The sequence below is a fragment of the Bacillus sp. ISL-46 genome (assembly GCF_018613205.1).
Genome location: NZ_JAGGQR010000027.1, coordinates 173,015 through 230,685, shown reverse-complemented (window position 1 = coordinate 230,685; position 57,671 = coordinate 173,015). Strand labels below are relative to the sequence as shown.

Sequence of the window (57,671 nt, the reverse complement as noted above, 5' to 3'; positions counted from 1 at the left end):
CAACCACAATGGAGTCCCCAGTATGAACACCCACCGGATCAATATTTTCCATGTTACAAACGACAATTGCATTGTCGTTTCCATCGCGCATAACTTCGTATTCGATTTCTTTGAAACCGGCAATACTTTTTTCGAGCAAACATTGATTCACAGGACTATGCTTTAGTCCGCTTGCAATGATTTCCTCAAGTTCTTCTAGATTATGACAGATGCCGCCTCCTGTTCCTCCTAGAGTATAGGCAGGACGGACAATCACAGGGAAACCAATCTGTTCAACAAAAGCCTTAGCTTCAGTTAATTCATGAATGATTGCACTATCAGGTACCGGTTCGTTTAACTCATTCATTAAGCTGCGGAATAGGTCCCGATCTTCTGCTTGTTTAATCGCGGAAAGTTTAGTACCAAGAATTTCAACCTCGCACTCAGCTAAAACTCCGGATTCAGACAACTCAACAGCCAGATTAAGACCTGTTTGTCCGCCGAGAGTAGCTAGAAGGGAGTCTGGACGTTCTTTACGAATAATTCTGCTGACAAACTCTACTGTTAATGGTTCGATATAAACAGCATCAGCAATTTCTGTATCTGTCATGATGGTTGCAGGATTAGAGTTTACTAGGATAACACGATAGCCTTCTTCTTTTAGAGCGATACATGCTTGAGTACCAGCATAGTCGAATTCTGCAGCCTGCCCAATGACGATTGGACCCGAACCAATTACTAAAATGGAGTTGATATCTGTACGTTTAGGCATTTGCTGTAACCTCCTGTTTGTTCTCTTCCATTAGGGCAAGAAATTGATCAAATAAGCCGTTTGCATCTTCAGGTCCTGGAGATGCTTCCGGATGATACTGAACAGTAAATGCCGGATAATCTAGGTGTTTTAGTCCCTCAACCGTTCCATCATTTATGGCAATATGAGTAATTTGTAATCTTGTGTTTTTGATTGACTCTTCTTCAACTGTATATCCATGGTTTTGTGCGGTAATCGCAACCTTCCCTGTAGTTAAGTCTTTGACAGGTTGATTGGAACCGCGATGACCAAACTTCATTTTTTCGGTGTTCGCCCCGCAGGCCAGGGCAAATAACTGATGGCCAAGACAAATTCCGAATAATGGAACTCTGCCTAATACTCCTTTTAACATATCGATTGCTTCTGGTACATCCTTTGGATCCCCAGGTCCATTTGACAGCATAATTCCGTCTGGACTCAATTGAAGAATTTCTTCAGCCGTAGTGTGATATGGTACAACGATCACATCACAGCCGCGCTGATTTAATTCACGTAAAATTCCATGCTTCATTCCAAAATCAACAAGTACAACTCTTTTCCCGCGTCCAGGACTAGGATAGGCATTTTTAGTTGATACTTGGCGTACCTGATCGATTGGAAGCGATGTTCCACGCAATTTTTGTAGAACCTCATTTGCATCTTTTTCAATACTGCAAATTGCTCCCTTTAGTGTTCCGTATTGGCGGATAATTCTTGTCAATTTTCGTGTATCAATCCCTGCAATTCCCGGGATTTTTTTCATTTCAAAATATTCATTTAACGTATATTCACTTCTCCAATTGGACGGGAATTCAGCCGCTTCTTTAACAACGAATCCCTTCACAGCCGGATTGATTGATTCGAAATCATCACGATTAATCCCATAGTTACCAATAAGCGGATAGGTTAGTGTTACAATTTGTCCACAATAGGATGGGTCAGAAAGGATTTCTTGATAGCCAGTCATCCCTGTGTTAAACACCACTTCACCTATCGTTTCAGTATCACTGCCAAATCCTTTACCGATAAAAATTGTACCGTCTTCTAAGATAAGCTGTTTTTTCATGCTAGTACACATCCTTTTTCCCAAGCAATTTGCCCTCCAGCTATGGTCATATCAGGCCAGCCTTTACAATTCCAGCCGCCAAATGGAGTATTTTTTCCTTTTGATAAGAATTCTTCTGGTTTAATTTCATATTCTTCATCGAGGTTCAAGATTACTAAATCTCCTGGTGCGCCTACTTCTATTCTTCCATATGGAAGCCCGAATGCTTCCGCTGGTTTTATTGTTAAAAATTCAATTAATTGGTTAAGCGAGATGATCTTTTTTAATACAAAATGTGTATACAGCAGTGGGAACGCAGTTTCTAGTCCAACAATTCCGAATGGAGCGAGAACCATTCCTTCACTTTTTTCTTCTGCTGTATGCGGCGCATGATCGGTTGCAATAAAATCAATCGTTCCATCTAGAAGTCCTTCGATTAGGGCCGTTCTGTCATCTGCACCACGAAGCGGTGGATTCATCTTGAAATTCGTATCAAGCCCTGGAATATCATCTTCAGATAATAATAAATGATGCGGTGATACTTCTGCAGTTACATTAATGCCTGCTCGTTTTGCATCCTTTACCACCCGAACCGATTCCTTAGTACTAATATGGCAGACATGATAATGACAGCCTGTGGCCTCGGCTAAGAGGACATCTCTTGCAATCTGAACTGATTCACAGATGGAAGGAATACCATTCAAGCCATGTTTCTCTGAGAAAGAACCTTCATGGACACAGCCTTTATTAATTAGCGTGTTTTCTTCGCAGTGTGCAACGATTGCCATATTATTGGCTGCTGCTTTCCGCATGGCTGCTAGCATCCTCTCAGCCGACTGAACTCCGACACCATCATCGGTAAAGGCAAACGCTCCCGCTTCTTTTAATGCCTCAAAATCAGTTAGTTCCTGGCCAAGCTGTCTAGTCGTAATCGATGCATATGGCAAAACCCTTACCTTTGCTGTTTCGCTGATTCTGTTTTGCAACCATTCCATTTGTTCCTTGGTGTCAGGCACCGGTCTTGTATTTGGCATCGCTGCTATTGTTGTAAACCCGCCCCTAGCTGCGGCAAGTGTCCCTGTAGCGATGGTTTCCTTTTTTTCACCGCCAGGCTCGCGAAGATGAACATGTAGATCAATAAATCCTGGTGAAACTAACTTCCCTGCTGCATCCACAATCCGGTCCACAATCGCATCAATGTTCGTTTCAATCTTTGCAATAACGCCATTTTTCACCAATATATCAGCATGTTTTCTTTCCCCATTAGAGGCTATGTAGCATGCGTTCTGAATAAGAATGTTCATAATTTTTTCCTCCTTCAAGACTTTCAATTGATCTCTTAATTGCTGCCATTCTAACATAAACGCCGTTTTCCATTTGCTTAAAAATTCTTGACCGCTTGCACTCCACAAGACTATCAGCTATTTCTACATTTCTATTTACTGGAGCAGGATGCATAATGATACTATCCGGCTTCATCATTTTTTCTCTTTCTAAAGTGAGCCCAAATTGTTTATGGTACTCATTTGCTGTAAAACTGCTTTTATTATGGTGCCGTTCGTGTTGAACGCGCAGCAGCATCACTACATCTGCTTCTTGTACTGCCTGATCAATAGGCCTATACCTGGATATATCTACACTCCTTGTATCAAACCATTCTTCTGGTCCAGAAAAAACCACTTCCGCTCCCAGCCTTGTCAGAACATCTGCATTGGAACGCGCCACCCTGCTATGTCGGATGTCTCCAACAATGGCAATTTTTAATCCTGCAAATTGGCCAAATTCTTGTTGAATGGTCAGTAAATCTAGAAGCGATTGTGTTGGATGATGTCCGCATCCATCACCGCCATTGATGATTGGGATGTTAACCTTCCCAACTAACTCATCAAAGTAGCGATCCTGCTCATGACGAATGACAATCGTATTTACGCCAATTGATTCTAAGGTCTTCACAGTATCATAAAGTGTCTCCCCTTTTTGAACACTTGAGGTTAGAACTTCAAAAGGAATAACTTCTAATCCTAATCTTCTTTGTGCCACTTCAAAGCTGCTCTTAGTTCTTGTGCTTGGTTCGAAAAATAGATTGGCAGTAAACATTTGCCCTTCAGGATGCCACTTCATTCCGTTTTTGAATCCATGAGCATCTGCTAAGATTTGATTAATCTCCTCCACCTTTAATTCATTTGTGGTTAGTAAGTGATTTATCATCCGTCTTTTTCCCGCCTCTCATTTTGATAAAAAAACACCCTGACCATTGGTTGGTTCAGGGTGTAAGAATTCACGACTTAATCCATGAGACTAAAATCATGGCATCAAGCTTACACCCTTATAAATCTCTCTGGATTTATTTAAAAAGTTGAAACTTTATTATGCAGTTTTCCGCTTTTCAGAGGATTGATTCTCCTCAAGCATATTTTCATTAATTGGTTCTTTGCCAGGCAGGATGAGATTTAAGAGAACCCCGCAAATTGCTGCCAATGCCATACCTTGGATTTGCAATGAATCAGATACTTTTATCACAGCGCCACCGATTCCAATCACCAGGATGACAGAAGATATGACAAGGTTACGCTTGTTTCCAAAATCAATTTTGCTATCAACCAGCATTCGCAACCCTGAAGAAGCAATAATTCCGAAAAGCAGAATCGAAACTCCGCCCATAACCGGTGTTGGAATGGTCCCGATTAAGGTCGTTATTTTTCCAATAAAACCAAAGATGATAGCGAAGACTGCTGCACCAGCAATGACATACACACTGTATACTCTTGTAATGGCAAGGACACCAATGTTTTCACCATAAGTTGTTTTGGGTGGGCCGCCAACCAAGGCAGAAATAATTGTTGCTGTTCCATCACCAAGAATCGAGCGGTGCAAGCCGGGTTCTTTTATATAATCACGACCAACTACTTTACTTAGTACTAACTGGTGTCCGATATGTTCCGATAAAGTTACAATTGCAACTGGTACCATTAATAGGACTAAATCCCAAGTGAATTTTACTTTATAACTTACAAATGGAAGGATAAATTCAGGCATTTCAAACCATTTAGCATCTAATACTGGTTTGAAATCGACGATCCCAACTAGTAGTGCATAGATATATCCCACAATAATCCCTGCTAAGATTGGAATCATGCTTAACATTTTTTTTGCATAGATCGAGAAAATAATCGTCGCTGCCAAGGTAACAAGTGCGACGGAGAAATGAAGCAAGCTGTACTTTCCAGTCGCAGGATTATTCATTGCCATATTCACTGCAGTTCCAGATAGAGCTAATCCGATAACAATGATAACTGGGCCGACAACAATTGGTGGCAGCAGGTTCATGATCCAACGGTGCCCCGCCTTGCTTATGACAAGTGCAACAATTCCGTAAACTAATCCTGCGAGAAAAGTACCGACCATCGCACCACCAGGGCCGCCTGCTGTTTTGGCAGCAATGACAGGTGCGATAAAGGCAAAAGATGAACCCAGATAAGCCGGAACCTTGAATTTAGTTATTAATAAAAACGCCAATGTTCCAAGTCCACTTGAAATAAGTGCAATCGCTGGGCTTAAACCCACCAGGTAGGGAACAAGTATTGTTGCACCGAACATAGCAAACAAATGCTGTAAGCTTAATGTTATCCATTGAAATGGTTTTGGAATCTCTTTTACGTCTAGGATAGGTTTATTGTTCAATTGGATTTCCTCCATTTGATATACTACATTTTATTAGTATCTATTTTTTTCATAAAAAAAACCCTCTTTGCCGATAAGGGTACAAAGAGGGTATGGAAATGCCATAATGAAGTCTCATGTTGGCATATTCCCCTTTGTCAGCCTCACAGGACTAAATTTAAAAGGGTTGCTATTTATTTTTCAAATATACTTACTTGATCAACCTTATCCACTTCGGCTAACTCAACAACGATTTTTTCATCACTTGAGGTTGGGATATTTTTCCCTACATAATCTGCCCGGATTGGAAGTTCACGATGTCCTCGGTCGACTAATACCGCAAGTTGGATAACTGATGGGCGTCCTATATCCATTAAGGCATCTAGTCCAGCTCTGACTGTTCTTCCCGTATATAAAACATCATCAACAAGAATTACTTTTTTATTATTTATACCAACCGGAATATCTGAGCCTTTAACAAGTGGTTCTTGACTTTCCGTCTTCTTAGTTAAATCGTCTCGATAAAGGGTAATATCTATCTCACCTATAGCAATCGACTTGCCCTCAATCTCTTCAATTTTTGCTGCAAGTCGATCCGCAAGATAGATGCCTCTCGTCCGGATACCAATCAGAATGCAGTCTTCTATTCCTTTGTTTTTTTCAATAATTTGGTGGGCAATTCTAGTCAGGGCCCTTCCGATTGCTTGTTCATCAAGGACAACAGCTTTTTGGTTCATATTACACCTTCTTCTTTAGTAAAAATAAAAAACCTCTCACCCAATTCTGGTGAGAGGTTAACAAGTTAATTTATAGATATGGGCACAATTTGCCCATTATCTTAACCGTTTCCTTCTCAGCCTCTCGGGACTGTTTTAAAGGCTTATTAAGCTAAAATCATCTTACTTTAAATAAACGACTGTGTCAACGATTATTTCGAAGCTGAGCTAGCAACAATTCGATATCTTCTGGAAGTGGCGCTTCAAATTCTAAATATTCGTTAGTTCTCGGGTGGTTAAATCCAAGCACACCTGCATGCAAGGCTTGTCCTTCTATGTCCAGAGTATTTTTCGGTCCATATTTTGGATCACCAGCGAGAGGATAGCCAATATATTTCATATGAACGCGAATTTGGTGTGTTCGTCCAGTTTCTAATTGGCACTCTACAAAAGTAAAGTCTTTAAACCGTTCAATCACATGGAAATGAGTGACAGCATGTTTTCCGTGGTCAACAACTGTCATACTTTGGCGGTCTTTTGTATCCCTGCCTAGCGGAGCATCAACAGTTCCAAAGTCATGTGGAATGACACCATGGACAATCGCTTTATATTTACGAGTGACAGTTTTAGCCACCAATTGATTGACAAGGCTTTCGTGAGCCATATCATTTTTGGCCACCATCAACAGCCCAGTAGTATCTTTATCAATCCGGTGAACAATCCCGGGTCTTAATACACCATTAATACCCGATAAATCCTTACAGTGGAACATTAAACCATTGACTAATGTCCCTGACAAATGCCCTGGTGCCGGATGAACAACCATCCCTCTTGGTTTATTTACAACCAATACATCTTTATCTTCATAAAAAATTTCTAAGTTTAGATCTTCAGGTAATACATCTAGTTCTTCTGGGTCTGGTATTGTGATCTCAATTTGATCATTCGTGCTGCATTTATAATTGGTTTTAATCTGTTGTCCGTTCACAAGGACATTACCTTCTTTTATCCATTGCTGTACTTGTGTTCGGGACCATTCTTCATCAAAGCTTGAGATCACCTTATCAATCCGATCTCCTTTTTGCTCCTCAAGAATGGTGTGTTCCATTTTCTCCATATGATTTCTCCTTTGATTCTCTCTCTTCTAGCAACATTTGAATCATTAACATGATGACACCGATCACTAAAGCTGAGTCTGCGATATTAAAGACTGGGAAATTATAGCCAAAAACATACGTATGAATGAAGTCGACAACTTCCTTACGAATCACACGGTCAATAAAATTGCCAATGGCGCCTCCGAGCATTAATGCTAACGATACCCCGAGCAGCCATTTTCCTTTTACTGCTTTGTAAAGATAATACATAATAGCAACTATTACAATTACAGTAATTACATAAAAAAGCCACATTTGACCTTGTAATATCCCCCATGCTGCTCCACGATTACGATGAGAAGTAATATAGAAAATTTTATCAATGATGGTAATACTTTCTCCTAGATACATGTTGCTTACAATTAACCATTTCGTAATTTGATCTAATAAAATAACAAAAAGTGCGATTAAGTAGTAAAACACTAAGAAATACCTCCACATCAACCTAGACTTACGATTCTAGGCGCTTTCGCTTTTCATACTTCTTAAGCATTTTAGCATACTTTTTCGCTAAACGAAAATGGAACATTATTAATTAAGAATGGTAAATTGATTTTTTGAAGTAACTTTCCAAATACTCTGAGTCTCTTTGTGATTTTAAGGTCGGAATCATGTTTAATAAATCAGCGGATAAAAATTCACCGGAAATTTCACATTGCCCAAAATTCCCATTTTCTAACTTTTGGATTGCTGTAATAGTATCTGACAATTCCTCTTCCAAAATGGTTGTAAACCAATTTTTTACTTGTTTATTTTTTAACGAATATTCAATTTCTTCTTTCGTTTGACGGAGTTCAAAGAACAGCTTTTCCTGCGTGGCATTCATAGTTGTTACCTCCGTTACTCATTTGTCTTATTATTTCCGTCAATTATTACTTAACTCAGAAAAACATTTGACAACAACTACAACAATTAACGGAGAAGGAAAAAATTAAAAGCCCTGTGCATTTTTTGCACAGGGCTTCGTTTTATTTATGCTAAATGGGTATAGTTTTCTTTTACTACGTCGGCACACCGGTTGCAAAGTGTGGAATGTTCTGGATTTTGACCCACTTCTGGTGTAACAATCCAGCAGCGCTCACATGTTTCTCCCTCAGCTTTCGTAATAACAATGGCTGCAGTTTCTAATTTCACCGCATGTTCAGGTGCTTCCTCATATGTTCCCGCCACTTCGAAGCCTGAGATAATAAACAACTGTTTCATATTTTCATCAATAGAATCTAATAGCTGTCTCGATTTTTCATTAACATACAGGGTTACTTTTGCGGTTAACGATTTTCCAATCACCTTTTGATTACGGGCTTCTTCAAGTGCTTTTAACACATCATCACGCAGATTCATGAATTCAGTCCACTTTTCTTCCAAAGCATTTGCATTGCTCAACTCCTGGTATTCTGGAAGGTCAGTCAATTGAACACTTTCTTCTGTTACAGATGGAATGAATTTCCACACTTCATCAGCTGTATGGGACAGAATTGGCGAAACCAACTTAGTTAAAGCGAGAAGTGATTCATATAAAACTGTCTGGATCGCACGACGCTCATGATTATCTGTTGCCTCAATATAAAGGACATCTTTTGCAAAATCTAGATAGAATGAACTTAAATCAAGGGTACAGAAATTATTAATCGCATGATAAATACCTGCAAATTCATAGTTTTCATAGGCCTTCCGAACATTTTTAATCAGCTTATTTAATTTAACAAGCATGAATTGATCGACTTCCCGTAGATTTTCATAAGGAACTCTATCAGCAGGTGTAAAGTCTGCTAAATTCCCCAATAAGAACCGGAAAGTATTACGAATTTTACGATACACTTCAGCAACCTGTTTCAAAATAGCATCGGAAACACGAACATCTGCTTGATAATCAACGGAAGCAACCCAAAGGCGTAAGATATCTGCGCCTAATTGATTCATCACTTTTGCAGGGATCACTACATTCCCGATTGATTTACTCATCTTTCTACCTTCACCGTCAAGAGCAAAGCCGTGGCTTAATACTCCTTTATACGGTGCTTCACCTGTCACAGCTACCGCAGTTGATAATGACGAGTTAAACCAGCCACGATACTGATCAGAGCCTTCAAGATAAAGGTCGGCAGGTCGAACTAAATCATCTCTTTCAAGTAACACTGCTTGATGTGAGGAACCTGAATCAAACCACACGTCCATGATATCCGTTTCCTTTGTAAATGTTCCGTTTGGACTTCCTTGATGGGTAAAGCCCTCCGGAAGTAAATCTTTTGCCTCACGTTCAAACCAAATATTAGAACCAAACTCACGGAATAAATCTGAAACATGATTGATCGTTTCATCAGTGATGATTTCTTCCCCATTTTCTGCATAAAAAACAGGAATTGGTACCCCCCAGACACGTTGACGGGAAATACACCAGTCCCCACGGTCACGCACCATATTAAATAACCGCGTTTCACCCCAAGCAGGAATCCACTTGGTTTCCTTCACCGCATCGAGTAATTCATTACGGAAATCCTTAATAGAAGCAAACCACTGGGCTGTAGCACGGAAGATAACCGGCTTCTTCGTTCTCCAGTCGTGCGGATAAGAGTGAGTTATAAACGAAAGCTTAAGTAGTGCACCTGTATCTTCTAATGCTTGTGTAATTGGTTTATTAGCTTTATCGTAAAATAATCCTTCAAAGCCCGGTGCTTCACTTGTCATCACGCCTTTATCATCTACAGGGCATAATACTTCTAAACCGTATTTTTGACCTACATGGAAGTCATCTTCCCCGTGGCCTGGTGCTGTATGAACGCATCCAGTACCGGCATCAGTTGTTACATGTTCACCTAACATGACCAATGAATCACGACCATATAGAGGATGGATGGCAAGAATATGCTCTAATTCATTTCCTTTTACCTTCTTAATAACTGTTGCTTCTTCCCAGCCAATTACCTTCGAAACTTCTTCCAGAAGAGCTTCAGCAACTAGGTATTTGTTTTCATTTGCAGATACCACCACATATGTTAAGTCAGGATGCACTGAAATTCCTAAGTTTGCAGGAATTGTCCAAGGAGTAGTCGTCCAGATAATAATTTGGGTATCCGCGTCAAGAACACCTTTACCATCCTTTACCTTAAAGCCCACATAAATGGATGCAGACTTTTTGTCCTGATATTCAATCTCTGCTTCTGCAAGTGCTGATTCACTTGAAGGGGACCAATAGACAGGCTTAAGACCTTTATAAATATAACCCTTTTTGGCCATTTCACCGAAAACCTTAATTTGTTGTGCTTCATATGATGGGTTAAGAGTAATATAAGGATTTTCCCAGTCACCACGGACACCAAGGCGTTTAAATTGTTCACGTTGATTATCAATTTGTTCAAGAGCATATTTTGTACAAAGTTGACGGAATTCTGCAACCGTCATTTCTTTGCGTTTCACTCCCTTATTGGTTAACGCCTGCTCAATAGGGAGTCCATGTGTATCCCAGCCAGGTACGTATGGTGCATGATAACCACTCATAGATTTATAACGGACAATCATATCTTTTAAAATTTTATTAAGGGCATGGCCCATATGGATATCACCATTGGCATACGGAGGACCATCATGTAAAACAAACATAGGACGTCCTTTGGTCCGTTCCTGTACTTTTTTATAAATATTCATCTCTTCCCATTTTGCCTGAATCTCAGGTTCTCTTTGTGGAAGATTACCACGCATCGGAAATTCAGTTTGCGGCATTAATAACGTATTTTTATATTCCATCTTTTCTTCCTCCTGTAATCCTCTTCATATAACAAAGAATAGCCAATAGACAAACAAAAAAACCCTCTCATCCCAAAATAGGGACGAGAAGGTTTTATTCCCGCGGTACCACCCTGATAAATAGTACGAAATAATCGTTCTATCCTCTTAAACATTCGTAACGTGAATAACACGCCTAAGCCTACTATCCTTAAGAAGGAGGTTCGACCTGGAACTCGAGGGTGATTTTCCAATTTCCAACTTTACCGGGCTTCCACCACCCCCGACTCGCTTTTAAAAAGCCATAGAAAATTGTACTTTCCCTTTCATCGTCATTGACCATTCTTTATAACTGTTAAGAAATTATATGCTAAAAAAACGCATTTCGTCAAGCTAATGAATCTTCTTCTTGATGAACTTTTAGCTCTGTCGCATCTACCTCATACTCTAATAAATGATCCCAATCATCCGTGTTCAACATATCAAGCTGAGCTTCAATCAACATTTTAAAACGAGTTCGGAATACTTTTGATTGTTTTTTTAAATCCTCGATTTCAAGAGCAATTTTCCTTGCTTTTGAAAGTGATTCATTGACAATTCGATCCGCGTTTTTCTCTGCTTCCTTAATGATTAACTTCGCTTCCTTTTGGGCATTACGTTTTACATCTTCCCCAGCTTCTTGAGCAATGATGATTGATTTATTCAGAGTATCCTCAATAGTAACAAAATGACCAAGACGCTCTTTCATATCGTTTAAGCGTTCTTCCATTTCTTTTTTCTCTCTGAGTACTAATTCATAATCTTTGATGACTTGATCGAGAAATTCGTTCACTTCATCTTCATCATATCCTCTAAAACCCTTATTAAACTCTTTATTATGAATATCCAACGGTGTTAACGGCATTGATGCCACCTCCATACAATCTCTAATTCTATATGTATAAGCAATTATTCGACAACATTCTTCGAATTTCCTTCTTCACTTATGTAGTTATTTTTGTTTTCCGACATTTATTCGCCATTTTTCTTTTTTTGTTTTCCCTTCGATGGCGAGAATTTTTGCTCTGCCGTATCCTCTAACTGAAATCATATCACCAATATCGCATTCAAATGAAGGATTTTCGGTTAATGTCCAATTCACTTTCACGAGCCCTTGTTGAATAAAAAGTTGTGATTTTTGCCGTGATACATGATAAATACCTGAAATAACAGTATCCAATCGTAGTGAAGATACTGTTAAATCACTATCGACCAATAATTCATTGGTACGGATGGCATTCTCGATATCGGTTTCAGTTAGTTTAACGCCAGCCCTGCCAATTGTTTCGACATTAGTTTTTATATAGTCGCTTATTTCCTTTGCAGCGAAAAATTGGCATTTATCATCCTTATTGAGGATATCACCAAATTTCCCTCGCTTTAGCCCTAAAGACATTAACGTACCCAATACCTGTCGATGTTCGATCGTGACGAATTTGGTTGGATAATGGATTTCAAAAAGACTGATTTGAAATTCTTCTTCCGTGGCGGTTAGATAATCTGGAAAGATTAAGGCTCTTTTTCGTTCAACATCCGGGCTGCCGCCAAAAAGTTTATAGTTTACTTCACCATGTTCACCAATTAATATTTTTAGAATATGCTGTTCCCTTGGATCAAGAAAATCTGTTAACTTAGGAGTATATTGCGTCTCGACATAATCCTTCCAATTTAACACTTGGTCAATATATTCTCGTTCTTCTGGCCGGAAATGCTGGTAAATATTCATTTTTCAAAACACAACCTAGTTTCAGTATTCTTATGCAAGCCAGCGATATACACTGCCTAAACCACTGCTCGCGAAGTTTAAAACAAGAAATGCAACAATAGGTGATATATCCATCATACCAAGAGGTGGGATGATTTTTCTAAATGGCTCTAAATAAGGTTCACAAACTTTTGCTAAAAATTGACCAATAGAGGACTCTCTAGCATTTGGAAACCAAGACATTAAAATATAAATAATTAATGCCCACGAATAAACTTGAATTAACTGTTGTAATAAACTAAATACAAATGCCATTTAACATTACCACCTCGTATTTTGATTATCAAAGTCAGGAATCAGATCGGATATATTTCCTGACACCTCAACATTATCAGGAGTACATAAAAATATACTTAAACCAATTTTTTGAATGTCACCCCCGAGGGCATAGACAACTCCGCTTAGAAAATCAACAATTTGCCTGCCTTGTTCATTATCAATCCGCTGCAGGTTCACTACAACTGCCCGGCGATTTTTTAAATGGTCTGCAATATCAGTTGACTCAGAATATGTACGTGGTTCAACTAATATTACCTTGGATGACTTTGATGAAGTGGTAGTTTTTTGGACGCTTTGCAAGCTAACAACATTTTGGTTTTTTACCACTGGCAGATGCTGTTGCTTTTGCTTTACGGGAGCCGGTTCAACTGTTTGTGCATAATCATCATTATTATCATCATATTCATCATCTAAAAAGAAAAATGTTTTTAATTTTGATTTAATCGTCATTATCTTCTCTCCTAACCATCTTCACCAACAAGCGCTGTGCCTATTCTTACCATTGTTGACCCTTCTTCAATAGCAACTACATAATCATTAGACATACCCATCGAAAGCTCTGTGCATGGGGCGTAATCCAAATTTAGGGCTTGAACTTGATCGCGAAGCTCTCTTAATTTGCGAAAACATTCTCGAATTTGGTCTTCATCATCCGTTAATGGAGCCATTGTCATTAAACCTTCCACGCTAATCCTCTCAAATTTGCGAAGCGATTCAATAAAGACTATCGCATCTTCAGGACTTAAGCCGTGCTTAGATTCTTCCCCAGAGACGTTGACTTGAACCAGGCATTTTACCTTTTGTTCTGCTCGTTTATTGATTTCTTCTGCAAGAGAAATCCGGTCCAAAGAATGAATATATTCAACTATATTAATAATATTTTTTACTTTTCGCGTCTGAAGCGAACCGATGTAATGCCAATTAGGCTTGTCCTTAAGAACTTCCCACTTATGAAGGAGCCCCTCATCACGATTTTCACCTAAATTTATGATGCCAGCTTGTAATGCTTCGATAGCTCTCTCCGTACTAACATATTTCGTAACGCCTATCACTTTCACTTCTTCAGGGTCCCGCTCTACTCGAAGGCATGTCTCAATAATTTGTTGTTTTATTTGTTCAAACTTTACTGCAACCCTCATAAACTTTTCGTAGTCTCCTTCCAGCCAATAAAACTTACCATTCTTCCTGTCCTACCTTGATCACGGCGGTGGGAAAAAAACTCTTTATCACAACTAGAACAAAATCCAGTCATCTGAATATTAGTATCAGGTACACCTGAATTGACAATAATTTGTCTATTTACTTCACGTAAATCTAAAGAGTATTGGCCATCATTAATTAAATTATAGGGTAATGTTTCGACATCTACTAGTGTATTTTCAACTAAATTTATAACACGCTGATCAACAATATAACATTTTTCACAAATTGATGGGCCAATTGCCACAAAAATCTGTTGGGGATTAATTCCTTCTCTTCCCCATGCATTTATCATTTCCTTGGCAATTTGACCCACGGTCCCTTTCCAGCCAGCATGGGCAATTCCAATCATCCTTGATTCAGGTGCAATAAAAAAAAGAGGGACGCAGTCGGCAAAGCAAAGCGATAAAAGAATACCCTCCTCATTCGTATAAAAACCATCAGTGTCTTTAAAAGAATCTTCATAGGAATTTGACCCTTTACCTCGATCTGCTTTTGAAATTTTCTTAAGATGAATACCATGTGTTTGTTCTGCCCCAACCCAGGTGTTTAGAGGAAACTTCAGAAGTTCAGAAACTTTTCCTCGGTTAATGCAAACATCGCTTCTGTCATCTCCAACATGAAAGCCAAGGTTTAGGGTTTCGTAATTCCCTTTACTCGCTCCTCCATTTTTGGTTGTCATACCCGCAGCTAAACCAGGAAATTGCCTTATCCAGCTTTCTATTGAAAAAAATGACTCATTCTTTAAAACAAAGGGTTCCATTACCATACCTCTTTTGTTTTTTTCTATAGTTTACCATGAAACGAAAAAATGGTCACCGCAAATAACTATTGTCAAACCTCTGTTTCCGTTGAAAATCTCTCTTCACTTCCTTTATACCTTACCAAAATTACGTCCTGACCAATTTTAATGATATTTTTCCACGGAATAACCACGTCATCATCTTTTCCAAAAAAGCCGAGTACTCTGCCGCTGCCACTAATCACGACGGCATCAATTTTACCTGTGGTTAAATTGATCTCTATATCACCTATATTACCAAGCCTTTTTCCGTCTGATACATTAACCACATCTTTTATTTGGAATTCGGAAATTTTCACCATCATCTCTCACTCCCAGTTTTATTACTATAGAAAATATATGATTGTTCATATCATTTTAGTAAAAAGAATAAAAATAAAGCTGCCCAAAGGACAGCTTAACTTTGAATATTTTTATTCATTTGCCTTATGGCCGCTTTCTCTAGTCGAGAAACCTGAGCTTGAGATATCCCGATTTCATCCGCGACTTCCATTTGTGTTTTTCCTTGAAAAAATCGTTTACGTAAAATTAATTTTTCACGATCGTTTAACCTTCGCATTCCTTCTTTTAAAGCAATTTCTTCAATCCAGTGGATATCTTTATTTTTCTCGTCGCTTAATTGGTCCATTACATAAATTGGGTCGCCGCCATCATTATAAATTGGCTCGAAAAGGGACACTGGGTCCTGTATGGCATCAAGAGCGAACACGATTTCTTCGTGTGGAACTTCTAAGACCTTTGCGATTTCTTCTGCAGTGGGTTCACGTGAAGTTTCGCTCATCAATCGCTCCCTTACTTGGAGGGCCTTATAAGCTATATCCCTCAAGGACCTTGAAACGCGAATTGGATTATTATCACGTAGATACCTTCGAATTTCTCCAATAATCATTGGTACGGCATAAGTCGAAAACTTTACGTTTTGACCTAAATCAAAGTTATCGATTGATTTCATCAGTCCAATACAGCCAACCTGAAACAGGTCGTCAACAAACTCGCCTCGATTGTTAAATCGTTGAATGACACTTAATACGAGTCGTAAATTACCGTTGACGAGCTTTTCTCTGGCATAAATATCGCCCTCTTGCATTTGCTTGAAGAGTATTCTCATTTCTTCATTTTTTAATACAGGAAGTTTTGCTGTGTCCACACCGCAAATTTCAACTTTATTTCGAGTCAATCCTTTTCCCTCCTCACAGGAGTTGCTGTACAAAAAACAGTATTTCCTTGAGAAGGAAAAATATGCACTTATCCACGATGGTGGACAAGTGCATATTTGTCGAAGAATGTAATTAAGTCGCGAAATTCTTAGGTTTTTCGAATGAAAAAAATTTTCTTTTCTTTACACCATCTTATTAAATTCTTTCCTTAATCTTTTTATGATTCTTTTTTCTAATCTTGATATATAGGATTGGGAAATTCCCAGCATGTCGGCTACGTCTTTTTGAGTTTTTTCTTCCCCGTTTGTCAGACCAAACCGAAGCTCCATTATTTGTTTTTCACGGTCTGTAAGCTGATGCAGTGCTTTTGTCAATAACTTTCGGTCCACATTGGCCTCTAGGTCTTTTGTGATAATATCATCATCTGTTCCTAATACATCAGATAATAAAAGCTCATTTCCATCCCAATCAATGTTCAAAGGTTCATCAAAGGATACCTCTGATCTGATCTTATTATTACGTCGTAAGTACATGAGAATCTCATTCTCGATACATCTAGAGGCGTATGTAGCAAGTTTTATTTTTTTCTCAGGATTAAAGGTATTTACGGCTTTAATCAATCCAATGGTCCCGATACTAATTAAATCCTCGATATTAATACCTGTATTCTCAAATTTTCTAGCAATATAAACAACTAGACGGAGATTACGTTCAATTAATATCGACCTTGCGGCTTTATCACCACCCGGTAGTTTTTTTAACAACAACTCTTCTTCATCTTTACTCAAAGGAGGCGGTAATGCTTCGCTGCCACCAATATAATAAACTTCATCCGTTTTTAAGCCCAATTTCATTAATAGTTTATACCAGTAGTAGGATAGGCGAAGCCTCCATTTTTTCATGCGTGTTCCTCCTTCTAAAATATGTTTTTCTGAGTATAGTAATATTAACTCACCTTAACGGTTTCAGTTTCCTGTTTATGCCCAGTTAGCATTTTTGGATGAACAATACATTGAAATGCATCCTCACTAGAGAGTTGCTTTATTGTAAAAGATACAAGGCCTTTTTCACATAAATACTGAGTCCCGTTATGTTCGATCAATATGCTTTCAGGTTTAACCGCTATAATAAGCTGATGCTCTTGTCCAATCACGCGAGTAGGGATGATCCTGAGCCTGCTTTGCCATTCCTCTGGGATTTCTCCACTCCCTTTTAAAAGTATTTCTGGATCATCCGCAAGTTTCTGTATCGTTTCTGGGATTGTATCTAGTTGGTTTTTAATTGAGACGAACATAACAGGAAGCTTTGACAACGGATCATAAAGTTGGTTTCCACTATCCACTAATCCTTTAAAAGTAAGTGTTTCATTGTCAATTTCCACGGTTACTTTAACAATTTGATCAAATTGAATTTTGGTCATCTCCATACTTTCTACATTTTTTCTTGAGAAATGCCAGGCAACCGGAAAACCAATAAGAACGAATACCCAACTAATTGGGTCTCCAAAACCTTTTACACTGGTCATTAGGACCTTAGTTGTCAATTCAGAGTCATATTGAATAAAATAATGTGCCCCCATTAATGCCCCGCCAATTAAAAAAGTTGAAACATATAGCGTCATTAAGGCTTTAATGAAAAAAGTCATTCGCTTATACCCAAAGGTAATTAACACCATCAAGATTGAAAACATGAATTTTGAAATTGGATGGCTTGTATAGACATTTAATGGTGTAAATGATAATAAAATTATCATTGAACCAATAAATCCGCCAGCAAGTAGTCTCCCTAATTTAATTTCTCTTTTTAGAAAAATAGCTGTTAAATACAGAAGCAGGCTATCAAAAAACAAATTTAGTGCCCAAATCACATCTAAATAAATAGTCAGGCGAGCTTCCTCCCTTTAAATTGTCAGCTTTTCCTTTCTGTTTACGAAAAAGTATAACGTACTTGCATGGCTGAAGTGTGTCACTTTCTGTAATCAAAAAAACAGAATTTTCCACTATTCACAACGGATTTTGTCAGATAGATTTTGTTGCAATAAATAAAAAAAGACATGACCCATAATTGGCCATGCCTTTTTTAGATAATTCGAATTTATCTTCTCCGATTTCGGTTACGTAAGAAGGTTGGAATATCCAAAGTTTCTTCTTGGGAAACTTGGGTGTGGCGAACGGGTTCTTGCTGAACCTCTTCGCGTTTTGGCTGCTCTCTCTTAACATTGCCAATTGTCGGCTTGGCTTGTCCAAAAGTAGGACGAGTAGCTTTTGGCTGCATTCCTTCTTCTTTAAAGCCGGTTGCGATGACAGTAACAATAATTTCATCTTTAAGCGTTTCATTGATAACAGAACCAAAAATCATGTTAACTTCCTGGTCTGATGCGGTTGCTACAATATCGGCAGCTTCTTGCACTTCGTAAAGGCTTAAGTTTGTGCCACCTGTAATGTTCATAAGTACTCCTTGTGCTCCATCAATAGAGGTTTCTAATAAAGGAGAACTAATTGCTTTCTTAGCGGCTTCAGCTGCACGATTTTCACCGGCAGATACACCGATACCCATTAATGCTGAACCCTTATTAGACATAATTGTTTTTACGTCTGCAAAGTCCAAGTTAATAAGACCAGGGACAGCAATTAAATCTGAAATACCTTGTACACCCTGCCTGAGGACATTGTCTGCTTCACGGAAAGCTTCAAGCATTGGCGTACTTTTGTCAACGATTTCTAGAAGACGATCATTAGGAATCACAATTAGTGTATCTACAGCTTCCTTCATCGCACCGATTCCGCCTGATGCTTGACCTGATCGTTTTTTACCTTCAAATGTAAACGGACGAGTGACAACACCCACCGTCAATGCACCTAAGTCACGGGCAATCTGAGCAATAACGGGTGCAGCACCAGTTCCTGTGCCTCCGCCCATTCCAGCTGTAACAAATACCATATCTGCTCCGCTTAATGCTGCTTCAAGCTGTTCTTTACTTTCTTCTGCTGCTTTCTTTCCCACATCAGGATTAGCACCTGCACCTAGTCCACGAGTAAGTTTTGCGCCAATCTGCATCTTAACTTCTGCTTTAGAAAGATTTAATGCTTGAGCATCAGTATTTACAGCGATAAATTCTACCCCTTGAACGCCATGTTCAATCATTCGGTTTACCGCGTTATTACCACCGCCGCCTACTCCGATTACTTTTATTGTTGCAAGAGAATCTAAATTTGTATCAAATTCTAACATGACAATCCTCCTAATTCGTCGCTTCCTTTTTTGATTTTCCTATTCAAAAAAGTAACCAAGGAATTTTTTTACTTTTGATGACATCTTTTCTTCCGGATGTTTTTCTACTTTTGCTTTAGATTGTTGTTGTTGTTGTTTTGGTACTCTCTTTTCTACAGGTTCAGAAATAGTCGATGAACCAATGGTACCACCTGGTAATCTAGCATTCTTGTAGGCATATTTAATTAAACCGACAGCTGTAGTATATTGAGGTTCTCTCACACCAATATAGTCAGGGACGGCAATCCGAACTCGATTTTGTAAAATCACCTGGGCAAGTTCTAGAACACCTTGCATATTTGCCATACCGCCAGTTAAAACATAACCGCCAGGAAGGTCACTTAATCCTAGGCGTTTCATTTCATGTAAAACTAGTTCAAAAATTTCTTCCATTCTTGCTTCAATAATATCAGAAATCTCAAGCTGATTAAATTGTTGATGCTGATCACTGCCGATTATAGGAACACTGAATACTTCATCTTCTGAAGCCTCATCATAAAATGCGTGTCCATGTTTTACTTTGATTTTTTCTGCATCTTCTGTCGAAGTCCGTAACCCTACAGAAAGATCTTTCGTGATATAATCTCCGCCAACTGGAATGACACTTGTTTGTGTGATAAATCCTTCTTCGAAAACAGCGATCGTTGTAGATCCTCCACCAAGGTCAATAAGAGCTACCCCGAGGTTCTTCTCATCCTTTGACAAAGCATAATCTCCAGCTGCCAAAGGCTGAAGGACAATGTCTACAATCTCAAGTCCAGCGCGTTCTACACAGCGAAGTGTATTAATGATGATCGATTTGGATCCGGTAATGAGTGTTCCATCCATTTCCAAGCGAACACCAATCATACCGCGGGGATCATTAATTTCATCTTTACCATCCAGTATGAATTGTTTTCGAATAACGCCAATGTTCTCTCTCTCAGGCGGGATAGAACCAACGTGGGATGCTTCAATGACACGAATGACATCCTCATTCGTAATCTCTCGGTTTTGGCTTGAAACAGCTACAATACCATGACATTGTTGAAGCATAACATTGTTTCCAGAAATGCCAACCACCACATCTCTGATTTCCATCCCAATCATTCTTTCTGCTTGCTCAATTGCCCTTCTAATCGAATGAACGGTGTCGTCCATGTCCACGATCGACCCTTTGCGCAATCCTTCAGATTGCACATTTCCAACACCAATTATATTTAACGAGTCTTTACCCGAGTCATTGACCATTTCACCAATGATAACTTTCACACTGGATGTACCGATGTCAAGACTAACATATATTTCATTGCTGTTCATTCTTTGGCACCTCCTTTAGATTTCCTTAAGTTGAACAACAACTATTTTTTTTGTTCAATAAAAGTTTCATAGTAATATTTAAATTATTCGTCACAACTAATTGATTCCCTTTAAAAAGTTTCAATTTTTTTCTACTTTTTCTTTGTTTGTTGACCATTTCGTCAATATTATTCGCCTTATTACGGCAATATTCTGAAATAATCTGACACCAAACGCGAAAACTGCCGCTAAATACAAGTCTACACCAAGATGAACACCGAGAAAAGCTAAACTTGCAGCAAGCATTATATTAAAAAAGAATCCTGAAACAAACACCTTTTCATCATATATATTTTGCAGATATGCCCTGATGCCACCGAAAAGTGTGTCGAATGCCGCTAAGACAGCAATCGACAAATAATTGGAATATTCTTCAGGTATTCGAATCTCCGTTAACAAACCAAGTATGATTCCAATTATTAATCCAATGAATGGAAGCCACATTAAGAATCGCCCCCTTCTTCTGTCGGTTCCATGTAGCGGATACGAATGGAATTATCATAGGCAGGTACCGTTACGTTCGGATTTGGTTTTGAAATAGAAAGTCTGAGATTTTCAATAAAAAATTCTTCCGTAGATTTAGATACTTTCATCCGATTGTATAATTTTTCAGCTGTATTATTATCATCTACACCCACGATAACTTCTATCGGCAAACTATTAATTGTATGTCCATCGATTTTTGTTTCCCGATTGATGTCCCGAATGACAGACGTATTAATAATTCTTCGTCCATCAATCGCTACATATTTTGCTTCGTACATATTCAATTCATTGAGTAATCTTTTTAAAAGTTCTGGTGAAACCACCCTATTAACTGGAGTACCAGGCTTTATTTCTTCGATTACTGGCTCAATATGTAAGGTAATTCCAGGAACAGTAATTTTGGATAATCCAGCTTCAATCTTTAATTCATCTAATGTATCCTTTAAAGCTTGTTCCTTACTTTGTTTTCGCTTAGATTCATAGGCTGCCAGCTTTTCTTCATTTGAACGGATTTCACTTAATAAATTGGATTGAAGTTCTTTTTCTTTAAGTAACGCTTCACGAAGCTGCCAAATATCGCGTGTGTCACGTTCAGCAGGTTTTTTTACTGTTTGAAATTGGATCGCAATCATGAAACCGACCAAAATTGCTATTAATGTAAAACTTGCATTAATTTTTTGGTTGTCCACCTTTTTTCACCTAACCTTTTATATAATCATCCCGTGGACACTACTCCTGAAAATGGCTAACTTCCTAGAATTGGATTTAGGACAATTTCATCATTTTTTTCTAATGTAAAAACAATATTATCGTTCACTAGTTGATCCTTAACCCCTCCAACTAAGTTTATTGATGATGAAAGGACGTCAGGGTCTCCGATTGCTGTAATAATAAATGGTGCTGGATGTTCAATTCCATCCACAGTAATAACCGGTCCATTACAAATAATATAAGAATGACTTGTCAGCCTTTGCCCATTTATAGCAACAGCTGCTGCTCCTGATATATATAGTTCATTCACCACTTTAAATACATGGTGTTCATGAACAAGGTAATTATTAATATTATCTTCTTTTGGGTCGTATGCACCGTCAGTGAGAGTAATCTTAACCCCTTTACCCTGTACCTTCACCTTCCCCAAGAACATACGATATTTTTCGGCATCCTCAGCAAGATTAAGAAAGACCTGTGCTTCCTTTGAGAGGTCTTTTTCATTTTTAAGAACCAAATCTTGTTTTTGATGTAACTCTTTTTGCAGTTCTCGATTACTCTTTTCTTCTGAAATTAATTGATTTCTTAATGCTAGTGTCTTTTCCCACTGTTTACCCGATACATTTGGCTTCTCATTTTTATTTTCTATTTGCGTCAAATGATAAGAAAAGGCAATCATAAATCCTAATACAAGGCAGACGAGGGACAAGATAACATGTTTACCCTTCACCTTTATCTTGCTCAACTTCTTTTTCCTCCCCTTCTGTTTCAAAAGCCTTAAAGTAAGATCCTACTTCTAAGTCAATAATTCCCTTTTTGTTAGGATCTAATTGGGAGATAATTGAGGGATAATGCACCATTTTTTCTGAAAAACTTCTTAATGTCGCACTCACCTCGAATCCATCATTCATAAATAAGGATATATGAAATGGATCTGTTTTCTTGGGAGTATAATGGATTTCAGAGATCGAGTTTGAAATTTCTCTTGGAAGTTGTTCTAACTCTTTAACCAATTGATTGAGGGCTGCCCCTTCTTTAAACTCAAATAAAATTGGAGAATTAACAGGAATTTTATTTGCTGCTCGATTTTTTAGAATTTTCCCATTATCCATAACTGGAAGGAAATTATTCCCTTGTTTTAGATAGGCAATTCTTTTATATTCTTTTACTTGAATAATAACTGTACTAGGCCAGTGAATTTGAATATCAGCTTTTTTGATCTCGGATAATCGCTGTAATTTTACAATGGTTTCTTCCTTTTTTATTTTCCAAATATTCGTATTATTCGAAAGGCCGCTCTGACTGACTAATTCTTCAGCGGAATACACTCCATTGCCTTTTATTGTTATCGTCTTTACATGACTTAATGGTGATTGTGAGTAGGCGATAACTACTATCATTGTAAAAAACAGAATTAACAGGAGCACAAGGCGTCTATTCGCTTTTCGTCGTCTTTGCTCTTTAAGTTTAGGGATACGATCCTCGAGAGCAACGATTTTACCTTTTTCCATTTATTATTCCTCCAAATAAAAAGCAGCTGCCTCAGGAATAGCTAACTAAGCCTGTCCAAACATTCGATAGTGTTACCTTGAAAAGAGAAACAACGGCACGAAAAATCATGCCGTCAGTTACTTTTCGAGGTTGCACCTATAATATTATCAGTAATTATAACACAATATTTGTCATTCGTACGATTATTTTCTTTCTTATTTCCGTCCGATTATTTCTACCTCTGTTTCCATTTTTACATTATAAAGGCTGTAAATGGTATCCTTTACATGCTGAATTAAGTCAAGCACATCTGCTGCAGTAGCATTTCCAGCATTTACTATAAAATTCCCATGCATTTCCGATATTTTTGCACCGCCAATACTATATCCCTTTAACCCAGCATCTTCTATTAATTTTCCTGCGTAATTCGGAAGCGGGTTCCTGAATATACTGCCAGCACAGGGAAAATTCCATGGTTGGGTATCTTTTCGATAATCCTTATTCTTGATCATTTGTGATACAATGACTGCTTTATCACCTTCGACAAGTTGAAATGCAGCTTCTACAACAATGCCTGGTCTAATTTTCTGCAAGACAGATGTTCTATACGAGAATTTCATTTCATCATTCGAAAGCCACTCCATCGTCCCATCTTCAAATAAAATATGAGCCCTTGTCAGTATTTTGCTAATATCTGAGCCGTGTGCACCAGCATTCATATAAACAGCACCGCCAACAGACCCAGGGATTCCACTGGCAAATTCTAATCCGGCCATCCCTTTCTTGCTAATAAGTGTAGCCAAACTTATCAGGGAATGTCCGCCTCCCACTGTAATCTCTGAGCCATTAATTTTAAGTCCATCCACTCCAGAGCCAAGTTTAATTACCGCTCCTTCGATGCCTTTGTCAGAGACTAAAAGATTAGAACCTCTGCCAATCGCCCGCCAATTTAAGCTGTGTTTTTTTACCAACCCCATCACCTGTTTTAAATTTTCAACTGATGAAGGCTCAATAAAAAGATCAGCAGGACCGCCGATTTTGATTGTGGTGTGGTTGACAAGAGGTTCATTTATTTTCACTTTTCCTATATTTGAATTTTGCAATTCCGTTATTATTGCGTCCATATTTACCACCTATCTTTCGAAGATGCATTTATTTCAGTTTATGCTAAAAACGATTATGGGCTACCTTTGATTTGTTTTTACAAGCTCTTGCATTAAGGAATACAGTCTAATAGCTGAATCAGGCACACCTATTTTTTTAGCTTTTAGCTTCATTTCCTTTAAATTTTCATTATTTAAGAGAATACGATCGATGTGGTTCACAAGACTTTTATTATTTAAATCTTTTTCTAATAGTAATTCTGCCGCACCATGGTCACTTAAAGATTTAGCGTTTTTCTCTTGATGATTATTTGTAACATACGGGCTAGGAATAAGAATGCTTGGAATACCGAGCGAGGTAATCTCTGCTAGTGTCGTTGCTCCTGCTCTTGAAACGACTAGATCAATCCCCGCCAGAACCTCTGGCATATTATGAATAAAGGGCTTAATTACTACATTTTTGGGGTTTCCAATTAGATCTACTTCTTTTTTGACATCCTCAAAATGAACGTCTCCTGTAATATAAAGAATTTGATATGGCTTTTCAGCCAATTCCCCAAATGCCTTTACAACAGCCTCATTAATTGGCCTGGCACCACGGCTGCCGCCAAAGATTAAGACTGCTGGTATTGTTGTACTAAGCCCAGCTGCAAGACGTCCTTGAATCCCATCCTTGCCAATTACTTCGGATGCACGAGGATTACCTGTGAAAACAGTCTTCTCTTTCGGAAAGAATTCTTTGGCTTCTTCAAAACAAATCGCAATTTTATTTACATAACGGCTTAAAAATTTATTGGTAAGTCCAGGAACACTATTTTGTTCGTGGATAATCGTTGGGATACCGAGCTTTGACGCAGCATAAACAACAGGTCCGCATACATATCCGCCTGTTCCAATGACAATATCAGGTTTGAACTCTTTTAACATTCTTTTACTGTCTTTTACCCCTTTTAGAAAACGTAGGACAGTTTTTATATTTTCAAAGGAAAGCTTTCTTTGAAAACCAGTAATATGAATTGCTTTAAAAGAAATATTCTCCATCGGAACAAGCTTACTTTCCAAACCATTTTTAGTCCCAATATATAAAAATTGTGCATCTTTATTCTGTTTTTGAATTTCTCGAATTAGTGCGAGAGCAGGATAGATATGTCCGCCAGTCCCTCCACCGCTAACAACTATTTTCATTTTTCCACCTCATTAACTATTTAACACCTTATTGCCATAACTATCTTACTATAAAAACGAACGAAATAAAGCATATGAAAAAAGAATGTTATCTAATTGTAACCTTATGAATTAGATTTCGCTAAAAATAAAAAGAACCCTGCTGCTAAACAGGGGTAAGGTTCAAAAGCGAGAATACCTGCTAATATTAAGGAGAACACCGATCGCCATTAACATCAGGGTCAATGAAGAACCCCCATAGCTCAAAAATGGCAAGGTAATGCCCGTAACGGGCATTAGCCCTGTGACAACTCCAATATTAATCATTACCTGAATAGCCACCATGGCGATGATCCCTACGGCTAAAAAGCTGCCATATAAATCCGGTGCACCTAGGGCGATTCGAATACCTCTCCACAACAACAGTGCAAATAATAGTAATATAAATGAACCACCGATAAAACCTAATTCTTCAGATAGTATTGCAAAGATAAAGTCGGTCTGTGGTTCTGGTAAGTAAAAAAACTTCTGTCGGCTTTCGCCAAGTCCAAGTCCAAACAATCCGCCAGGTCCAATCGCAAAAAGCGATTGAATCATTTGAAAGCCACTTCCCTGCGGGTCGGACCATGGATCTAAAAAGGAAGTTATCCTTTTCATTCGATAAGGTGCGGAAGCAATTAAGCCGACAAACCCTGCTATACCCAACAGTCCAAGGAAAGAAAAATGGCTAATCCGTGCACCAGCAATAAAAATCATGACGACACAGGTTCCCATCATAACTGTTCCCGTACCTAAATCAGGTTGGAGCATGATCATTGAAAAGGCTAAAAAGGCAAGCCCTAATGATGGAACAAGACCTTTCTTAAATGAAGTAATGAGCTTTTGCCGTTCGGACAGATATTTTGCCAAAAAAGCTATCATCGCCAGTTTCATAAATTCTGAAGGTTGAATTGAAAAAGCCCCTACACCAATCCAACTTCGAGATCCATTTCTTTCATTACCTATTCCCGGAATTAAAACAAGAATAAGTAGGACAAAACAAATAATAATAAAGGTTTTCGACCAAGTCCTCCACGTCCAATAGTTGATGTTCATAATAAAAAACATAGCAGCGACTCCTACCCCTGCAAAAAGAGTTTGTCTTTTCGCAAAGAAAAAGGAATCATTAAATTTATATTCAGCCCAGATAGCACTTGCGCTGTAAACCATGATAAGCCCTATTGCCAGAAGCGTGAATGTTACGATCATTAAAATAAAATCGGGAGTTGTTCTTTTTGTCGGCACCACAATACACCTCAACTGCTAGTTTTAGGGCTTTGCAGAACCACGCGAGGTACAAGCCCTTACTTAAGCTTATGCACCGCTTCGATAAAAATGTCTCCCCTGACCTCAAAAGTTTTATATTGATCCCAGCTCGCACAAGCAGGAGATAACAATATTACGTCACCTGATTCGGAGTATCGATAAGCTTCAGGCACTGCCTTGTCAACATTATCGACACGGATGATTGTTTTTATTCCAGCCAATGTCCCGATCCGTTCCATCTTAGGAGCGGTTTGCCCAAATGTAATCATTGCTTTTACATTTTTTAAATAAGGCAGGAGCTCATCAAACTCGTTACCGCGATCCAAACCGCCTGCCAGCAGAATAACAGGTGCTTCAAACGCAGCTAAAGCATTAATGGATGCCAGAATATTCGTCGCTTTAGAATCATTATAGAATTTTCTACCGTTCACTTCTGTAACGAATTGCAGGCGGTGCCTGACACCAGTAAATGTACGCAGAACCCTTTGAATCGCGCTATTTTCTACGCCTGAAAGCTTTGCCGCAGCCATAGCAGATAAAATATTTTCAAGATTGTGGTTGCCCGGCAGAGCTATTTTCTCAATTTCCATCACTTTTTCTCTATTAAATATAATCCAACCATCGGAAATATAAGCACCTTCCGACAGTTTCTTCTTTGTAGAAAAAGGAATGATGCTGGCCTTAGAGTGACGAGCAACTTCTAAAGTTTCTTCTTGATCCGCATTGACAATGAGATATTCAAGTTCTGTTTGATTTTTTGTGATGTTTGCCTTTGCTGTAATATATTCTTTTTTTGTCCCATGATAATCCAAATGGGCATCATATAAGTTTGTAAGAATGGCAATTTTAGGATTAAAATTGACAATCCCCATTAATTGAAACGAAGATAATTCAATGACAATCGTATTGTCTGCAGTTGCTTCCTCCGCAACACCTGATGCCACTGTACCAATATTCCCTGCAATTAGCGGGTTCTTTTCATCCTCTTTCAACATTTCATAGACTAAAGTTGTCGTAGTTGTTTTCCCGTTTGTTCCTGTAATAGCAATAAATGGGGCTTCCGAAACCTCATACGCAAGCTCTACCTCGGTGATTACCGGAATTCCTTTTTCAATAGCTCCAGCAATCATTGGGTTGTTATAAGGAATACCTGGATTCTTAACGATCAGCTCGAAGCCTTCATCAAGAAGTTCAATAGGATGTTCACCACAAATCACTTTTATCCCTTGTTCTAATAGCCCTTGTGCCTCAGGATTTTCCGAGAATGGCTTTTTATCATTAACCGTCACAAATGCTCCAAGCTTATGTAATAGAGCGGCTGCTGTTACCCCGCTTTTCGCCAAACCAAGGACAAGAATTTTTTTATGACTGAAAGTTTTAATCTGTTTCAATTTATAACCACACCTCTATATAGATTCCTAGTATCGCAAGGATTAATCCAACACTCCAAAAAGTGACGACAACACGCCATTCCGACCAACCTACTAATTCATAATGGTGATGCAATGGGCTCATACGGAAAATCCGTTTACCGGTTGTTTTAAAGGAGATAACCTGTAAAATAACGGATAATGTTTCAATGACAAATACTCCTCCGATAATGATAAGCAAAATTTCAAGTTTGGTAAGAATTGCGATAGTGGCAATTGCCCCTCCAAGGGCAAGTGAACCGGTATCTCCCATGAAAACCTTGGCTGGATGGGCGTTAAACACCAAGAACCCTAACACAGCTCCTACAACCGCCACAGAAAATATCGCAATTTCCATCTGTGATTGATTCCAAGCAAGTACTGCTAGTGCACCAAAAGCAATTGCTGCGGTACCTGACACCAGGCCATCAAGTCCATCGGTTAAGTTGACCGCATTTGAAAAGCCAACTAACCAGAATATGATGAAAAAGATGAAAAACCAGCCTAAATCAAATGTTGTTTCAGTAAAAGGGATACTAATTTCGGTAGAGAAACCTTGTTGTTTATAGATAAGATAAAAGATAATTGAAATAATGATTTGACCTGCTAGCTTTTGTTTAGAGGTTAATCCTAAATTCCGTTTTAACGCGACTTTGATAAAATCGTCTAAAAAACCAAGCAATCCAAAACCAAGCGTTACAAGAAGCAGCAAATATGTTTTAACGGTCGGTTCAGAAAATTTTCCAGTCATTACAAGTGTCGTAATAACGATCGAAAACAAGATCATCACACCACCCATGGTTGGTGTGCCAGATTTTTTCTGGTGGGATTTTGGCCCTTCTTCACGAATGCTTTGTCCAAATTTCAACCTTCTTAAGAAGGGAATAAATACAGGAGAAAGCAATACTGATATAAGAAAGCCCATAATTATTGTAAAAAAAATAACTTGCTCGAGCATTTTATTCCCTCCTTTCAGGTTTGTTTTTATTAATTACCTCGTTTAATAACACAGATATATCATATGTTTCGTTATTTTTATTAAGAAGTTTTTTATTTGAAAATTTAAAGTTAGTTATCGCCATAATTTTGTCTGTTTCTCCATTTAATTTTTCAATATATCTATTTAAAATTGTTACAATTGCATCAGCAGGATCGTTTGTAAAAAATACTGGAAAATGGTTCGGAGTATACCTTGGAAGATCGTGTTCTTGATTCCAAATAGCTGCGATTGCTCCATTGGCAATCGCTTCTGAAAGCTCACCATACATTCCGTTATATGACACAAATAATCCTTTTGGCTGCGCTTCGTTTGCTTGGTCGCTAACCGAAGCAAACAAAAAATCGTCTTGGATTCCACAGCTAGAATCAAATAGACCTCCCAAGTCTTTCAAAGCTAAATACATAGCTATCTCCCCTCAATCGCTTCCCGTGCTACCAGCCTGTCATCAAAATCGTGAACGACATTGCCAATAATTTGATATGTTTCATGGCCCTTACCGGCTATTAAGATCACATCTCCTGTTGTTGCCTGTTGTATTGCTGTATGAATCGCTTCTTTACGGTCAGGTATGATCTTATATTTTTCACCCTCAACCCCCGCTTCCATTTCCTTCAATATTGCTAATGGGTCTTCACTTCTAGGGTTATCTGACGTGAGGATAGGATCTGTGGCCAATTGACAGGCTATCTGAGCCATCAATGGCCGCTTCGTACGATCTCGATCTCCACCGCAGCCTACGATGACGAAGATTCTTTTTTTGGCAAAATGCTGAACCGTCTTTAATACATTTTCAAGGCTGTCAGGTGTATGGGCATAGTCAACAATAACCGTGAAATCTTGTCCTGCATTTACAAGTTCAAACCTTCCTGATACACCTTCTACACTTTCAATGGATTTAATAATTTCATTAATTTCGACTCCGGACACAAGTGAGGCAGCAATACTTGCTAAAACATTATAAACACTGAATTTCCCAATTAATTGCATTTGGATCGGAAATTTTTCCGTTTCGACAAAAAGATTGAAATGAGTACCAGAGGAAGTCATTTGGATGTTTTTCGCTTGAATATCGGCCTTGTTGTCGATTCCATATGTAATTACATGTGCGGCAGTTGACCTGCTATACATATCAGAGGCAGGGTCGTCTGCATTTAAAACAGCAAATTTTGGTTTATGATGATCAAATGTATTACCGAGCTGGGCAAATAATAAACTCTTCGCACGCTTATATTCATCCATTGTCTTATGATAATCCAGGTGGTCTTGCGTTAGATTTGTAAACACTGCCACATCATAATCGCAGCCATGGACCCTGCCAAGGTCTAAGGCATGCGAAGAAACCTCCATTACAGCAGTATTTACACCTGCTTCAACCATTTGCTGAAAGGTTTTTTGAAGTATCAAGCTTTCAGGTGTGGTGTTTTTGGTTTCAATCGTCTTTTCAGCTATTTTAGTGTACATCGTGCCAATCAAACCAGTTTTTTGACCAGCATCTACCATTATTTTTTCAATTAAATGACTGGTGGTTGTTTTTCCATTTGTTCCTGTGATCCCAATTAAATGCAGCTTTTTAGTTGGCTGCCCATAAAGAGTATCAGCTAACACAGCCATTGCTCTTGTTGTATCTTTTACAAGAATAACAGGCACATCAAGTGATAACGGACGTTCCGCAAGTATGGCTGCTGCGCCGTTTTTGACAGCTGATTCTGCAAAATCATGACCATCATCTGTATAACCTTTAATACAAATAAATAAGCTCCCTTTTTGCACCTTCCGATTATCGTTTTCGATCGATGTAATTTCCAGATCTTCACCTTTAAAAGGAACTAAAAGATGCAAATTCTTAAGCAGCTTTTGTAGCTTCATTTCTCTCAAATCCTCTCATGACCGTACATACATATTACCAGTATTTACCTCAAAATTCTTCTTAACGAAAGTTCCATCTTATTTTACATTAAAATATTTTATTTTGCTATTTAGTTATATAAGCTTAAAGAAAAAATTAGGCGGCGGAAAACATTCCGACCGCCCTAACAATAAAAAATTCAACTCGAGTTATTCTTCTTTACCAAAATAAAGCCTAATTTTTGACCCTTCCTTCACTTTGGTTCCGGCTACAGGAGATTGGCTAATAACCACATCTCCCTCCCCGCTGGCATCTACCTTTAAGTTAATAAGCTGATCCATTAACTCCATTTTTGTTAAACCGGTAAAATCAGGAAGTTTTATTAAAGGAGTATCTGGCCATTTTAGTTCTTTTTCAATTTGATCCTTCCTCGGCTCAACCCCCATTGCTTTCATGCTATCTTTCATAATATTACCTACAATTGGAGCGGTAATGGTTCCCCCAAATGCCGTAACTCCTTTTGGGTTATCAACAGCAACATAAACGACAATCTGTGGGTCATCAGCAGGGGCAAAGCCCATAAAAGAAACAATAAAGTTATTTTCTAAGTATCTGCCGTTTTGTGCTTTTTGCGCAGTCCCTGTTTTACCACCAACACGATAGCCTTCAACAAATGCCCTGCCACCTGTCCCTTGGGCCACTACACTTTCAAGTGCATGGCGGATTTCCTTTGAAGTTTTCTCGGAAATTACTCTTCTTTTTTCAACAGGAGAATTCCTCATTACAATCTCTTTGGTTACAGGATCAATTAACTCTTTCGCAATGAACGGCTTGTATAATATTCCGCCATTGACCGCTGCTGACACTGCGGTTACCTGCTGGATCGGTGTTACAGATACTCCTTGTCCAAAAGCAGTTGTTGCCTGTTCAACAGGACCTACGCGGTTCAAATTAAATAAAATCCCTGTTCCTTCACCTTGTAAATCAATTCCAGTTTTCTGACCAAATCCAAAATCCTTAACATATTTAAAAAGCTTTTCTTTTCCTAGTCGTTCACCTAATTCAACAAATCCAGGGTTACACGAGTTTTCAACAACCTCTAAAAATGTTTGATCACCATGCCCGCCCCGCTTCCAGCATTTTAACCTTGCACCTGCTACTTGAACCGACCCAGAATCATGGAAATGTTCCTTTTCCAAGTTAACTTTTCCTTCATTCAATGCTGCAGCAAGGGTAATAATTTTAAAAGTTGAACCAGGTTCATAGGTTGACCAAACTGGCAGGTTCCGATTATAGACCTCTTGGGGTACATTCCGGAAATTAGCAGGATCAAAAGTTGGTCTGCTTGACATCGCTAAAATTTCACCACTATTTGGGTTCATAGCAATGGCGATAATACCATCTGGATTGTATTTTGCCTCAGCAATATCTAGTTCTCTTTCGACAATGGTTTGTATCTTTGAATCGATTGTCAGCTTCAAATCGAGACCGTTGATCGGCTGCTCATAATCATCTGCCATATCGTTCATTCTTTCACCTTTAGCATTCGCATAGAACTTAACTGAGCCCCGTTCACCACTTAGCTCTTTATCATAATATTGCTCTAGTCCCATCAACCCCTGGTTGTCCACTCCTGCAAACCCAAGTACATGTGAGAGATAACTCCCCATGGGATAATGACGCTTGGAGTCTTCCCCAATATAGACCCCTTCAAGACCCAGGGATCTGATTTCCTTAGCCTTTTCATGAGAAATTTTTCTGCCTTCCTTTATACGAACAATTCTCTCCTTTAAGGTGATATCCCGGTATGCCTTTTCTTTTGACATATTTAAAACGGAGGCCAGCTTTTCCGCGGTTGTTGCTGGGTCCTTTATTTGTCTTGGGACCACCCAAACAGTGGGGGTACTTATATTCGTTGCCAACGGCACCCCATTACGGTCTACAATTTCTCCTCGTTCAGGTTCGAAAGGGATATTACGGCTCCAAGAGTCTTTTGCTCCTGCAGTCAACCAATCACCCAAAACAAATTGAACATATCCAAGCCGCACATCAATAATTAAGAAGGTTAGAATACCAACGAATAGAGCAATCATTAATCGTTTACGGACAGTTACATTTGAAACTCGCATATTTTGAACGACCCTCCTTTTTCTATCGTTCATTTATATGCTTGTACTTTTTTTATTAGAACGCCGAATAACGTTAATAAATAAGAGAAAATCCCGCTCTAGTAAGCGGGATTAACGTTTAATCTTGGACTATTTCTTCAATGGTTTCTTCTGATTGGTCTTGACCATTTGAATTAGCCTGATTTTCTTGAGTCCACTGTTCTTCAGGAGTTTTTAAATCAACTATTAAGAAATCACCGTTTCGCATAATCGTTTTTGGTTTGATATTTTGTTGAGTTACGTAGCCTTGTCCCTTTGAATTCAGTTTTAAGCCAGCAATATTGGCTACTTTCATTACATCTCTAAGTGACCAGCCTGTCATATCTGGGGCCAGTTTATCTCCATTTGTTTGGATGATTACCTTTTCCCCCTCTAAAACAGTCGTACCTGACTCTGGTAATTGTCTGACAACTTTTGTTCCTTTGCCTATTACAACGGTTTCAATGTCCTTTGCCTTTAGTTCTTTTTCTGTTGCCTCGACCGACTTCCCGATAAAATCTGATAGTTTATTTAATTGTGCTTTTTCACTTTTAGAAGGTTGGATATTTAAATATTGCAAGCTGTTTTTCATGACAGGATTAAAAATAGCCGAGACAGGAAGGGCACCTATGCCGGTTCCATCAAGATCAGGCTGCTGAACAGCAACATATACAATCAACTTGGGATCATCCTTAGGGGCCATGCCTAGAAACGAAAACATATAGTTATCTGCCCCTTGTAAATATCTTCCGTTCGGTCCTGGGATATTAGCTGTCCCCGTTTTACCAGCGACACTGTAGCCATCAATTTTGTAACGGCCACCCGTTCCATTAGGTGAGGTAACCACGGTTTCAAGGATATCACGAACCTGTTTGGCAGTCTCTTTTGATATAGGAGTTGAAACGACCTCAGGAGTGGTTGATTTAATCGTTTCTCCTGTGTCATGATTGACAATTTTTTTGACTACATGCGGCTTTATCATTTTCCCGTCATTAGCTATCGCTGTTGCCGCTTGAATTTGTTGAATCGGTGTAATTGCCGTTCCCTGTCCGTATGCAGTTGTAATTTTTTCAATCGGATAAGTAAACTGAATCTTTCCTGAGGTTTCATCGGGAAGATCAATACCCGTAGGTTTATCAAAACCAAATTTTGTTAAATATTCTCTAAACTTTTCAAAACCCAACTTCTCCTTCGCAATCTTCGCAAATGCAACGTTTGATGAACGTTGCACACCTTCAAGATAGGTGATGGTTCCCCAGCCTGAGTAATTATGGTCATGAATTGCTTTATCCTTTTTGGTAACTTGATAGGAACCAGATTGATAGGTTTCATTCGGATTAAAAACCTTTTCTTGCACCGCTGCTGCAAGTGTAAATATTTTCATTGTCGATCCAGGTTCAAATGAGGTTTCAATAGCTTCATTATGCCAGCCTTTATCAATTCCTTCTTTTGTTTTTGGATGGAAGGACGGCCGTTGCCCCATCGCTAATATTTCTCCTGTTTTCGGATCGGCTACAATCGCAATAATTTTTTGAGGTTTATATTCCTTATCTACCTTGTTCATTGCATCTTCTAAAAAGGTTTGAATTTTTTGGTCTATGGTCAAATAGACATCATTCCCATTTTGAGCAGGAGTAATTTTTTCCTTCTCGTCCGGAAGTATATAGCCCCACAAATCACTCTCAAAATTTAATTTACCATTTTTTCCTGTTAATTCATCATTTAGAATTTTCTCGATTCCCATTTTCCCAATTGATTTAATCGTTTTATCCTTTTGCTCAATCCGGTCTGCATACCCAACTAAATGTGAAGCAAAAACTCCGTTTGGGTAAAAGCGTTTGGACTCACGTAGAAAAGTTATTCCAGGCAACTTTAAATCTTCTATCTTTTTCTTTGTCTGATTAGTAATATCTTTGCCTGCCTTGCCAAACTCAACCTGAAATTTCTTATTTCTTATTCCTGTAGTTAAAATATTATAAATCTCTGACTCATCCATTTCTAAGTATTTAGCTAATTCCTTTGCTGTTTTGTCTGGGTTTTTAACGTGTTGCGGTTTTTTGGGATTCGTCGTCATCTTCTTATCTAAAATAGCGATTAATTTATAGGCATTCGTATCTTCAGCAATTACCCCGCCATTCCGATCAAAGATATCGCCCCTTAAGGCCGCCAAATTCCCTTCCCTGCTATATTTCTCTTGAGCTTTCGCAGCAAGAGGCTGCCCGTCTACTTCTCCAGAGATTTGTATCGAAAAATACCTAAAGAGTAATACAAAAAAGAGCAAGCCAAATAATCCAAATAAAATGGCTGCTCCTGCATTCATATATGGTTGTTTCTTGTTCATTTTAATGCACTACCTTGACATTATTTTCATTTTTAATAAGGCCCATTTCCTTGGCCTTTTGATAAATTCGATCATATGCACTTAATTCGCTTACCTGAACCTGTAAATCACTATTTACCTTCTGTTGTTCGGACACTTTTGCTTCAATAACCTGGATGTCCTTATTGACCTCGTAAATTTTAGATTGGTTCGAAATAATGTGAATCGCCCCAAAACATACAAATCCAGCAAAGGCTAATCCAATTATTTTTTCTCCTGGAGTAAGCCAGGATTTTTTGATAATTACTTGACCTTTTTTTTCGACTTTCTGCTCTGTTTGTTGCTGCTCTAGATACTTCCTGGCAAGATTACTCAAACGCTTCCCCTCCAGATTTTATTCATTTTCTACCACCAATGCCTAGGTGATAGTATTTTTTATAATTTTTCTGCAATACGGAGCTTTGCAGATCGGGCACGATTGTTTTGTTCTAATTCTTCTTCAGATGGAAGAATTGGTTTCCGTGAGATTAGCTTTAAGATCGGTTTATACTCATCTGGAATGATTGGTAAACCTGGAGGTAAATTAGGGGTTTCACTTGCTTTCTTAAGGGCTGCCTTGCAAATCCTGTCCTCTAGAGAATGAAAGGTAATAACACTTATTCTCCCCTCTGGGTTTAATAAGTCAATTGCTTGATTTATAGACTTTTCAAACACAGCTAATTCATCATTAACAGCAATTCTTACTGCTTGAAAAACTCGCTTGGCAGGATGTCCACCTTTTCTTCTAGCAGGTGCTGGAATAGCATCCTTAATCAATTCAACTAATTCTGCCGTTGTTTCAATTGGTTTTGCAAGTCTTGCCGCTTCAATTTTACGTGCTATTTGTTTAGAGAATTTTTCTTCGCCATAGCGGAAAAAGATGCGAACTAAGTCTTCATATGCCCAATGATTAATCACATCATAGGCAGAAACATCAGCATCATTATCCATCCTCATATCGAGTGGTGCATCATGATGATAGCTAAAACCTCTTTCTGGTGTATCCAATTGTGGTGAGGATACCCCAAGATCGTATAGGACTCCGTCAACTTTAGCAATTCCTCGATCATTAAGCTCTTCTTTTAAATATAAGAAATTGCTTTTTATTATCTCTAATCGGTCTCCATATTGTGCCAACTTCTCTTTAGCATGTGCAATAGCTGTCTCATCCTGGTCAAATGCAAATAGTTTACCGCGGGCTCCGAGTTTTGAAAGAATCAAGGAACTGTGTCCCGCCCCACCCAAAGTACAATCAACATAAATACCATCTGACTTAATATTTAATCCATCAACAGCTTCCTTTAACAACACAGTTGTATGTTCAAACATGTAGTAACCACCTTTTCCAATCGAACGATATATAACAGAAAATATATTAACATAATTTATCCATTATATATCAAAGCCAATCATATTTTCTGCAATTTCCGCAAAAGATTCTTCAGACTGTGAAAAATAGTCTTCCCAAATCTGTTTGCTCCAAATTTCAATTCGATTGGAAACACCCAAAATTACACATTCTTTTTCTAGCTTTGCATATTGCAATAGTGGTGCTGGGATATTAATTCTTCCTTGCTTATCAAGTTCACTCTCTGTTGCTCCAGAAAAGAAGAAGCGAGTAAAAGCACGGGCATCTTTTTTTGTCAGAGGTAAGCCTTTTAACTTTTCTTCGATAAGCTCCCACTCTGATATGGGGTAACCAAATAAACATTGATCCAATCCACGTGTGATAATAAACATTTCACCAAGCTCATCACGGAATTTGGAGGGCACAATCATGCGGCCTTTATTATCAATGCTGTGATGGTATTCACCCATGAACATACCCATGACCCCCACTTTCTATTAAAAATGTACCACATTCCCCCACTTTCCACCACCTATTTTTTAACTATTCGCGTTAATTCTTAATTATCCTGTTTCATTAAGTTATTTTTTTACAAAAAAAAGAAAAACTCCACTATGTAAGTGAAGTTTTTCTATATTTTCATGACCTTGTGCCTTCCATCAAATTCGAATCTTCCAGTCATTAAGTCCTTAATAAAATTCAATCCATATTGATTTAGATAATAAAATACATTCCAAACCCTCTCTTGCGGAAAACCATCAGGTCTTAAAGCAAGATCGACACGCGCATATTTTTTGATCATATTATCGTGCTTTAATCTTACTGCTTCATCAAGTTTCTTTTCCAAAAAGTCGATTTCTTTTAATAAGTAACCTTCGTTTTTCTTAAATAATGGTAGGAGGCCGCGGTCTAACTGAGCTGTTTTTGCTTCAATTTGTCTATACTGCTTTACTAAATGGTCTTTAGTAATTGAAAATAGTGACTCTACTTCTTTGTCTTTTATTGCTTCTAGAAATTGGTGTCTTCCTTTGTCCGTTCCAATGCTCAAAACTTCTGCTAAATTTAGATGCAATTCTGCAACATCCGTTTCCACCGATCGATCAAGGATGGTAATATTCAAACGGGGAACGATCGGCGGCATCTTCATATCAAAATGTTCAAAAACTAGTTTGAGTTCTGCCCAGTATGATATTTCACCTGGCCCCGCAATGAAAGCAACAGTTGGAAAGAGCCATTCCTGCATTAACGGACGCGTCACCACATTATTGCTTAAATTTGCCGGATTCTCCTCGGCTAGCACCACTAATTGTTCTCTCGTAAATGCCAAGGTCCCATTTTTCCCCACAAAACGATCATTTCCTCGATCGTACTCAAGTAGAATCCGTTCACTCATTTTCTGATCATAGTAGAATAGGTTGGCATTTTCTTCACTTGCATCAATCGTAATCGGAAAACCCTTTATTCCAATTTCCCTTTGTTGTTCCAATAATTTGTTTGTTATCGCTTCATGGTGAAGAATTTGACTTTTTAAAAATTCTTTCTGCAGCAAACGAAACTCTTTGTTACCTGAATCAACAATTAATAACCCATAATCCTTGAACAATTCCATAATAATATTTGCGAAGAAATCGACGAAGGTGGTTGATATGGATATTTGTTCTTTGGCAAATTCTAATAGTGTATTCGTATGCTCTGTCTCACCGAAATTCTCAATTAGATTATTAACCCATGATAGACAGCTTTCTTTGTTTAACTGAATATCGGAGACCATTTTCTTATTAACTACTCTCTCCGGATAGGTCCATTTATCTACCTTTCGATTAACAGGCACAAACACATGATTAACTTCTTGGAAATCATGATCTTCGCCTGCAATCCAAAATACTGGAACGACTGGTACTCCAAGCTGCTCTTCCTTTTGCTCTGCTAATTTAATAATTGAAATGACTTTATGTATTGAATAAAGCGGCCCTGTGAGGATCCCTGCCTGCTGACCACCAATAACAACGAGGCTATTATTTGTTTTAAGTTTATCAATTGACTTGATAACAGCTTCAGACGATGGAAACTGCTTCATAAAGCTCTCAATGTGTTCAGCAACCTCTACGCGAGGAAATGACCGGTTACTTAGTTCAGAAACCCTTTTGGCATCATCGGTTAATTCATTATACCTGTAATGAAAAAAAGGCTCGATTTCAGTAGACTGTTCCAAATAATTCGAAGCAAACCGATTTGTTGCTGGTAAAGAGAGATTTAAAATCTCCATTCATGTACTTCCTTTCTGATCACCCAAATTCATTCTTTTTAGAGTATACCACTACCAACCGGATTTGAAAAAAACTTTGGCTTGAAATCAGTTGGAAAAGGTAAATATTAATGCACGATGGATTAATCCATATAGCGTTAAGGTGATGTATGCAAGGAGAAAAAGGATAAAATTAAAACGCCAAAAACCCTTCATCACTTTTTTCAAAACAATTTCTTCTTTTACCTTCCAATGAACAAATACAAAAATCATCGCAATTAAAATCATTATTAGTATTATTAACCAAAAAAGTGATTTACCCCAAATAGTAGCGATTAAAAAATGAACGGAAATAATAAATAAAATCGTTGTATAATCAAGTGCCATGTGGACAGATTTTCGAGTATTTTTTGTCACCAGTTTTGTTATAAAAAAAACGATGAATAATCCTAAAAATGGCAAAGTGAAGAAAATAGATATTATGGAGGATAGAAAAGTAATCAAGAGTTCGCCTCCTTTAACACTTCTTTCCCTTTTATTAAATAATAAAGGTTCTCAACCTGAGGTGCGGTCATTTCCTTAAATTGTGCTTCTTCTAAAATATACCCTAAGATTGCATCTACTTCTGTCATTTTGTTCGCTTCAATATCCCTAAGCATGGAGGAGCGGTTTTCGGAGGTGTTTTTACATATATCAATAATTTGTAGTTGATGTACTTCAGCATTTTTCAAATTTAATACCGTAGAAATTTCGGAAAATAAATTTTTTAATACATGAAAATAGTATTGATTATTTATTAATTCGCCATTTTTAACATGAAGAATTGCCGTTAATGGATTAATGACTGCGTTGACAATTAATTTATTTTGCAGCATTTGAAAGTAATCCTCTTTGAGAACAAGTGGAAATTCGTTTGGTGCTGAAAAAACAAATTCACTCAAAAGTGTTGTATCTCCCTTGAAAACAGCAACATTAGTTATACCTTCACCATTATGGGATACAGTATATGAATTTTCTTTAAGGGCTCCGTGCTCCACTGATCCCACATAAATATTAGTAAACGGGATTGTTTCAAGCTGTTTTAAATGCCCCATGCCATTCTGTAAAAATAATAGATTGTTAGGAATTACCTGTAATTGATTTATTTTCTCAATAATTGGATAAAGATGATACTGTTTGACCGCGATAATTGTTATATCCTCTACTCCCTTCCACTCTGTAATTGGCAGGGCCTGTACAAAGGATATCGTTTGTTCTCCTTTTTTCTTTAGTACGATTCCATTTTTGTTTATCTCAGATGTTTGCTCTGTTGATCTGCAGTATATCGTAACCTCAAACACCCTACTAATATAAGCGGCAAATAATAAGCCAATTGATCCAGCACCTATAATTCCAACCCTCATGGTAACCCCTCTTTTTAGTCATCGTTACCCATATTTTATCAGATGCAGTCGATAGTTTGTTAGAAAGATTAGAAAAAATAAGCCCTATTCGACAACCGCCGAATAGGGTCTATAAAATTATACGGGGTAAACCGGATGCTTACGCACACTGAAATTTAATTCTTTCGTTTCATAGTAAGCAAAGCGTTGAATAAGTATATTTCGTAATTCAGACGGAGCGACGATTTCATCGATAATAAGCTCTGAAGCAAGCTTGTAAATGTCGATATGCTCTTTGTATTCTTTCTGTTTTTCTTGGACAAAAGCAATTTTTTCTTTCGGGTCGGTTATTTCATTAATTTTGTTTGAATAGACCGCATTGACAGCGGCTTCTGGACCCATAACGGCAATTTGTGCGGTCGGCAACGCGATGCAGCAATCAGGTTCAAAAGCGGGACCTGCCATCGCATAAAGACCAGCACCATAAGCTTTCCTAACAATTACAGATATTTTCGGAACAGTTGCTGAGCTCATAGCAGCAATTAATTTTGCCCCATGACGGATAATTCCTGCACGTTCAACCTTTGTTCCGATCATGAAACCAGGTACATCTGCCAAAAATAATAGCGGAATATGAAAAGCATCGCAAAGCTGAATAAATTTTGCAGCTTTATCAGCGGAATCAACAAACAAAACGCCGCCTTTTACTTTTGGCTGATTAGCAATAATTCCAATAGCTCTTCCATCGATTCTAGTTAATCCCGTTATCAATTCTGGGGCAAATAATTTTTTAATTTCATAAAAGCTATCTTGGTCCACAAGTCTATCAATACATTCATACATATCAAACGGTGCGTTTTGGTTTTCTGGAATGATCGCTTCTAGTTCACGGCCTTGTTTCGCTGCTGCGCCTTCAGTCATTCTTGGTTTTTCTTTAAAACTGCTTGGAAAGAAACTGATATACTTTTTAGCTGATTCAATCGCATCTTCCTCACTATAAGTGAGAACATCCCCACAGCCGCTGACAGAACAATGCATCCTGGCACCGCCCATTTCCTCAAGCGTTACCTTTTCGCCGATAACCTTTTCTGCCATACGTGGTGATCCCAAATACATCGAAGCATTTTGATCAACCATAATAACAATATCGCAAAATGCAGGGATATAAGCCCCACCAGCAGCGGACGGGCCAAACAGAATACATACTTGGGGAATCATCCCGGAAAGCTTCACTTGATTATAAAAAATTTTTCCCGCACCTCGTCGATTTGGAAACATTTCTAATTGATCTGTTATTCTTGCTCCTGCTGAATCGACCAGATAAAATAACGGAACTTTTAATTTCTCCGCTACTTCTTGAATACGGATTATTTTTTCAACCGTTCTTGCTCCCCATGACCCTGCTTTAATTGTTGAATCATTTGCCATGACACAGACAGTCTGACCTTTAATTTTACCAATCGCTGTTACGACACCATCTGCAGGAAGGTCACCAGCCTTAAAATTGGCGAATTTACCATCTTCTTCGTATTTTCCTTCATCAAGCAATAATTGAAGACGCTCACGAACAAAGAGCTTTTTTTGCTGTTTAGCCTTCTCATGATATTTTGGTTGTCCGCCGGATTCAATTATTTTACGGTTCTCGTTCAATTGATTTTTCAATAATTTTCCTCCTCAAAAAACGTCCGTTAATATGTTTCATCATCATTTTCTAAATTTCCTGCAATCTTTGAAAACGCTATCTGAACTTATTTGAAGAATTTTTTGAGTTTTTGTTATATAATAAAGGTAATTCATTTGAATAATGCAAAATTAATTTCATATCATGTTATTCAGGAACAAATGAATATATACAAGATTATGAGGTTTTCATATTTAGGAGGTCGACTATGGCAATTAAAGTGGAAAGACTAAAAGTAAACTTTAAAACACTAGAAGAGTTTAAAAAGTTTAAAGAATATGGGATTCAAGAATTGTCTATGCTCGAAGATCTTGAAGCAAATATGGTTGATAACAATAGCGACTCACCATTCTACGGAATTTATTTCGGGGACAAACTAGTAGCACGAATGAGTTTATATCAAATTGATGCAAAATTTGACCGCTACTTCTATCCGCCGCAAAATTACTTAGAACTATGGAAGCTCGAGGTATTGCCTGATTATCAAAGTAAGGGGTATGGCAAAGTGCTTGTAGAATTTGCGAAGAACTTTGGTCTCCCGATTAAAACGAACCCTAGAGTTCAATCAAGGAGTTTCTGGGAAAAAATGGACTTTGCCAATGTAGAATACGATATGGAGCGTGACCGTGGAGAAAATCCATTGGTTTGGTATCCTAAAGGCGTCGAACCACAACATCATAATTAAAAAAATGAAAAAGCGGACATTAGGTCCGCTTTTTCTACTTTTCTACTCTTTCAAGGTTACCGTTTTTATCCATTTGAAATTTTACCTTTTGTTGTCGGTCCTCATCTTGAAGGACGACCATTTTTCGAGCTCTTTCCATAATTTCAATTAATGATCGATAATCCTCTTCGATTGCTTTTAAATTTTTGGATAATCTTTCATTTTCTGCAGCTAAATAGAATGCCTTCTTTTCCAACTCTTTGATTTTTTCAAAAGACCTCTTCCTGTCTGCTTCAAAATCGGATGAAACTTGCGCTTTTTGATGGAGACCCTCTAAAAATTGAATAACAGCCGAAAACGTAATTGTGCTGCTTGGCACATTTCCTTTTGGTGAAGGAACGCTTTCTACTTTAACTTCTTCCTGAATAGTCTCTACTTCATTCGAGACTGGCTGCTTTTTCAACTCTTTACGCTGCTTTTTGGCAAGCTCTATTCCTGATTTATATTGTTTTCTAACAAATGAATTCCATCGAAAGCCACAGGCTGCAGAGGTACGCATAAGCTGCTTCCCTACTTCCTCAAACGCTTGCAGCTGTGTCCCGCCTTCACGGATGTGCCGTAACACAACTTCAGCAAGCAACAAGTCTTCGTCTTGGGACCATGCATCTTGTCGAGTTGGTGACATTAAATCATCCCTCCTAGTGTTTTTATAATACATATGCATCTACTAGAAAAGATAGACTTAATCAAAAGCGGTGTTTTAATCTTTATTCATTGTTTTTCCCTATAAAAGTTTTTACATATTGATGATGGGCATCACTTTCCCACAATAAGGAACAATTTCTTACCTCTTCCTCTATTCTTTCACGCAAATTAGTTTCCTCCCACTTTCTAACCCAAAGCATTTTATAGGATTTCAGCACACTTCGATCATTTGTTAACATTTTCTCAAGGTATGCTTCACAAGCCTTAAGAGAGTTACCCCTATACAAAGCATCTATAAAACCAATTTCGTTTAAAAATGACGCTGTTTGCAGTTCAGCCTCCATTAAAAGCTTCATAGCAGCTGAGACTGGGAACTTTTCTGTTAAAATTGAACCTCCACCCCAGCCTGTTGTTATCGCTTGCTTGCCTTGTACAAACCCTGCCTTTATACCTTCTCGCGCAATACGAAAGTCGCAAGCTGCTGCAAGTTCGCACCCGCCGCCAACAGCTGTTCCATTTATGAGAGCCATGGTTGGAACCGCTAAGGTTAGCAGCGAATAAAGAATATTAGCCATTTTAGAAAGCATTGGGTACGCTTCTTCCTTTGTGTGAAGCTTATGAAAAACAGATAAATCTCCTCCCGAACAAAAAGCCCGATCGTCTTTTCCAGTAATCACAAGTGCCTTTATATCTGGTTCTGAGGCTCTTTTTATCGCCTCAGCTAAGCCTTCCATCACGTCAAAATTAATAGCATTTCTTTTTTCACTTCTATTAATCGTAAATAATAAATAACCCTTTTCCTGTTTTTCAATGGAATAAGACAAAATGTCGCAACCTTTCATTATTAATTGATAGGCTGTGTTAAACTTGTCTGTTGATTTCCGCTCCATGCGCGTGCGGTTCGCGGGCGTGCCGGGGAGCCTCCTCGTCGCTTCGCTCCTGCGGGGTCTCCCCTGCCCCGTACTCCCGCAGGAGTCTCGCGCATTCCGCTCCAATCAACAGATTGTGAAAAATCAACATTTAGCTTTAACACAGCCAATTGATAAAGGGATATAGTATGTATTTTTCTTAAAACGACAAAAGCACAAGGGCTATAACACCCTTGTGCTTTCTATCTTACCTTAAAATTAGTCGTTCACTACGTCTTTTCCTTTGTATGTTCCGCAAGCTTTACATACGCGGTGTGAAAGTTTCATTTCACCACAGTTTGGGCAGCTTACCATACCAGGTACGTTTAATTTAAAATGAGTACGACGTTTTCTTTTTGCAGTTTTAGAAGTCCTTCTAAAAGGTACAGCCATTCTTCCCACCTCCTTAAAGAGTATTAAGAAAGTAATGAAGGCCAGGAATTCTGGTTCTTCACTTTGCTTCTTAGATTTGTCGATTATGATTCGGAAGAAGAATTGTTTTCGTCAAAAAACTTTGCGAGACCAGCAAGTCTCGGATCCATTTTTTTAGATTGATCTTCCTCATGAACAACTTCCCAATCCTTGCCAGACTGTGGAGCAGCATCTTCATGATTAACATCGTCACAAAAAACTTGCATTGGAACTTCAAGTAAAAGAATTTCTCGAAGGATTGGCATAACATCAATCACATCACTATTTACTTGATATGCTTCCTCTTCAGTTTCATAAACTGAACCTTGCAAGAGGAACGTTTCAGTCGTTTCGACATTAATTGGAAGTTTTACATCCACTAAAGTACGAGAACAAGGAAGTATTAAGTAACCTTCGATTTTTAAATGGAATGTCACTTTTGTTGAATCGATATCTCCCCGACCAGTAATATGCATCGGAGAAACTTCTCGGATGGTTGGATCATCTTGTTTGATCTCATCCACACGAACCATCTCATCAATCATAAAATCCTTGTTTCGATATTTTTGTAATTGACTTAATGTCCATTTCAATTGAATCACCCCAAGGCAACAAAGGTAATTATAGCCTTCGATAAATTTTTTGTCAATGTTTTTTCTTTACACCCCGTCAGGTGATAAAAAGCAATCGCTCATATAGGTTTCCTATACTAGTTTAACCAGTTAAGCTATTTGCAAACATCTTTAATATCTTATCATATAATTTGATTGGTTTCCTTACATTATTGATATAATGTTAGTAGTTTAAAAAAAAAGGGAGAAAATAAATGAAATCTGTAGGATTAATAGTGGAATACAACCCTTTTCATAATGGACATGCCTTTCATTTACAAGCATCAAAGGAGGCTGCAGAGGCAGATGTTGTCATTGCAGTAATGAGCGGAAACTTTTTACAGCGCGGGGAACCGGCACTTGTTTCTAAATGGCAGCGCACCAAGATGGCATTGCTTAATGGAGTAGATATAGTCTTTGAGCTTCCCTATCGCTTCGCTACTCAGAAAGCGGAAACGTTCGCAAACGGTGCTGTGTCAATTTTAGATGCAGTCGGCTGCGACTCTCTATGTTTTGGCAGTGAAAGTGGGGATTTATCCTCCTTCATTCAAACTATCGATTACTTAAAAGATCAGCAAAACTCATTTAATGAAAACATCAGATGGCACTTAGATACTGGTGTCAGCTATCCTAAAGCCCTTTCCTTAGCTTTTAAACAATTGCCTAATGCAAATAATTATTTGGATTTAGCAAAGCCAAATAATATTCTTGGCCTTGAATACATAAAAGCAATCCAACGACAAAAGAGTTCAGTCAGTCCGATGACAATCCCACGAAAAAACGCTGACTATCACGATGAACATTTTGCTTCTGCAACAATTGCAAGTGCGACGAGTATTCGTAAAGCCATTTTTACAGATAACGCAAGCCAAGCAGAAATTAATCAATATGTACCAGAGCAAACAAAACTTTTATTAAAAGAGTATGTACAACAATTTCAGGGATTTCACCAATGGGAAAATTATTGGAGCTACCTTCAATTCCGCTTGATTCATTCTAGTCCAAGTGAACTCAGGGAAATTTATGAGATGGAGGAGGGACTTGAGAACCGACTTCAAGCAGCATCTCTTGTAACTGATAACTTTCATAAATTTATGCAGCAAATTAAAACAAAAAGATATACATGGACAAGGCTGCAAAGGTTATGTGTTCATATTTTAACGAACACAAAAAAGGAGGAAATGACGAGACACTCGGAAAAAGCCTCTTATCTAAGACTTTTAGGAATGACCAGTATAGGCAGGGAATACTTAAATAAGAAGAAGTCTCACCTTAGTCTCCCCCTTATTTCAAAACTAGCCTCATTTAAAGAAAAAGAAATAAACCTTGATATTAAGGCAGCTCGGATTTATTCTCTAGGGATTCCTAGTCATTTAAAAAACAAAATGCTTCGGCAGGAATTTGAGCAACCGCCAATTTATATACAGGAAAAATAAAAATGATGATGCAGACGCACCATCATTTTTATTTTTCCTTTAGCTTTTCTAAATACCTAACTGCGTCGTCAAATGTATCAATTGGAACGATCTTCATTTTGGTTTTTATGTCCCTTGCAGTCTTAACAGCATCCCGGTAATTGGAATTCTTTATCCCTTTTTCATTAGGAGCTAAAAAGTACTCCGCCCCAGCCTTGTCAGCAGCTACGATTTTTTGTTCAATTCCTCCAATAGGTCCGACTGTTCCATCCACATCGATCGTCCCGGTACCAGCAATTTGATAGCCCTTAGTTAAGTCTCCTTCTGTTAACTGGTTATAGATTTCTAATGAAAACATGAATCCAGCAGATGGTCCCCCAATTTCATCTGTCTTTACCTTAACCTTTGGCTTGACAACTATTTCTTTATCGTCCACTAGAGAAATCCCTATCCCCACCTTTTGAGGATTCTCTTTAAAAGGCTGAAGTTCTAATGTAACAGTCTTTGTACTTTTATTACGCAAGTAGGTTAATTTCACCTTATCCCCAGCTTGTTTTTTGCTTACGTAATCAATAAATTTTTCCGAAGAAGGCAATTGCTGCCCATCCACTTTAAAAATTCGGTCACCCGTGGAAAGCTTTCCTTCCGCAGGCATTTCTGGAATCACCTGCATGACATAGATCCCCTTATATTTATAATTTACAGGCAATCCCGCCTTACGGTAGGCAACTTCTATTGCATTAAGTTTTGAGCCAGCCATCAGATGGAGCTGTCTTGCATTGTATTCTTCCTCTGTTTCTTTTTTATTTAAAATCATATCTAATGGATAAAGTTCTTCATAATTTCGTATCTTTGCTTCTAAATAGGAGTAAATATTTGCTCTACCCATTCTAACTGTTGTAAGCATAAAATTACCTTTATCCTTATCGCCGCCTTCAACCATAATGATTGGTCCAAGTTCTTTCGCCATTCCAGGTTTTGAAACATAATAAGGCAATGAATAGAACATTCCCCAGATAAAAAAAATGGCAACGATTAGTGCAGAACCTATATATAATTTTTTGCGCATCGCAATTTCTACCCCTTCCACTGTTCAATCACGGTTTTTATTTGCTTTAGATGTTTTTTCGCTTCTTCCTCACCAAGATTAATGATCTCATCAATATTTGTGAAGGCTCGTGAACTATAAATTTCAACAGGGGGTCGAATCATTACACTGGCCGCGATCTCTCTATTGTTAATTATTTCCGCTTGCATAATGTCTATACTCTGCATAATCACATCGTAAATTGAGGTAATTTCTGCGTTCCGTTTCACCCTGGAGACATCAACTGCGATAACTATATCCGCCCCCATCTCTTTAGCCACAGAAACAGGAATACGGTCAGATACACCACCATCTACAAGGATTCTCCCATTATATTTTTCTGGAACAAAAATCCCCGGGATGGAAATACTTGCTCTTACAGCATCAGCAACCGGGCCCGTTTGAAAAACAACCTTTTCCCCCGTCAATAAATCAGTTGCGACGATACCTATTGGAATGGACAAGTCCTCAATGTTTTTTCCATGAGTAAAAACCTTAATAAATTCCTTTACTTTTTTTCCTGAGATAAATCCCATTTTCGGAACAGTAAAATCCAAAAAGTATTTTCTTTTAAAAGCAGTGGATAATTTATATAACCGATCCATGTCAATTCCTGCCCCGTAAAAACTTGCAACCAGCGCCCCCATGCTGCTGCCTGCAATCAGATGAATCGGAATTTCAGCATCTTTCAATGCTTTTATGACTCCTAAATGAGCAAACCCGCGTGCACCACCCGAACCAAGCGCCAAGCCTATTTTAGGGTGCTCCATTACTAAAGACCTCCTATTTAAAACTATTAGATATTTTTTCTTCTTAACAGACAGGACTTCCCGAAGCCAATCCACAGAAATAAGAAATCTCGTTCAATCTTATGGTCTAAATAAACGTTCTATGAGTATATTTGTTTTATATGAGGACAAGTCAGGATAAGAATATTTCTTATTTTACCATTCAATTAATTGATTGCACAGTTTCATCGATCCCTCTCGGAAGGAGGTTCCTTCATTGTTTCGTTCCAAACTAAAAACTATTTTTTTATCTATATCCGTCACTATTTTAGCTGCCTCCCTTATTTCTTATCCTCAAGAGTCCTTAGACGCTTCTATACGAGGGCTAAATATGTGGTGGGAAATTGTCTTTCCATCCCTATTACCTTTTTTTATTGTTTCTGAAATGTTAATTGGCTTTGGGGTTGTCAAATTTATCGGCGTATTATTGGAGCCATTAATGAGGCCTCTCTTTAAGGTACCTGGTGTTGGAGGGTTCGTTTGGGCGATGGGTATGGCTTCAGGATTCCCCGCTGGAGCAAAGTTTACCGCAAGATTACGTCAGGAAGGCCACTTAACACGAATTGAAGCTGAAAGACTTGTTTCTTTCACAAATTCTTCTAACCCTTTATTTATCTTTGGGGCAGTATCTGTAGGTTTTTTCTATAATCCTCATTTAGGTGTTATTCTTGCATTAGCCCACTATTTAGGAAATATTTGTGTTGGATTAATCATGCGTTTTTATGGGAATGAATCCCCTGACGAAATTAGTAAGAAAAATAAAAAGTTCAAAATCCGATTGGCTTTATCCGCTTTGCATCAAACAAGATTAAAAGATAATCGACCAATTGGTAAACTTCTTGGTGATGCAGTTAATTCTTCTATTCAAACTTTATTAATGGTTGGCGGGTTTATTATTTTATTTTCTGTGATTAACAAATTACTTTATCATTTACATATCACAGCGACACTTGCAAAATCAGTGGAGATCTTGTTATCCTCATTGTCTTTCCCTGAAATGTTAAGCATTCCATTTATATCTGGTTTATTTGAAATCACATTAGGCAGCCAACTAACGAGCCTGGTTCAAGATGCTACTCTATTACAAAAAGCAATGATTACCAGCTTTATCCTGGCATTTAGTGGATTTAGTGTCCAAGCACAGGTTGCAAGCATCCTGGCACAAACAGATATCCGATTTAAACCATTTTTTATTGCAAGAATCCTTCAAGGTATATTTGCAAGCTTGTTTGCATTGATTTTGTGGAAGCCAGTTTACTTGCGTTTCAATAATCAAGAGCAGCCTTCTAACGCTTTACCTGTTAGTTTTTTTGAAGACGGTTCATGGGGAGATCATTTTTATCATAAAATGATGGAAGTTGGTCCGCTTATCACCATTTTCTCCCTTTTTGTGTATGTGCTAATTTTGTTTTCCCGCGTAAAAAAACAATAAAAAAGAGCTGGCAAAGCTCTTTTTTATTGTTTTTTGAACTTCTTTTGTAATTCTTTTTCAACAATTGGTGGGACGAGCGTTGATATGTTCCCATTATATTTTGCCACTTCTTTTACAATACTGGAGCTTAAGAAGGAATATTGATTATTGGTCATAATAAAAAAGGTCTCGATATCTTCATTAAGCACTCTATTCATCGAAGTGATTTGCATTTCGTACTCAAAATCTGAAACTGCCCGCAATCCACGGATGATAGCATTAGCATTAACAGCCTTTGCATAATCAACAAGTAAGCCAGAATGGACATCTACCTTAACATTAGGAAGATCTTTTGTTACAGCCTGAATTAGATTCATTCGCTCTTCAACACTGAATAACGGGTTTTTAGATGAATTGTTTAATACACTCACATAGACAGTATCAAATACTTTGGCACCTCTTCTAATAATATCTAAATGACCATATGTAATTGGATCAAAGCTTCCTGGACAAACGGCTATTTTTGTCAAATTGACTCCCCCTCACTCAATATCTGTTCGTATATAAATAGTTACCGCGATCATTCCATACTTTTCATGTTTTATTTGGATAAACCGCCCTAATGATTTTGGTAATTCAACATCGAAGCTATGCTCACAGATAACGCATCCATTTATTTTTACTACATCCTGTTTATCCATTTTTTCCATTAAACTGACGAGTTGTTGTTTTTTGTACGGCGGGTCTAAAAATATGTAATCAAAGCAGATTTCTCTTTTTATGAGAGCCTTTAATGCTCTATCGGCATCATTGCGATAGACTTCCGTTTGGTCCTCAAATTTACAAGCTTTAATATTTTCCTGGATCACTTGAATGGCCTTTAATTCTCGGTCAATAAAAATAACTTTATCCAATCCCCTACTAAGTGCCTCCAAACCTAATCCACCGCTTCCAGCAAATAGGTCCAATCCAATGCCGCCATCAAAATAAGGACCAATCATATTAAATAAAGCCTCTTTTACCTTATCAGTTGTCGGCCTCGTTGTATTACCCGGAACAGCTTTCAAAGGTCTACCTTTGCAAATCCCTGAAACCACTCTCACTACCATATCACCACATTTTTTCAGAAATAATTTTCTTAATCCATCCTACCATAATATACAAAAAGTAGACAATTAGTAAGTGAATATCTTTTCATTTGAGTAATGATTTACAAAAAATGATTCTTTCATCAGGAAAATTTATTCGAAAGTACGTATAAGCTTTTAGGTTGTGGAAATAATGTAATTAACAACATCAATTCGAGGATGTTGTTGCCAACCGCGGAGAAGACTTACGTTTCCCCATAAGTTCTTCCTCCGGTTTCTCCTCTCCCTTTGCCTTCTATCCTCTATGAGGATGTGGAAGGACCCTGCAGAATTTTCTGCAGGTTTTTTTTTTACTTATTATTCAAAAGATCGGAAATTAGTGATAGAGTATTCTTGAATTAAGCCATTTTAAAGGAGAGTTTTCATTGATCCAGCGTTTTATTGAATTAGGAGAAGGATATTCAGATATATATGAACTGATTGAGCTTACAAATGCAAACCAACACCGTCTTCAACATATGCTCGCACTGCACACAAAGATTGATGATCAGGAACGAACCTCATTGGTTGTCGTATTAAAGCCAACAGACCCTGGAAAATTTCAAGCCCTATATATTTGTCGTGAGGGTATTCCAAACCCAAAATTCATATCAAATAAGAGGTATGATATCTTTGCTTCTACTGCTGTAAAACATGGTAAGCAAATACATGAGCTATCTGTTAAGCCGTCAACCATTTTTTATGAAAAAGAGCTGTATTACCAGCACTTAATCGGCATTCTCCGTCTTAATCATTATTTACTTCCATTACAATAGGAAAAGGTGAGGGAAACGCCCTCACCTTTTTAAATACCCATTTTATAATCATATTCCTTTGCTTTATCTGGCGCCGAATTCTCATACTCCATTCTTAAAAATGGTTTATATGAAGGTTCTACTTTCTTTACAAACGAAAAAGAATTCAACTTTTCCATTATTTCATTCAACTCTTCTTGATTACAATACAGAACAACATACTTCAACTTTTTTGAAACGTAATGAACGTTTCCGAAACGCCGAAGCATTTTAGCTTGTTTTAACGAGTAAAGCCAAACAACCAATCCTTGTCTTTGAACAAACATACTTTTTTCCCCTTCAACAAACCATCATTTTACATAAGTCTAGCATATTAAAACGTTCCTTTTCAATTCAAACTTTGCTACTTATTCCAGATAAGTGCTTAAAATCTGAAAAGATTGACATTACAAAAAAAAAATCAGCACAATTCGCTGATTTTTCAGCCGCACCCACAGCTTCCTCCACCGCCACAACCACTAACGTGGCTGGTTTTCGTTTCAAAAAACTGATTTCCTGTTGGAACTTTTATATGTTCAGAGACCGCACCGCCTACAATAATACTAATTGCATCTAGTAGGTCTTGCAAATCATTCTCAGCCAATTTGAATTCTGCTACCAGAGGATCCATATCCATTTCCCTTTTATTTTCGCGGATTTGTGTCATTACCTTTTTATAATCAGGATGGTATTTACCAAACCGCTGGACCTCGTCATATAGCTCCTTTAGACGAACGAATTGACTTATTTTCCGCTGTGTTTCCTTGTTATTTTGTAATTTATATAAACATATTTGATATTGTTCGGCTATTTCAGATTCTAATACCATCTTTGCTAATTGCTCAGCTTGTTCCAATAATTCGACTCTCTCTAACGTAGCAAGCATTTTACGCCCACCTCCAAAGATATTTTAACATGAAAGTGGTGGTAATGTGAAAATTTCAGTTTATCTAGGGATATTTACCATAAATTCTTTCGCTAATCCATACGGTTCATTATTTGGATTGACAACTTCTAACTTTACCTTATGGGTTCCCGGTGAAAAACCTTTAATTATAAAAGCTGCCGCTTTAACCTCGCTATTTTTCTTTCCATCCACCCAAACAACAATCTTCCCGATTCTTCCTTTTGAAGGGTCTGCGTCACGGAAGCTGATTCCTGTAACAATACAATTAATTAAAACTGTATCACTTTTGATCTGGTGGTGAACATATAGTGAAGGAATTTCAGTTCTAGGTAAGACATTATTAAATCCAGTAAGGATTCCAATCAAAAAGATCATTAGGACTAACTGCGGAACTAGCTTTTTCATTTAAATTCACTCCTTCTTTTGCTTGTATTGTTCGCCTCCTTTTCTTTTTTTAGTCTTACTCCGCTATGACAAATAAAAAAAGCCACAAAATAAATCCTGTGACTTTGTTTAATTTTGATTTTTCATCGCCTGAAACATGTGATACATCATCGAAGCCATTTGTACATTATTCGAAAACTTATTCACTTGGTCAGGAATTGTTTTCTTATAATAGTGTAAGGATTCAATTTCAAGCGATTGCAAATCATATGGATTTCTTGACAGCTTTCTATACCATATTGGTTGTTCGCGAATGAATTGTTTTAAGTCCTTTTGACTTTCAATATATTGCAGTATATCTCTTCGCATAAGTTAAAGTTCCTTTCCATCAATCTTTTCTAAACACAAATGGATGTTTAGGTCCTTCTGACGGCTTAACAGGACCTGTACCAGGGGTTTCTCCTTGAAATTGTGAAATTACACCTTGGATCGCCCCCAGAGCCTGACTTAGGTTATTCATGTGGTTTTGCATTTGATTCGGATCCATTTTCTTAACCATTCCCATAATATTAGAAAGCCAATCACCTTTAGATTCTGTGCTCGTTTCATCGACTGATCCAGTATCAGATCCCATCGATTCCCAGCGGCTATCTTCTTCACCTAATAAATACCAGTCTTCATATAGTTCCTGCCAAGTTGCCTTCCCTTTCCGTACTTCTTTGATTAGTTTTGGATTGTTTTTAACAAATTCTTTGAATTGTGACACGGAAGGGTGTAATTTTTTTTGTGTCATTTATCTCACCTCAGCCCATATTATTCCCAGTAATACAATATGAAAGAATTTTACAAATGTGAAAGAACACCGAGATTAAAATATTTAATATTTGCCTTGTAAATGGTAAGATGTCAAAAGACAAAGAAATGAAAGAGGTAAGTATAATGAAAGATGAATTACGTCGATTATTAGAAACATGTATTGAAACTGGTTCAGAGACTGATTTAAATTCTCTTGCCTACCTTTTATCGGGATTCCAAGTAAAAATTAAACAAAAGCGAAGTACATATATTGACGGAATTCTACAAATGGATAGAAAACTAAATGAGAAAACTTGCGAAATTACGATTCCTTTAGACCCAACTCTTAATAACAACCTAGATATTGTCCATGGTGGGATTACTGCGACGGTACTTGATACAGCAATGGGGAGTCTGGCTAATTATCTTCTACCAGATGGTTATGGAGCCGTAACAAATCAATTGAATATCCATTACATAGCACCAGGTATCGGAGAAACACTCTACAGTAAAGCGGAAATTGTTCATAGCGGCAGCAAAACAATGGTCATCTCAGGTGAAGCATATCGGAGTGACGGAAAAAAAATCGCCTATGCCACAGGTACATTCTTTATTATAAAAAAATAATAAGCGGAGGTGTGATCAATAATGGTCACCGCCATCGTAATCCCAATTATTTGCTTTTACTTTTTTTGGCTTACAAAAAAAGAGATGAAGGAGCACGATACAAAGTGGCTTGATACTGGCCAAGTACAGCAAGAAGCAATCATAACAGGTGAAATTAAAAGTATTATCGAAGAGAAGCAACGGTTTTATTATCATCGCTACATTTATGTTCAGTCCTTAAAACTACAAACAGTAACAAAACTAATCACCGCCCAAAAGATCACACCCATTACTAACAATTTCAATAAAGAGTCTTTTAATGTGGGGGAAGTAATCCGATTATACGGGAAATGGGAGCAAAACAGATTTATATTTAATCAATATAAGATTGAAAAAAGGTGACCTAATCGTCACCTTTTTCATTGTTCTGTTTTTGATATAAAGTTTTGGGTATAGTACTTTTGGAATACCCCTACACCAAGATGAGAGTATTCCTTGTTTAACAGTGACTCACGGTGTCCTTTACTATTTAGCCAACCCTCGACAACAGCTGGTCCATCTGTATAATTTGCAGCAATATTCTCGCCTGCAGCCTGGTAAACCACATGGGCCGTTTTTAATCGTTTGGTAAGATCTCCAAATTTCTTGGAAGTATGTGAAAAGTCGTTGTTTACTGACATATCCTTACTGTGCTCAAACGCGGCCTCTGCCGTATTCTCATCCCATTTTAATTCCTTTAATTTATGTCTTACTCGTAAGACATTCGTTAGGTCAAATATCTCTTGTTCCGTATCTTCTTCAATGGCACGCCGCCTTTCCTCACTAGGTTCAGGTGCTTTGATTAAATATCCACTATAAACAAGTTCATATGGCCTTTGTTTAATTAGTGTTTCTGCATTAAGGAACCGAACACTAGAAAGATTGCCAGTAAATTTATCTATGTAGAGCTGGACAAAGACATCACCCAATTGCACCATTGGCCGAAGATTTAAATCAGCATCATTCAATTCAAAATGATACGAATTACCATTAAAGTCAATCTTAATATTTGTATCAATATAATGCGTATTAAAGATTTCCTCAACCGGCTCTCCTATTTCAAAAGGTGCTACATCAAGATTTTGGCCTATCGCGAAAATCGTAACTACACGTTTATTTTCAACACCCACTTGGACATACTTTTTATCGTCTTGATTATAAATATACCACTGATAACCATACATTGACTCATCAATCCGAGCTGGTGAACCAAGTATTTTTTCTAATTCACCTTCATTTTTCCCAATTAATAAAGCCAAACCTTCTTTTGGTTTTTCCGAGACTATTTTTTTACTTGGCTTATTATCAGGATTTTGTGAAATAGGTTGTTTCATTTCTGAAGTACGATCTTCTTTAATTAAAATATTACTATCGTTATTTTCGTTTATACTCACATAAAAACCGATAGTTAAGAAAACTGCTGAAAGAATAAGAATTCTAGTCAGTGTACGCAGAGGCATTCACCCTCTCTATTACTTTCATGTATCATTATATGTATAGATAAAATTATTATATCATCAATATCTTGAATAGTAATAGTCATAATCAAAAATGTCAGACAAATGAACTGATGAAAAGAAAACAGGCACGATGAGTACCTGTTTTCTAAAGGTAAAACTATTTTTTTATATAATAATTTTTAATGTTGTACTCCATTATAATTTTGCTCAGATATTTCCGTTAATGCCTCTTTTGCTTGGTCGTCAGTCAATTCGCGAATCGCGAAATCACCAAGGGAAACAATTCCTATTAACTTACCTTCCTCTACCACAGGTAATCGTCGGATTTGATGGTTTGCCATTAATTTTGCTGCATCTTTACTGGAAGAATCAGGAGTAACAGTAATAAGGTCATTACTCATGATATCTTCTACTTTTGTTGAACCAGGATGTTTTTCAGCAACACCTCGAACAACAATATCTCGGTCTGTAATCATTCCGACTAGCTTTTCCTGGTCAATAATTGGTATAGCCCCAACATTTAATTGCTTCATCTTTAAGGCGACTTCATAAACATTATCAAGTAACGTACAGCATTCTACCTCTTCAGTCATTATATCTCGGATTTTTTCCATTTTACTGCCCCCTAGGTTTATTTAATTCCTCTTACCATTATTTTAGGGTATCCTACCAATATTGTTTTATTCGCTGAAGGTATTCATTGCAAGTTGAAACATTTTCAACTATTATTAAATTGAATTATTATTGCTTTCCTACTTAAATAGGAAACATAGGGGCAATGGTATTGTTTTTAGGAGGGATTCATTATGAAATTCGAGAATACTGAAATTGAAAAGTTAAAGGCTGACTTAAACCGTTTAGATGAGGTAATGTTAGATCACGGTTTAGTTCGCGAAGGACAATGGGACTACGAACGAGTTACATACGACCGCAAGTTTGAATTAAAAGAAGGGGTATTTTACTTG

Annotated in this window: 64 protein-coding genes and 1 other annotated feature (2 of these 65 running past the window's edge); of the genes, 7 read left to right on the top strand and 57 right to left on the bottom strand. The window is 37.8% G+C overall.

What is annotated here, in order from left to right; all coding sequences use genetic code 11:
* From carB to J7E67_RS16020, 42 genes are all read right to left on the bottom strand, one after another.
* Nucleotides 1-751 carry the 5' end (the start) of a carbamoyl-phosphate synthase large subunit gene (gene carB / locus J7E67_RS16225; RefSeq protein ID WP_214732341.1) on the bottom strand. 2,456 nt of this gene lie to the left of the window's left edge, so the window shows 751 of its 3,207 coding nt (coding positions 1-751); it begins with the start codon at nucleotides 749-751; its stop codon lies beyond the left edge, outside the window.
* Entirely contained in the window at nucleotides 744-1,835 is a 1,092-nt protein-coding gene (locus J7E67_RS16220; protein WP_214713041.1) for a carbamoyl phosphate synthase small subunit, read from the bottom strand. The genes carB and J7E67_RS16220 overlap by 8 nt, the downstream gene beginning before the upstream one ends.
* Nucleotides 1,832-3,118: a dihydroorotase gene (locus J7E67_RS16215; protein ID WP_214732340.1), complete on the bottom strand. Its 1,287-nt coding sequence runs from the start codon at nucleotides 3,116-3,118 to the stop codon at nucleotides 1,832-1,834. Before J7E67_RS16215 ends, J7E67_RS16220 begins: the two co-directional genes overlap by 4 nt.
* Nucleotides 3,078-4,019: an aspartate carbamoyltransferase catalytic subunit gene (locus J7E67_RS16210; protein ID WP_214713047.1), complete on the bottom strand. Its 942-nt coding sequence runs from the start codon at nucleotides 4,017-4,019 to the stop codon at nucleotides 3,078-3,080. The genes J7E67_RS16215 and J7E67_RS16210 overlap by 41 nt, the downstream gene beginning before the upstream one ends.
* Nucleotides 4,020-4,181: 162 nt before the next feature.
* Entirely contained in the window at nucleotides 4,182-5,510 is a 1,329-nt protein-coding gene (locus tag J7E67_RS16205) for a solute carrier family 23 protein (protein ID WP_374223927.1), read from the bottom strand.
* A gap of 158 nt (nucleotides 5,511-5,668) precedes the next feature.
* Nucleotides 5,669-6,211 carry a bifunctional pyr operon transcriptional regulator/uracil phosphoribosyltransferase PyrR gene (pyrR, locus tag J7E67_RS16200; protein ID WP_214713038.1) on the bottom strand — a complete coding sequence of 181 codons (543 nt, stop codon included), beginning with the start codon at nucleotides 6,209-6,211 and terminating at the stop codon, nucleotides 5,669-5,671.
* A 184-nt stretch (nucleotides 6,212-6,395) separates the two neighbouring features.
* Nucleotides 6,396-7,307 carry an RluA family pseudouridine synthase gene (locus J7E67_RS16195; protein WP_214713037.1) on the bottom strand — a complete coding sequence of 304 codons (912 nt, stop codon included), beginning with the start codon at nucleotides 7,305-7,307 and terminating at the stop codon, nucleotides 6,396-6,398.
* Entirely contained in the window at nucleotides 7,279-7,788 is a 510-nt protein-coding gene (gene lspA / locus J7E67_RS16190; protein WP_251026801.1) for a signal peptidase II, read from the bottom strand. Before lspA ends, J7E67_RS16195 begins: the two co-directional genes overlap by 29 nt.
* A gap of 94 nt (nucleotides 7,789-7,882) precedes the next feature.
* Nucleotides 7,883-8,173 carry a hypothetical protein gene (locus J7E67_RS16185; protein WP_214713035.1) on the bottom strand — a complete coding sequence of 97 codons (291 nt, stop codon included), beginning with the start codon at nucleotides 8,171-8,173 and terminating at the stop codon, nucleotides 7,883-7,885.
* A gap of 146 nt (nucleotides 8,174-8,319) precedes the next feature.
* On the bottom strand, nucleotides 8,320-11,088 hold the full coding sequence (gene ileS, locus J7E67_RS16180) for an isoleucine--tRNA ligase (RefSeq protein WP_214713034.1): 2,769 nt from the start codon (nucleotides 11,086-11,088) through the stop codon (nucleotides 8,320-8,322).
* 76 nt (nucleotides 11,089-11,164) lie between these two features.
* Nucleotides 11,165-11,406, bottom strand: a binding site (T-box leader).
* Between the two features lie 49 nt (nucleotides 11,407-11,455).
* On the bottom strand, nucleotides 11,456-11,971 hold the full coding sequence (locus J7E67_RS16175) for a DivIVA domain-containing protein (RefSeq protein WP_214713033.1): 516 nt from the start codon (nucleotides 11,969-11,971) through the stop codon (nucleotides 11,456-11,458).
* Between the two features lie 87 nt (nucleotides 11,972-12,058).
* Entirely contained in the window at nucleotides 12,059-12,832 is a 774-nt protein-coding gene (locus tag J7E67_RS16170) for a YlmH family RNA-binding protein (protein WP_214713032.1), read from the bottom strand.
* Nucleotides 12,833-12,862: 30 nt separating this feature from the next.
* On the bottom strand, nucleotides 12,863-13,126 hold the full coding sequence (locus tag J7E67_RS16165; protein WP_088086318.1) for a YggT family protein: 264 nt from the start codon (nucleotides 13,124-13,126) through the stop codon (nucleotides 12,863-12,865).
* A gap of 6 nt (nucleotides 13,127-13,132) precedes the next feature.
* Nucleotides 13,133-13,600, bottom strand: a complete 468-nt coding sequence (locus J7E67_RS16160) for a cell division protein SepF (RefSeq protein WP_214713031.1) — start codon at nucleotides 13,598-13,600, stop codon at nucleotides 13,133-13,135.
* An 11-nt stretch (nucleotides 13,601-13,611) separates the two neighbouring features.
* Nucleotides 13,612-14,289, bottom strand: a complete 678-nt coding sequence (locus J7E67_RS16155; protein WP_214713030.1) for a YggS family pyridoxal phosphate-dependent enzyme — start codon at nucleotides 14,287-14,289, stop codon at nucleotides 13,612-13,614.
* Nucleotides 14,286-15,113, bottom strand: a complete 828-nt coding sequence (pgeF, locus tag J7E67_RS16150) for a peptidoglycan editing factor PgeF (protein ID WP_214732338.1) — start codon at nucleotides 15,111-15,113, stop codon at nucleotides 14,286-14,288. The genes J7E67_RS16155 and pgeF overlap by 4 nt, the downstream gene beginning before the upstream one ends.
* 71 nt (nucleotides 15,114-15,184) lie before the next feature.
* Nucleotides 15,185-15,454 (bottom strand): YlmC/YmxH family sporulation protein, encoded by a 270-nt coding sequence (locus tag J7E67_RS16145; RefSeq protein WP_214732354.1) that lies wholly within the window; start codon nucleotides 15,452-15,454, stop codon nucleotides 15,185-15,187.
* Between the two features lie 95 nt (nucleotides 15,455-15,549).
* Nucleotides 15,550-16,329 carry an RNA polymerase sporulation sigma factor SigG gene (gene sigG / locus J7E67_RS16140; protein WP_026566385.1) on the bottom strand — a complete coding sequence of 260 codons (780 nt, stop codon included), beginning with the start codon at nucleotides 16,327-16,329 and terminating at the stop codon, nucleotides 15,550-15,552.
* 162 nt (nucleotides 16,330-16,491) lie between these two features.
* Complete coding sequence (sigE, locus tag J7E67_RS16135) at nucleotides 16,492-17,211, bottom strand: RNA polymerase sporulation sigma factor SigE (RefSeq protein ID WP_088086313.1); 720 nt, start codon at nucleotides 17,209-17,211, stop codon at nucleotides 16,492-16,494.
* 44 nt (nucleotides 17,212-17,255) lie between these two features.
* Nucleotides 17,256-18,188, bottom strand: a complete 933-nt coding sequence (spoIIGA, locus tag J7E67_RS16130; protein WP_308160422.1) for a sigma-E processing peptidase SpoIIGA — start codon at nucleotides 18,186-18,188, stop codon at nucleotides 17,256-17,258.
* Nucleotides 18,189-18,403: 215 nt separating this feature from the next.
* A complete protein-coding gene (gene ftsZ / locus J7E67_RS16125) occupies nucleotides 18,404-19,540 on the bottom strand; it encodes a cell division protein FtsZ (RefSeq protein WP_088086311.1) in 1,137 nt (378 codons plus the stop codon).
* A 39-nt stretch (nucleotides 19,541-19,579) separates the two neighbouring features.
* Nucleotides 19,580-20,878 carry a cell division protein FtsA gene (ftsA, locus tag J7E67_RS16120; protein WP_214732337.1) on the bottom strand — a complete coding sequence of 433 codons (1,299 nt, stop codon included), beginning with the start codon at nucleotides 20,876-20,878 and terminating at the stop codon, nucleotides 19,580-19,582.
* A 120-nt stretch (nucleotides 20,879-20,998) separates the two neighbouring features.
* On the bottom strand, nucleotides 20,999-21,361 hold the full coding sequence (locus tag J7E67_RS16115) for a small basic family protein (RefSeq protein WP_066252602.1): 363 nt from the start codon (nucleotides 21,359-21,361) through the stop codon (nucleotides 20,999-21,001).
* Nucleotides 21,361-22,092, bottom strand: a complete 732-nt coding sequence (locus J7E67_RS16110; protein ID WP_214732336.1) for a DUF881 domain-containing protein — start codon at nucleotides 22,090-22,092, stop codon at nucleotides 21,361-21,363. Before J7E67_RS16110 ends, J7E67_RS16115 begins: the two co-directional genes overlap by 1 nt.
* A gap of 56 nt (nucleotides 22,093-22,148) precedes the next feature.
* Nucleotides 22,149-22,859, bottom strand: coding sequence for a DUF881 domain-containing protein (locus tag J7E67_RS16105; protein WP_251026800.1), 711 nt, complete (start codon nucleotides 22,857-22,859; stop codon nucleotides 22,149-22,151).
* Nucleotides 22,834-23,625 carry a cell division protein FtsQ/DivIB gene (locus J7E67_RS16100; protein WP_214715976.1) on the bottom strand — a complete coding sequence of 264 codons (792 nt, stop codon included), beginning with the start codon at nucleotides 23,623-23,625 and terminating at the stop codon, nucleotides 22,834-22,836. Before J7E67_RS16100 ends, J7E67_RS16105 begins: the two co-directional genes overlap by 26 nt.
* 195 nt (nucleotides 23,626-23,820) lie before the next feature.
* Nucleotides 23,821-24,729 (bottom strand): UDP-N-acetylmuramate dehydrogenase, encoded by a 909-nt coding sequence (murB, locus tag J7E67_RS16095; protein WP_214715975.1) that lies wholly within the window; start codon nucleotides 24,727-24,729, stop codon nucleotides 23,821-23,823.
* A gap of 60 nt (nucleotides 24,730-24,789) precedes the next feature.
* Complete coding sequence (gene murG / locus J7E67_RS16090; protein ID WP_214715974.1) at nucleotides 24,790-25,893, bottom strand: undecaprenyldiphospho-muramoylpentapeptide beta-N-acetylglucosaminyltransferase; 1,104 nt, start codon at nucleotides 25,891-25,893, stop codon at nucleotides 24,790-24,792.
* Between the two features lie 162 nt (nucleotides 25,894-26,055).
* Nucleotides 26,056-27,156: a stage V sporulation protein E gene (gene spoVE, locus J7E67_RS16085; RefSeq protein ID WP_214715972.1), complete on the bottom strand. Its 1,101-nt coding sequence runs from the start codon at nucleotides 27,154-27,156 to the stop codon at nucleotides 26,056-26,058.
* A gap of 59 nt (nucleotides 27,157-27,215) precedes the next feature.
* Entirely contained in the window at nucleotides 27,216-28,568 is a 1,353-nt protein-coding gene (gene murD, locus J7E67_RS16080) for a UDP-N-acetylmuramoyl-L-alanine--D-glutamate ligase (RefSeq protein WP_088086303.1), read from the bottom strand.
* A gap of 1 nt (nucleotide 28,569) precedes the next feature.
* On the bottom strand, nucleotides 28,570-29,544 hold the full coding sequence (gene mraY / locus J7E67_RS16075) for a phospho-N-acetylmuramoyl-pentapeptide-transferase (protein WP_214732335.1): 975 nt from the start codon (nucleotides 29,542-29,544) through the stop codon (nucleotides 28,570-28,572).
* A 1-nt stretch (nucleotide 29,545) separates the two neighbouring features.
* A complete protein-coding gene (locus tag J7E67_RS16070) occupies nucleotides 29,546-29,989 on the bottom strand; it encodes a hypothetical protein (protein WP_214732334.1) in 444 nt (147 codons plus the stop codon).
* 2 nt (nucleotides 29,990-29,991) lie between these two features.
* Nucleotides 29,992-31,452 (bottom strand): UDP-N-acetylmuramoyl-L-alanyl-D-glutamate--2,6-diaminopimelate ligase, encoded by a 1,461-nt coding sequence (locus tag J7E67_RS16065; protein WP_214732333.1) that lies wholly within the window; start codon nucleotides 31,450-31,452, stop codon nucleotides 29,992-29,994.
* A gap of 189 nt (nucleotides 31,453-31,641) precedes the next feature.
* Complete coding sequence (locus J7E67_RS16060; protein ID WP_214732332.1) at nucleotides 31,642-33,561, bottom strand: stage V sporulation protein D; 1,920 nt, start codon at nucleotides 33,559-33,561, stop codon at nucleotides 31,642-31,644.
* Between the two features lie 118 nt (nucleotides 33,562-33,679).
* Nucleotides 33,680-35,920 carry a penicillin-binding protein gene (locus J7E67_RS16055; protein ID WP_214732331.1) on the bottom strand — a complete coding sequence of 747 codons (2,241 nt, stop codon included), beginning with the start codon at nucleotides 35,918-35,920 and terminating at the stop codon, nucleotides 33,680-33,682.
* Nucleotide 35,921: 1 nt separating this feature from the next.
* Entirely contained in the window at nucleotides 35,922-36,275 is a 354-nt protein-coding gene (gene ftsL / locus J7E67_RS16050; RefSeq protein ID WP_214732330.1) for a cell division protein FtsL, read from the bottom strand.
* Nucleotides 36,276-36,334: 59 nt separating this feature from the next.
* A complete protein-coding gene (rsmH, locus tag J7E67_RS16045; RefSeq protein ID WP_214715958.1) occupies nucleotides 36,335-37,267 on the bottom strand; it encodes a 16S rRNA (cytosine(1402)-N(4))-methyltransferase RsmH in 933 nt (310 codons plus the stop codon).
* 63 nt (nucleotides 37,268-37,330) lie between these two features.
* Complete coding sequence (mraZ, locus tag J7E67_RS16040; protein WP_066252575.1) at nucleotides 37,331-37,762, bottom strand: division/cell wall cluster transcriptional repressor MraZ; 432 nt, start codon at nucleotides 37,760-37,762, stop codon at nucleotides 37,331-37,333.
* Nucleotides 37,763-37,917: 155 nt separating this feature from the next.
* Entirely contained in the window at nucleotides 37,918-39,552 is a 1,635-nt protein-coding gene (gene bshC, locus J7E67_RS16035) for a bacillithiol biosynthesis cysteine-adding enzyme BshC (protein WP_214732329.1), read from the bottom strand.
* Nucleotides 39,553-39,639: 87 nt separating this feature from the next.
* Nucleotides 39,640-40,035 carry a DUF3397 domain-containing protein gene (locus J7E67_RS16030; protein WP_214732328.1) on the bottom strand — a complete coding sequence of 132 codons (396 nt, stop codon included), beginning with the start codon at nucleotides 40,033-40,035 and terminating at the stop codon, nucleotides 39,640-39,642.
* Nucleotides 40,032-40,934 carry a 2-dehydropantoate 2-reductase gene (locus J7E67_RS16025; RefSeq protein ID WP_214715953.1) on the bottom strand — a complete coding sequence of 301 codons (903 nt, stop codon included), beginning with the start codon at nucleotides 40,932-40,934 and terminating at the stop codon, nucleotides 40,032-40,034. Before J7E67_RS16025 ends, J7E67_RS16030 begins: the two co-directional genes overlap by 4 nt.
* Before the next feature lie 117 nt (nucleotides 40,935-41,051).
* Nucleotides 41,052-42,575 (bottom strand): acyl-CoA carboxylase subunit beta, encoded by a 1,524-nt coding sequence (locus J7E67_RS16020; RefSeq protein WP_214732327.1) that lies wholly within the window; start codon nucleotides 42,573-42,575, stop codon nucleotides 41,052-41,054.
* A 227-nt stretch (nucleotides 42,576-42,802) separates the two neighbouring features.
* Here J7E67_RS16020 and J7E67_RS16015 point away from each other — a divergent pair, with 227 nt between their 5' ends.
* Nucleotides 42,803-43,279 (top strand): N-acetyltransferase, encoded by a 477-nt coding sequence (locus J7E67_RS16015; RefSeq protein ID WP_168242699.1) that lies wholly within the window; start codon nucleotides 42,803-42,805, stop codon nucleotides 43,277-43,279.
* Nucleotides 43,280-43,313: 34 nt separating this feature from the next.
* Here J7E67_RS16015 and J7E67_RS16010 read toward each other — a convergent pair whose 3' ends face one another.
* The 4 genes from J7E67_RS16010 to J7E67_RS15995 form a co-directional block, all read right to left on the bottom strand.
* Entirely contained in the window at nucleotides 43,314-43,943 is a 630-nt protein-coding gene (locus tag J7E67_RS16010; RefSeq protein WP_214715949.1) for an RsfA family transcriptional regulator, read from the bottom strand.
* Nucleotides 43,944-44,025: 82 nt separating this feature from the next.
* Nucleotides 44,026-44,805 (bottom strand): enoyl-CoA hydratase/isomerase family protein, encoded by a 780-nt coding sequence (locus J7E67_RS16005; RefSeq protein WP_214732353.1) that lies wholly within the window; start codon nucleotides 44,803-44,805, stop codon nucleotides 44,026-44,028.
* Nucleotides 44,806-45,090: 285 nt separating this feature from the next.
* Nucleotides 45,091-45,264: a 50S ribosomal protein L32 gene (gene rpmF / locus J7E67_RS16000; RefSeq protein ID WP_026566356.1), complete on the bottom strand. Its 174-nt coding sequence runs from the start codon at nucleotides 45,262-45,264 to the stop codon at nucleotides 45,091-45,093.
* 83 nt (nucleotides 45,265-45,347) lie between these two features.
* Nucleotides 45,348-45,875, bottom strand: coding sequence for a YceD family protein (locus tag J7E67_RS15995; RefSeq protein ID WP_168242697.1), 528 nt, complete (start codon nucleotides 45,873-45,875; stop codon nucleotides 45,348-45,350).
* A gap of 233 nt (nucleotides 45,876-46,108) precedes the next feature.
* Here J7E67_RS15995 and J7E67_RS15990 point away from each other — a divergent pair, with 233 nt between their 5' ends.
* Nucleotides 46,109-47,329, top strand: a complete 1,221-nt coding sequence (locus J7E67_RS15990) for a nucleotidyltransferase (RefSeq protein ID WP_214715948.1) — start codon at nucleotides 46,109-46,111, stop codon at nucleotides 47,327-47,329.
* 28 nt (nucleotides 47,330-47,357) lie between these two features.
* Here J7E67_RS15990 and J7E67_RS15985 read toward each other — a convergent pair whose 3' ends face one another.
* Nucleotides 47,358-48,377, bottom strand: coding sequence for a SepM family pheromone-processing serine protease (locus J7E67_RS15985; protein WP_214715947.1), 1,020 nt, complete (start codon nucleotides 48,375-48,377; stop codon nucleotides 47,358-47,360).
* Nucleotides 48,378-48,385: 8 nt separating this feature from the next.
* Nucleotides 48,386-49,165 (bottom strand): patatin-like phospholipase family protein, encoded by a 780-nt coding sequence (locus tag J7E67_RS15980; protein ID WP_214715946.1) that lies wholly within the window; start codon nucleotides 49,163-49,165, stop codon nucleotides 48,386-48,388.
* Nucleotides 49,166-49,400: 235 nt separating this feature from the next.
* Here J7E67_RS15980 and ylbJ point away from each other — a divergent pair, with 235 nt between their 5' ends.
* Nucleotides 49,401-50,615, top strand: coding sequence for a sporulation integral membrane protein YlbJ (gene ylbJ / locus J7E67_RS15975; RefSeq protein ID WP_214715945.1), 1,215 nt, complete (start codon nucleotides 49,401-49,403; stop codon nucleotides 50,613-50,615).
* 23 nt (nucleotides 50,616-50,638) lie between these two features.
* On the opposite strand, the gene coaD is transcribed toward ylbJ, so the two are convergent.
* Both coaD and rsmD read right to left on the bottom strand, forming a co-directional pair.
* The gene (coaD, locus tag J7E67_RS15970; protein ID WP_168242692.1) at nucleotides 50,639-51,124 is read right to left on the bottom strand and encodes a pantetheine-phosphate adenylyltransferase; all 486 of its coding nucleotides are present in this window, start codon (nucleotides 51,122-51,124) and stop codon (nucleotides 50,639-50,641) included.
* A gap of 12 nt (nucleotides 51,125-51,136) precedes the next feature.
* Entirely contained in the window at nucleotides 51,137-51,697 is a 561-nt protein-coding gene (rsmD, locus tag J7E67_RS15965) for a 16S rRNA (guanine(966)-N(2))-methyltransferase RsmD (RefSeq protein WP_214715944.1), read from the bottom strand.
* A gap of 410 nt (nucleotides 51,698-52,107) precedes the next feature.
* On the opposite strand from rsmD, the gene J7E67_RS15960 reads away from it, so the two are divergent.
* Nucleotides 52,108-52,497, top strand: coding sequence for a DUF7147 family protein (locus J7E67_RS15960; protein ID WP_214715943.1), 390 nt, complete (start codon nucleotides 52,108-52,110; stop codon nucleotides 52,495-52,497).
* A gap of 29 nt (nucleotides 52,498-52,526) precedes the next feature.
* On the opposite strand, the gene J7E67_RS15955 is transcribed toward J7E67_RS15960, so the two are convergent.
* The 5 genes from J7E67_RS15955 to J7E67_RS15935 all read right to left on the bottom strand — a co-directional run bounded on the left by J7E67_RS15955 (nucleotide 52,527) and on the right by J7E67_RS15935 (nucleotide 54,599).
* The gene (locus J7E67_RS15955) at nucleotides 52,527-52,802 is read right to left on the bottom strand and encodes a YlbG family protein (RefSeq protein WP_088086281.1); all 276 of its coding nucleotides are present in this window, start codon (nucleotides 52,800-52,802) and stop codon (nucleotides 52,527-52,529) included.
* A gap of 155 nt (nucleotides 52,803-52,957) precedes the next feature.
* Entirely contained in the window at nucleotides 52,958-53,401 is a 444-nt protein-coding gene (locus J7E67_RS15950) for a YlbF/YmcA family competence regulator (protein WP_214715942.1), read from the bottom strand.
* 60 nt (nucleotides 53,402-53,461) lie between these two features.
* On the bottom strand, nucleotides 53,462-53,827 hold the full coding sequence (locus J7E67_RS15945) for a hypothetical protein (RefSeq protein WP_088086279.1): 366 nt from the start codon (nucleotides 53,825-53,827) through the stop codon (nucleotides 53,462-53,464).
* A gap of 108 nt (nucleotides 53,828-53,935) precedes the next feature.
* Complete coding sequence (locus J7E67_RS15940) at nucleotides 53,936-54,175, bottom strand: YlbE-like family protein (protein ID WP_214715940.1); 240 nt, start codon at nucleotides 54,173-54,175, stop codon at nucleotides 53,936-53,938.
* A gap of 19 nt (nucleotides 54,176-54,194) precedes the next feature.
* Nucleotides 54,195-54,599 (bottom strand): YlbD family protein, encoded by a 405-nt coding sequence (locus J7E67_RS15935; protein WP_214732326.1) that lies wholly within the window; start codon nucleotides 54,597-54,599, stop codon nucleotides 54,195-54,197.
* A gap of 146 nt (nucleotides 54,600-54,745) precedes the next feature.
* Here J7E67_RS15935 and J7E67_RS15930 point away from each other — a divergent pair, with 146 nt between their 5' ends.
* Both J7E67_RS15930 and J7E67_RS15925 read left to right on the top strand, forming a co-directional pair.
* Nucleotides 54,746-55,228 carry a PaaI family thioesterase gene (locus J7E67_RS15930; RefSeq protein WP_168242685.1) on the top strand — a complete coding sequence of 161 codons (483 nt, stop codon included), beginning with the start codon at nucleotides 54,746-54,748 and terminating at the stop codon, nucleotides 55,226-55,228.
* Between the two features lie 21 nt (nucleotides 55,229-55,249).
* Nucleotides 55,250-55,609 (top strand): hypothetical protein, encoded by a 360-nt coding sequence (locus J7E67_RS15925; RefSeq protein WP_214715936.1) that lies wholly within the window; start codon nucleotides 55,250-55,252, stop codon nucleotides 55,607-55,609.
* A 17-nt stretch (nucleotides 55,610-55,626) separates the two neighbouring features.
* Here the strand turns inward: J7E67_RS15925 and J7E67_RS15920 are convergent, their stop codons facing one another.
* Together J7E67_RS15920 and J7E67_RS15915 are read right to left on the bottom strand one after the other, a co-directional pair.
* Nucleotides 55,627-56,706 (bottom strand): CAP domain-containing protein, encoded by a 1,080-nt coding sequence (locus J7E67_RS15920; protein WP_214715934.1) that lies wholly within the window; start codon nucleotides 56,704-56,706, stop codon nucleotides 55,627-55,629.
* A gap of 179 nt (nucleotides 56,707-56,885) precedes the next feature.
* Complete coding sequence (locus tag J7E67_RS15915; protein WP_214715932.1) at nucleotides 56,886-57,320, bottom strand: CBS domain-containing protein; 435 nt, start codon at nucleotides 57,318-57,320, stop codon at nucleotides 56,886-56,888.
* Nucleotides 57,321-57,512: 192 nt separating this feature from the next.
* On the opposite strand from J7E67_RS15915, the gene J7E67_RS15910 reads away from it, so the two are divergent.
* Nucleotides 57,513-57,671: the 5' portion of a YugN family protein gene (locus tag J7E67_RS15910; protein ID WP_214732325.1), read on the top strand. 201 nt of this gene lie beyond the right edge of the window; 159 of the gene's 360 nt are visible here — the first part of the coding sequence; its start codon is at nucleotides 57,513-57,515; the stop codon falls past the right edge of the window.

Coding starts and splice junctions, on each gene's coding strand:
- J7E67_RS16220 (WP_214713041.1), bottom strand. CDS start 1,835: ATGAAAAAACAGCTTATCTTAGAAGACGGTACAATTTTTATCGGTAAA.
- J7E67_RS16215 (WP_214732340.1), bottom strand. CDS start 3,118: ATGAACATTCTTATTCAGAACGCATGCTACATAGCCTCTAATGGGGAA.
- J7E67_RS16205 (WP_374223927.1), bottom strand. CDS start 5,510: ATGGAGGAAATCCAATTGAACAATAAACCTATCCTAGACGTAAAAGAG.
- pyrR (WP_214713038.1), bottom strand. CDS start 6,211: ATGAACCAAAAAGCTGTTGTCCTTGATGAACAAGCAATCGGAAGGGCC.
- J7E67_RS16195 (WP_214713037.1), bottom strand. CDS start 7,307: ATGGAGAAAATGGAACACACCATTCTTGAGGAGCAAAAAGGAGATCGG.
- lspA (WP_251026801.1), bottom strand. CDS start 7,788: ATGTGGAGGTATTTCTTAGTGTTTTACTACTTAATCGCACTTTTTGTT.
- J7E67_RS16185 (WP_214713035.1), bottom strand. CDS start 8,173: ATGAATGCCACGCAGGAAAAGCTGTTCTTTGAACTCCGTCAAACGAAA.
- ileS (WP_214713034.1), bottom strand. CDS start 11,088: ATGGAATATAAAAATACGTTATTAATGCCGCAAACTGAATTTCCGATG.
- J7E67_RS16175 (WP_214713033.1), bottom strand. CDS start 11,971: ATGCCGTTAACACCGTTGGATATTCATAATAAAGAGTTTAATAAGGGT.
- J7E67_RS16170 (WP_214713032.1), bottom strand. CDS start 12,832: ATGAATATTTACCAGCATTTCCGGCCAGAAGAACGAGAATATATTGAC.
- J7E67_RS16165 (WP_088086318.1), bottom strand. CDS start 13,126: ATGGCATTTGTATTTAGTTTATTACAACAGTTAATTCAAGTTTATTCG.
- J7E67_RS16160 (WP_214713031.1), bottom strand. CDS start 13,600: ATGACGATTAAATCAAAATTAAAAACATTTTTCTTTTTAGATGATGAA.
- J7E67_RS16155 (WP_214713030.1), bottom strand. CDS start 14,289: ATGAGGGTTGCAGTAAAGTTTGAACAAATAAAACAACAAATTATTGAG.
- pgeF (WP_214732338.1), bottom strand. CDS start 15,113: ATGGAACCCTTTGTTTTAAAGAATGAGTCATTTTTTTCAATAGAAAGC.
- J7E67_RS16145 (WP_214732354.1), bottom strand. CDS start 15,454: ATGGTGAAAATTTCCGAATTCCAAATAAAAGATGTGGTTAATGTATCA.
- sigE (WP_088086313.1), bottom strand. CDS start 17,211: ATGAAAAAATGGAGGCTTCGCCTATCCTACTACTGGTATAAACTATTA.
- ftsZ (WP_088086311.1), bottom strand. CDS start 19,540: ATGTTAGAATTTGATACAAATTTAGATTCTCTTGCAACAATAAAAGTA.
- ftsA (WP_214732337.1), bottom strand. CDS start 20,878: ATGAACAGCAATGAAATATATGTTAGTCTTGACATCGGTACATCCAGT.
- J7E67_RS16115 (WP_066252602.1), bottom strand. CDS start 21,361: ATGTGGCTTCCATTCATTGGATTAATAATTGGAATCATACTTGGTTTG.
- J7E67_RS16100 (WP_214715976.1), bottom strand. CDS start 23,625: ATGGAAAAAGGTAAAATCGTTGCTCTCGAGGATCGTATCCCTAAACTT.
- murB (WP_214715975.1), bottom strand. CDS start 24,729: ATGGACGCAATAATAACGGAATTGCAAAATTCAAATATAGGAAAAGTG.
- murG (WP_214715974.1), bottom strand. CDS start 25,893: ATGAAAATAGTTGTTAGCGGTGGAGGGACTGGCGGACATATCTATCCT.
- mraY (WP_214732335.1), bottom strand. CDS start 29,544: ATGCTCGAGCAAGTTATTTTTTTTACAATAATTATGGGCTTTCTTATA.
- J7E67_RS16070 (WP_214732334.1), bottom strand. CDS start 29,989: ATGTATTTAGCTTTGAAAGACTTGGGAGGTCTATTTGATTCTAGCTGT.
- J7E67_RS16065 (WP_214732333.1), bottom strand. CDS start 31,452: ATGAAGCTACAAAAGCTGCTTAAGAATTTGCATCTTTTAGTTCCTTTT.
- J7E67_RS16060 (WP_214732332.1), bottom strand. CDS start 33,561: ATGCGAGTTTCAAATGTAACTGTCCGTAAACGATTAATGATTGCTCTA.
- J7E67_RS16055 (WP_214732331.1), bottom strand. CDS start 35,920: ATGAACAAGAAACAACCATATATGAATGCAGGAGCAGCCATTTTATTT.
- rsmH (WP_214715958.1), bottom strand. CDS start 37,267: ATGTTTGAACATACAACTGTGTTGTTAAAGGAAGCTGTTGATGGATTA.
- mraZ (WP_066252575.1), bottom strand. CDS start 37,762: ATGTTCATGGGTGAATACCATCACAGCATTGATAATAAAGGCCGCATG.
- bshC (WP_214732329.1), bottom strand. CDS start 39,552: ATGGAGATTTTAAATCTCTCTTTACCAGCAACAAATCGGTTTGCTTCG.
- J7E67_RS16025 (WP_214715953.1), bottom strand. CDS start 40,934: ATGAGGGTTGGAATTATAGGTGCTGGATCAATTGGCTTATTATTTGCC.
- J7E67_RS16015 (WP_168242699.1), top strand. CDS start 42,803: ATGGCAATTAAAGTGGAAAGACTAAAAGTAAACTTTAAAACACTAGAA.
- J7E67_RS16010 (WP_214715949.1), bottom strand. CDS start 43,943: ATGTCACCAACTCGACAAGATGCATGGTCCCAAGACGAAGACTTGTTG.
- J7E67_RS16005 (WP_214732353.1), bottom strand. CDS start 44,805: ATGAAAGGTTGCGACATTTTGTCTTATTCCATTGAAAAACAGGAAAAG.
- rpmF (WP_026566356.1), bottom strand. CDS start 45,264: ATGGCTGTACCTTTTAGAAGGACTTCTAAAACTGCAAAAAGAAAACGT.
- J7E67_RS15990 (WP_214715948.1), top strand. CDS start 46,109: ATGAAATCTGTAGGATTAATAGTGGAATACAACCCTTTTCATAATGGA.
- J7E67_RS15985 (WP_214715947.1), bottom strand. CDS start 48,377: ATGCGCAAAAAATTATATATAGGTTCTGCACTAATCGTTGCCATTTTT.
- J7E67_RS15980 (WP_214715946.1), bottom strand. CDS start 49,165: ATGGAGCACCCTAAAATAGGCTTGGCGCTTGGTTCGGGTGGTGCACGC.
- J7E67_RS15955 (WP_088086281.1), bottom strand. CDS start 52,802: ATGTTTGTTCAAAGACAAGGATTGGTTGTTTGGCTTTACTCGTTAAAA.
- J7E67_RS15950 (WP_214715942.1), bottom strand. CDS start 53,401: ATGCTTGCTACGTTAGAGAGAGTCGAATTATTGGAACAAGCTGAGCAA.
- J7E67_RS15945 (WP_088086279.1), bottom strand. CDS start 53,827: ATGAAAAAGCTAGTTCCGCAGTTAGTCCTAATGATCTTTTTGATTGGA.
- J7E67_RS15940 (WP_214715940.1), bottom strand. CDS start 54,175: ATGCGAAGAGATATACTGCAATATATTGAAAGTCAAAAGGACTTAAAA.
- J7E67_RS15935 (WP_214732326.1), bottom strand. CDS start 54,599: ATGACACAAAAAAAATTACACCCTTCCGTGTCACAATTCAAAGAATTT.
- J7E67_RS15930 (WP_168242685.1), top strand. CDS start 54,746: ATGAAAGATGAATTACGTCGATTATTAGAAACATGTATTGAAACTGGT.
- J7E67_RS15925 (WP_214715936.1), top strand. CDS start 55,250: ATGGTCACCGCCATCGTAATCCCAATTATTTGCTTTTACTTTTTTTGG.
- J7E67_RS15920 (WP_214715934.1), bottom strand. CDS start 56,706: ATGCCTCTGCGTACACTGACTAGAATTCTTATTCTTTCAGCAGTTTTC.
- J7E67_RS15915 (WP_214715932.1), bottom strand. CDS start 57,320: ATGGAAAAAATCCGAGATATAATGACTGAAGAGGTAGAATGCTGTACG.